Below are 57671 nucleotides of genomic sequence, written 5' to 3'. Positions count from 1 at the left end.
CACGCGGGATACACGGGCCACTCTGGATACCCGGCATACCCGGGCTACGCGGAGTACACGGGGCACGAGGGATACGCGCGCTACGAGCCTTACGGGCAGAACACCCCGGACTCCTACCGCCCGGCGTACGAGGCGCGGGTGCCCGGGCCCGCGGCCCCCGACCTGCCGCCCGCCCCCGGTGTGCCGGGAGCCTTCGGGGCACGCGGGGCACGCGGCGCTCCCGACGCGCCCACCGAGCCCCGCCTCCCCCGTCAGCCGGCCGACACGGTGACTGTCACGTTCACGCCTCCCGTTCCCCCCGCGGGCCGGCAGGGCGGCGTACGGGGCGCACCGGGCCCGGATGGTGCGGGTGGCGCGCCGGGGGCGCGTGAGGCCCACGGGGGCACCAGGAGCAGGCATGGCGTCGACGGGCGGGGAGTCGACGGGCGGGGCGGCGCCGAGTATGGGGCCTACGAACATGGCGTGCACGAACATGGCGTGCACGAACATGGCGTGCACGAACATGGCGTGCACGGTCATGGCGCCCACGAACATGGCGCCCACGGTCATGGTGCTTACGAACACGGCGTCCACGGCCATGGTGCCTACGAGCACGGCGCCGACGCAGATGGCACCGACGGAGATGGCGCGGACCGGCTCGACGCCTACGGGTTCGACGGCGTGCCCGTGGCCGGTGGGCGGGCCGAGGCGCGGCGCGCGGGGCGGCGCAGGCGCACGGCCGAGCGCCCCGACCCCCTGCGCCGGCTGCTGCCGCAGGCCCTGGTCGTGGCGTTCCTCGCCGGTGGCACCTCCGCGTTCGTCGCCAACGACAAGGCGATCGAGCTCAGTGTCGACGGCAGGCCGCGCACGCTGCACACGTTCGCGGACGACGTGACGGAGCTGCTCGCCGACGAGGGCGTGGAAGTGGGCGCGCACGACGTGGTCGCCCCCGCCCCCGGTACGGCGCTGGCCAGCGGGGACGAGGTCGCGGTGCGCTACGGACGTCCGGTGACCCTCACCCTCGACGGCGACCGGCGCAAGGTGTGGACGACGGCGCACACCGTGGAAGGGGCGCTCAGACAACTGGGGGTGCGGGCCGAGGGCGCGTACCTGTCGACCTCGCGTTCCCAGCGCATCGGACGCCAGGGCCTGGCGCTCGACGTGCGGACCGAACGCACGGTCACGGTCATGGCCGACGGCCGGGCGCGGACGATCCGCACGAACGCCGCGAGCGTCGAGGAGGCCGTCGAGGAGGCCGGGATCGCGCTGCACGGACAGGACACGATCTCCGTCCCGGCCGGGAGCTTCCCGCGGGACGGCCAGACGGTCACCGTCCTGCGGGTCACCGGGACCCGGGAGGTCCGTGAGGAGCGGATCCCCTTCGAGGTGCGCCGGGCGGAGGACTCCTCGCTGTTCAAGGGCATCGAGCTCGTCGAGAGCCCCGGCCGGTACGGAGCCCGCCGCATCACCTACGCCCTGCGCACCGTCAACGGGGTCCGGCAGAAGCCGCGCCTCGTCGGCTCCGAGGTCGTGCGGGAGCCGCGGGCCCGGCTGGTCCGCGTCGGGACGAAGCCCCTTCCGGTCTCCGTCGACGGCGCCGACCACCTGAACTGGTCCGGCCTGGCCGCGTGCGAGTCCGGCGGCCGGCCCGGCGCCGTGGACCCGTCGGGGACGTACGGCGGCCTCTACCAGTTCGACACCCACACCTGGCAGGCCCTCGGCGGCAGCGGGCGCCCCCAGGACGCCCCGGCCGCGGAACAGACCCTCCGGGCGAAGAAGCTGTACGTACGCCGGGGGGCGAGCCCCTGGCCGCACTGCGGGGCACGGCTGCGCGGCTGACGCGCGTCCGCAGGGGGCGAAAAGCCGTCGCGCGCTCCCGCACCCGTACCCTTGGCTCGTGACCAGCCCCACCTCCGACGCCCTCCTGGGCCCCGCCGACGTCCGCGAACTCGCGGCGGCCCTCGGCGTGCGGCCCACCAAGCAGCGCGGCCAGAACTTCGTCATCGACGCGAACACGGTGCGCCGCATCGTGCGGACCGCCGAGGTGCGGCCCGACGACGTGGTCGTGGAGGTGGGACCAGGCCTCGGCTCGCTGACGCTCGGCCTGCTGGAGACGGCGGACCGGGTCGTCGCCGTCGAGATCGACGACGTCCTCGCGAGCGCCCTTCCCGCGACGATCGCCGCCCGCATGCCCGGACGGGCCGACCGGTTCGCTCTCGTGCACTCGGACGCCATGCAGGTCCGCGAACTCCCGGGCCCGCCCCCGACCGCGCTGGTCGCGAACCTCCCGTACAACGTCGCCGTGCCCGTCCTGCTGCACATGCTCGACACCTTCCCGACCATCGAGCGCACCCTCGTCATGGTCCAGGCGGAGGTCGCCGACCGGCTCGCCGCCGCACCCGGTTCGAAGGTGTACGGCGTGCCGTCCGTGAAGGCGAACTGGTACGCCGAGGTCAAGCGGGCCGGCTCCATCGGGCGCAATGTCTTCTGGCCGGCGCCCAACGTCGACAGCGGCCTGGTGGCCCTGACCCGGCGGGCCGAGCCGGTCTCCACGACCGCCGTGAAGGGCGAGGTGTTCGCGGCCGTGGACGCCGCCTTCGCCCAGCGCCGCAAGACGCTGCGCGCCGCCCTCGCCGGCTGGGCCGGTTCGGCCCCCGCCGCCGAGGCCGCGCTCGTCGCCGCCGGGGTCTCCCCGCAGGCCCGCGGTGAGTCGCTGACCGTCGAGGAGTTCGCCCGGATCGCCGAGAACCGGGGCGAGGTGGAGGGCGCCGGCGCCAAGGGCGCCCGCCGGTACAGCAACGCGAACGCCGGCGAGACCGGCACCGAGAACGAGGAGTCGACCCAGCCGTGACGCAGACGGTGACGGTACGCGTCCCTGCCAAGGTCAACGTCCAGCTCGCGGTGGGCGGCGCGCGCCCCGACGGCTTCCACGACCTGGCCAACGTGTTCCTCGCGGTGGGCCTGTACGACGAGGTCACGGTCACCCCGGCGGACCGGCTGCGCGTCACCTGCGCGGGCCCGGACGCCGACCAGGTGCCCCTGGACCACTCGAACCTGGCCGCCCGCGCGGCCCTCGAACTGGCCCGCCGGTACGGCCTCGACCCCGCCGTCCACCTGCACATCGCCAAGGACATCCCCGTCGCCGGCGGCATGGCCGGCGGCAGCGCGGACGGAGCGGGCGCGCTGCTCGCCTGCGACGCGCTGTGGGGCACGAACGCCTCGCGCGAGGAACTCCTCGAGATCTGCGCCGAGTTGGGCAGCGACGTGCCGTTCTCCCTGGTGGGAGGGGCGGCGCTCGGCACCGGACGGGGCGAGCGGCTGAGCGTCCTGGAGGTCGGCGGGACCTTCCACTGGGTCTTCGCGACGGCCGGGCGAGGGCTGTCGACCCCGGCGGTCTTCCGGGAGTTCGACCGCATGAACGAGGGCGTACGCGTCCCCGAGCCGGTCGCCTCGCAGGACCTGCTGGACGCGCTGGCGAAGGGGGACGCCGGGGCGCTCGCCCGCACCGTCTCCAACGACCTCCAGCCCGCGGCCCTCTCCCTCTTCCCGGAACTCGCCGACACCCTCGCGGCGGGCCGCGCGGCCGGCGCCCTCGCCGCGCTCGTCTCGGGCTCGGGCCCGACCACGGCCTTCCTCGCCCCGGACGCGGAGTCCGCGCGGACGATCGCCGAGGCCCTGCTCGCCTCGGGCACCTGCCGTTCCGCACGGGCCACGCGGAGTCCCGCCCCCGGCGCCACGGTGCTCTGACGCCGGACTCGCGGGCGACAGCGGTGCGGAGCGGGCCGGACGGGGGAAGGAACGCGCCGGGCAGGGGGCGGAGCGGGCCGACGTACGCCACGGCTCGGCGGCCGCACCGCGCGGACTACCCTTGAGGGTCGGTCGTCCCCTTGTCGATCGTTCCCCCTGTCAGGAGAGAAATGGCCGTCAACCTGGTCAATGTCGAGTCCGTCAGCAAGGTGTACGGCACCCGTGCACTGCTCGACGGGGTCTCCCTCGGCGTCAGCGAGGGTGACCGGATCGGCGTGGTCGGCCGGAACGGCGACGGCAAGACCACCCTGATCCGCATGCTCGCCAAGCTGGAGGAGGCCGACACCGGCCGCGTCACGCACTCCGGCGGCCTGCACACCGGCGTGCTCACCCAGCACGACTCGCTGGACCCCGCGGCCACCGTCCGCCACGAGGTCATCCGTGACATGGCCGACCACGAGTGGGCGGGCAACGCCAAGATCAGGGACGTACTGACGGGTCTCTTCGGCGGACTCGACCTGCCCGGGTTCCCGCAGGGACTCGACACCGTGATCGGCCCGCTCTCCGGTGGCGAGCGGCGCCGTATCGCGCTGGCGAAGCTGCTCATCGAGGAGCAGGACCTGATCATCCTCGACGAGCCCACCAACCACCTGGACGTCGAGGGCATCGCCTGGCTCGCCAAGCACCTGCGCGAGCGCCGCTCCGCGCTCGTGTGCGTGACCCACGACCGGTGGTTCCTCGACCAGGTCTGCACCCGCATGTGGGACGTGCAGAAGGGCGCGGTCTACGAGTACGAGGGCGGCTACTCCGACTACGTGTTCGCCCGCGCCGAGCGTGAGCGCATCGCCGCCACCGAAGAGGTCAAGCGGCAGAACCTGGTCCGCAAGGAGCTGGCCTGGCTGCGCCGCGGCGCCCCGGCCCGTACCTCCAAGCCGCGCTTCCGCGTCGAGGCCGCCAACGAGCTGATCGCCGACGTGCCGCCGCCCCGCGACAAGAGCGAGCTCATGAAGTTCGCCAACTCGCGGCTCGGCAGGACCGTCTTCGAACTGGAGGACGTGACCGTGCAGGCCGGGCCCAAGGTGCTGCTCAAGCACCTGACCTGGCAGCTCGGCCCGGGCGACCGCGTCGGCCTGGTCGGGGTGAACGGCGCGGGCAAGACCTCCCTCCTGCGCGCCCTGGCCGAGGCCGCCCGCAGCGGCGGCGAGCAGCAGCCCGCCGCCGGCCGGATCGTCACCGGCAAGACCGTCAAGCTCGCCTACCTCTCCCAGGAGGTCGGCGAGCTCGACCCGAACTGGCGCGTGCTCCAGGCCGTCCAGGCCGTCCGCGACCGGGTCGACCTCGGCAAGGGCCGCGAGATGACCGCCGGGCAGCTGTGCGAGACGTTCGGCTTCAACAAGGAGAAGCAGTGGACGCCGGTCGGGGACCTCAGCGGTGGTGAGCGCCGCCGGCTCCAGATCCTGCGCCTGCTGATGGACGAGCCCAACGTCCTCTTCCTCGACGAGCCCACCAACGACCTCGACATCGAGACCCTCACCCAGCTGGAGGACCTCCTCGACGGCTGGCCCGGCTCCATGATCGTGATCTCCCACGACCGGTTCTTCATCGAGCGCACCACGGACAACGTGTTCGCGCTGCTCGGCGACGGCACCCTGCGGATGCTCCCGCGCGGGATCGACGAGTACCTGGAACGGCGCCGGAAGATGGAGGAGGTCGCCGCGGCCGCCGTGCTCGCCGCCGCCCCCGCCCCGGCCAAGGCCGCGTCCGCCGCCGACGCCCGCGCCGCGAAGAAGGAACTCCAGAAGATCGAGCGGCAGCTGGACAAGATGTCCGAGAAGGAGACCAAGCTGCACGCCCAGATCGCCGACAACGCGACCGACTTCGGGAGGGTCGCCCAACTCGACGCCGAGCTGCGCGAGTTGGCCGGGGAGCGCGAGGAGCTGGAAATGCGCTGGCTGGAGCTTGCGGAGGACGCGTAACCGGGAGGGCGTTACGCCCTCGCCGACCCGGTGGCGCCTGCGCGGGAGCGGAGGCACCACCCGGCGCGTTCGTCGGCGCGCCCACCTGGCGGGCGTGCCCGTCCGGCGCACACGGCGCGTCAGGAGGCGTGAACTCCCCTTGGGCGCCTGTCAGTTCCGTGACGCGCCCCTCCCGCGGTGTCTCCCGCGCCGCTGGGAGCAGCGTGCGCGCCCGGCGTGAAGGGCCCGTGAAGGCGCGTAACGAGGGCATCACGGCCCGGTCCTCCCTTGGGAACAGGGCGCGCACCACCCCCCTTCGCGCGCTCCCCTAAGTGATAGAAAGGGCCGTCTGATAACAGTCTGAGTACCACCGGAGGGGGCGCGAATCCAGCGCCGACGGTGGGGCGCCACATCAGTGAAGAGGGGGAAGCGCTGATGAGTCAGCCGCCGAGTCAGCCGCCGCAGGGTGGTTTCGGAGCACCGCAGGACCAGCCGCCGACCGGTGCGTCCGGCGCACCGCAGGACGGGCCGCAGGGCGTGCCGCAGGATCCGCGGTCGCAGGTCGCGCCCCCCGGCACGCCTCCGGTTCCCCAGGGCGCGCCCCCGCCGCCCGCGGGACCGCCCCAGGCGCCCGCGCCCCCGTACGGTCCGCCGGCCGGCGCCCCTCAGCCCGGCTACGGATACCCCCAGCAGCCCGGCCCCTACACGCAGCCGGGCCCTTACGCCCAGCCCGGTCCGTACGGTCAGGGCCAGCCGCAGCAGTCCGGCCCCTACACCCAGCCCGGGCCCTACGGGTACGGCCAGCAGCCGGGGTACGGGTATCCGGCCCAGACGCCGTACCCGGGCGCGCCCGGCACGCCGCCGCCTGGCGCTCCGGGCGGGGGCTCGAAGAGCCCGTTCAAGGGCAAGCCCCTCCTCGTCGCCGCCGCCGCGGTGGCGGGACTCCTCGTCGTCGGCGGCACCGTGTGGGCCGTCACCGGCGGCGGTGACGACGACGGCAAGAAGCCCGTCGCGAAGGAGAGCCCCGCCAAGAGCCCGAAGGCGTCCGCGTCGGACGATCCGGTCAACCCCGGTGACGGCAGCGGTGACGGCGGCGAGGACGAGGAGAACCTGAACGCGGGCCGCAAGGCGGGCGAGTCGAAGGTTCTCTGGTACAAGTCGGCACCCGACGCGCCCGGTTCGGGCGCCGAGGCCCCCGGCCTGTGGATCACCGACAAGGCCGCGGTGAAGGCGGCGTACAAGCAGCTCTTCGCCTTCGACGTCGCCGACGGCGAGCCCGCTTGGGACGCGCTGACGTTCCCGCAGAAGATCTGCGCGGCCACCCCGCAGAAGACGGCCGACGACAAGATCTTCATCGCGTACATGAGCGGCGCCGCCAGCAACGCCAAGTGCAACCAGATCCAGGAGGTCGACCTGGACACCGGAGCCAAGGGCCGGAGCTGGAAGGTCGCCGAGGGCACCCTGTTCGACAGCACGATCTCGATCGAACTGTCCATCTCGGGGAAGACGTTGACGGTCGGCCGCTCGATGTCGGGCACGGGCTACGACGTCTCCAGCGGCAAGAAGCTGTGGGACAAGGAGAAGTACGGCGCGGGCTGCTACCCGGCGGGGTTCGCGGGCGGTTCCAAACTGCTGGCCGTCTCCTCCTGCGGGGCCGGCAGCGACACCGAGCACGACGAGGTGCAGGAACTGGACCCGGCCACCGGCAAGGCCAGGTGGACGACGAAGATCCCCAAGGGCTGGCGGGTCGACCGCGCCTACTCCGTGGACCCGGTCGTGATCTACCTGTCCAACAAGGACAAGAAGACCGTCAACGTCACCACGCTGAAGGACAACGGCGACCTGCGCTCGCAGCTCAAGAGCGACGACGGCTTCAAGCCCGAGTGCGGCTTCGCGATCCTCAACCGCGACCTGACCGGCTGCTTCGGAGCCGTCGCGGACGCCGACACGCTCTACCTGCCGACCGAGGCCAGGTCCGGCCCCAACGAGGTCGTCGCCTTCGACCTCTCGACCGGCAAGGAGAAGTGGCGCGTCAAGTCACCGGTGGACGCGCCGATGATGCCGCTGAAGCTGGACGGCACGAAGCTCATCTCCTACGTCGAGGCGTCCTACGACGGCGGCGGCCGCGTCGTGTCCGTCCCGACGACCGGCGGCAGCCACCCGCTCACCACGCTGCTCCAGAACCCTCAGGGCACCGCGAACATCGAGAACGGCTTCTACTCGAAGGCCGTCGACTACGTGGACGGGCGCTTCTACATCTCCACCACCCGGCTGACGGGCAACGACGCGGCGAAGGAGAAGCTGATGCTGGCCTACGGCAAGTGACCGCATCCCGTTCCCGGTTCCTTCGCTCCCCGTACGCGCACAGGCCCGTTCTCCCCACCCATCCAGAGGTACTCACGTCATGAGCCAGCCGCCCCCGCCGCCCCCGCCGAACGAGCCCCCGTCGGGCGGCTTCGGAGCGCCGCAGGACCCGCCGTCAGGCGCTTCCGACGCACCGCAGGACGCTCCGCCGAGTTCTCCGCGGAGCCCGGAGGGCACGCCCCCCGCCCCCGGCGCTCCCGACACGCCGCAGGCGACCCCGCCCAGCGGCTTCGGCGCTCCCCAGGCGACCCCGCCGGCGGGCTTCGGCGCGCCCACGCCGCCGCCTCCGCCCGCGCAGGGTCCCGGCTACGGCTACCCGCAGACGCCGCCGCAGCAGCCGTACGGCTATCCGCAGACCCCGCCTCCGGCCCAGCAGCCGTACGGCTACCCGCAGACCCCGGCCCCGGGCCAGCAGCCGTACGGCTACCCGCAGACGCCGCCCCCGGGCCAGCCGGGCTACGGCTACCCGGGCCAGCCGCAGCCCCCGTACGGGGTCCCGGGCCAGCAGCAGCCCTACGGCTACGCGCCGACCATGCCGATGCAGCCCGCGGGGAAGGGCGGAGGGAAGTTCAACGCCCAGGTGGCCATCATCGTGGCGGCCGTCGTGGCCGTCGCGCTGATCGTCGGCGGCGGGATCCTCTACGCGAACGTCGGCGACCAGGGCAAGACCACCTCCGGCGGATCGACCGGCGGCAAGGGCGGAGACGACAAGGGCACCGGCGGCAAGGAGAAGGCGCCGGCCGACCCCGGTTCCACGGTGCTGTTCCAGGTCCCCGCTCCCGCCGTGCCCAAGTTCGACACGAGTGTGACCACGGTCGGCTCCTGGCTCACCGACAAGGTGTACGCCAAGAGCGGCAACGCCGAGATCAACGGCTACGACCCGAACTCGGGCGCCAAGACCTGGACGATCAAGCTCCCCGGTCCGGTGTGCCAGGCGAGCCGGCACAGCACGAAGGCCGACCTCACGGCGATCATCTACGAGCCGGCCATGCCCACCAAGAAGCAGCCGTCGCACGGGTGCACCCAGCTCGGTGCCATCGACCTCGCCGCCGGCAAGAAGCTGTGGACCCGGACGATCAAGTCCGGTGACGACCCGATCAATCTCGACAACGTGACGGTCAGCGGGAACACGGTCGCCGCGGGCAGCACCGGCGGCGGCGGCGCGTTCGACATCTCCACCGCCAAGCCGCTGTGGTCGCCGAAGCAGGGCGACACCTGCTACGACTCCGGTTACGGAGGCGGCGAGAAGCTGGTCGCCGTCCGCAAGTGCGGCGAGTACGGCAGCACGCGCCAGCTGCACATCCAGACGATCGACCCCAAGTCCGGCAAGGTGATCTCCGAGTACAAGATGTCGCCCGGCATCGAGTACGCCAGCGTCGTCTCCACCGAGCCGCTGGTCGTGGCCGCCGACGTCGGCGACACCGCCGGTGACGGCAGCGGGATCTCGGACTTCTTCTCCATCGACAACAAGACCGGCAAACTGCGGTCGAAGATCTCGGCACCCGGCGACACGTACGCCGCCCGCTGCGACGGCATCACCAGGATCGAGTACTGCTCCTCGCTCGCCGTGGGCAACGACAGGCTGTACATCCCGACGGAGGAGAAGGACAGCGGCGCCGACGGCGGCCGGAGCAACGAGATCGTCTCCTTCGACCTGGCCACCGGGAAGCTGACCGGCCAGCGCGCGGACGCGGGCGACGGCTACAACATCGCCCCCCTGCGGATGGACGGCACCAGGCTCCTGGCGTACAAGCGGCCGCCCTACGACAAGGGCGGGCAGATCGTGTCGATCGACGGGACCTCGTTCAAGGAGACCGTGCTCCTGGAGAACCCGGCGACCGAGGCGACGCGTGACGCGGAGACGAGCATGATTCCGGGGTACGCCGAGATCCTCTACGGCGACGGCCGCCTGTACATGTCCCAGGTCTACGCGGGCAAGCCGTCCTCCGCGAGTGACAAGGAGTACTTGGTGATCGCCTTCGGAACGAAGTAGTCGGTCTCTTTCGGAACAGAGAGCGGATCATCTTTCGAGTGAATAAGGCGATCATCTTCGAAAGAATGTGGTGATCACTTTCCGTGTGAATTCGTTCGGCCGGAGACACCGCCCGCGGCCCCGTCCCTGCTCAGGGGCGGGGCCGTACGCGTACCCCTCATCACTCCCTAATGGGATGGATTTCGATATTCCGGGGCACTTCTCTCCAGTAGGGGAAGCGCAACGTCGAACAAGCGTGTAGCTTCCGGGGGACGGAGAGCCGGGGGGCTCCTAATCCACGGGGAACCAGTGGGGATGCTTGGGGGGACTGGGGGGTTGCCTGATGGGAGTGCGGCTCATGGTGGTCGATGACCACCGACTGCTCGCCGAGGCCTTGGCCTCGGCACTGAAGCTGCGCGGGCACCGGGTGCTCGCCGCGGCGGCGCCCGCCGCGGGGGCGGCGGAGCTGGTGATAACGCGGGCACCCGAGGTGTGCCTGATCGGCACGGCGACACCGGCCGAGCCGGGGATCTTCGACCCGGTGGTACGGATCAAGCGGGAGCGCCCCCAGGTGGCGGTCCTGGTGCTCGGCCCGGTACCGAACCCGCGCGGCATCGCCGCCGCGTTCGCCGCCGGCGCGTCGGGTTACGTACGCCATGACGAACGCATAGAGGGCGTCGAACGCGCGATCATGAAGGCGAGGGCGGGCGAGGCGGCCGTGGCCCCGCAGCTGCTCCAGGGCGCCTTCAGTGAACTGCTCAACCCCGCGGCGCAGCCCGACGACGAGGGCCAGCGGCTGCTCCAGATGCTCACGCCCCGTGAGGTGGAGGTCCTGGTACGGGTCGCCGACGGGGAGGACACCCGGCTCATCGCGGCCGGGATGGGCATCGCCCCGTCGACGGCTCGCACCCATGTCCAGCGGGTCCTGATGAAACTGGGCGTGGGGTCGAGGCTGGAGGCCGCGGCACTCGCGGCCCGGACGGGGCTGCTGGATCGCGCGGGACCTCTCGCACGCGAGCCGCGTCCATCGGATTCCTGACCCGCGCCTGCCCCGACGGGTTCGAAGGGGCAGGCGCCCGACTCCCTCGGACGCCAAGTCGCGGAACAGCACGGGTCGGCGGGGGTCCGTGGCCCGGTCGCGCGGTGCCGGTGTCCCGTGCGTCACGGGTCGGTCGTCGCAGGACGGAAAGGGTTGCGGTGCCCAACTCCCCTTCCAGGGGAGGCTGTTATCTGAATCACATGATCATTTGAGAGTGGGCGGTGCGCTCCGGAACGTCTACGATCCCCTCCTGCACAGTCTTCCGATCAAGTCCCTGGGGGATCCTTGAAATTGAAACTCCGTCACGGTCTCACCGTGGGGGCCGCCGCGGTGTCGGCCCTCGTCCTCACCGCTTCACCGGCGTTCGCGGGCAGCGTGTACGGCAAGGCCACCGGCGCCCAGGGTTGGGGTGATTTCTCCTACAACAGCAAGACCAGCGCGTACAACATCACGCTGTCCGTACAGGACATCACCTCTGACGGGCACCATGTCCGCATCAGAGCGCAGTCCCAGGACCCGCTCCGCAACATAACCAGTTACGCGTGGCGTGCGAACTACAACGGCTACGGTTCCACGCTGACCTGGGGGACCTCTCTGACCGACTCGAGCGGCATCTGGGCGATGCGCGTCCAGGTGTGCACGTACGAGGGTGACACCCCGCTCTCCTGCGACACCTCGGAGTGGGACGGCAATCAGTACTACTGATCCCGCGACCGGGATCGGTGAGTGACCCTCCCGTCGGCGCCGTGGCGGGGCTCGCCGACGGGACGGTCCTCACGAGCCTACGAGGAGGGGGGCTTGCCCTCCTCGAAGCTCGCGAAGTACGCGGCCGCCATGTCCTCGTCCCCGTGGCCCCCGGCGGCCGCCCGGCGGAACCGTTCGGCGGCGGCCTCGGCCACGTCGAGACGGACGCCGTGCCGCTGCCCGGCCTCCACGATCAGTCGGGCGTCCTTCTCGGCGGTGGTGACGGCGAAGGCGGCCGGGGACAGCCGGTCCTCCAGGACCAGGGCGGCCTTGGCGTGCAGATAGCCCATGTCGAGCGGGCCGCCGGCGATGAGACCGAAGAAGTCCCGCGGGTCCACGCCGAGGCCCTTCGCCAGGGCGAGGGCCTCGCCCGTCGCGGCGGTGGCGGCGAGGACCCAGCTGTTGGCGACGAGCTTGAGCCGGGTGGCGCTGCCCGCCGAGCCGTCCTCACCGGTCCACACCGTGCGGGCGCCGACGGCCTCGAAGACGGGAGCCACGGTGTCCCGGGCCGCGCTCGGCCCGGCGGCGAGCACGGTCAGTCGACCCGCCTCGGCGGGCGCGCGCGTCCCGAGGACGGGAGCGTCGAAGAAGACGAGCCCGTGCGCGCGGGCGAGGTCGGCGAGCTCGGCGAGTGCCCCGGTCCCGGCGGTCGTGGACTGCACCCAGGCCGCTCCGGCGCGCAGTCCGGGTGCCGCCCGGCGCATGACGTCGAGGGTGGCGGGGCCGTCGTACAGCATGGTCAGGACGACGTCGGCGCCCCGCACGGCCTCCTGGGGGGTGTCCGCGACGTGCGCGCCGTCGGCGGCCAGCGGCTCGGCCTTGTCCCGGCTGCGGTTCCAGACACGGACGTCATGTCCGGCACGGGCGAGGTTACGGGCCATGGCGGCCCCCATGATCCCGGTGCCGAGGACGCTGACGGTGAGTTTGTCGGTCATAGGGGCCAGCCTTCCCCGTCGCCCGCACTTCTCTCGCACGAAGTGACGGCGGGGAAGGCCGGGGAGAAGGCGTCCGGCGACATCTCTAGGGGCGGAGCATCTCCGTCATGGGCGACTGCGGCGGGATCAGGCCCGGCAGCAGCCAGGGCTGGAAGAGGCTCAGTACCGCGAACACGAGGAAGGCGGCCCCGACGACTTGCGCGAAGACGGGGCCCAGCCGCCAGAGTTTCTCCACGAAGATCACCACGGCCACCGCGGCCATGGCCAGGACGTTCATGACGCCCAGCGGGACGAGCACGACCATCAGTCCCCAGCAGCAGCCCACGCAGTACGCCCCGTGGTGCGCCCCGACCCGCAGATCGCGGGCCCGGGGCCGGAAGCCCGCGTAGCGCACGAGCTGGCCCATCGGACTCCGGCAGTGCCGCAGGCAGAGGTCCTTCCACGGGCCGAACTGGTACAGCCCGGCGACCAGGAAGGCCCCGGCGCCGATCCATCGCCCGGTGCCCGGGTGCTCGTCCACCAGGGCCCCGGTCCCGGCGAAGAGCCCGTAGGCGATCAGGCCGAAGGCCGTCCAGGCCAGCAGGTACCCGCCGGCGAACTGGACCGTACGAGCCACCCGCACGACTCTCGTGGGCGACCGGCGCCCGATGGCCCGCGCCCAGGTGAGGGCCACCGGGGCCACCGACGGGAACATCATGGCGATCATCATGACCAGCCACAGGAGCAGGAACAGCGGGACGCCCATACCCATGGTTCCCGGCTCGACCCCCATGTCACGGGCCTGGTCGACCACCAGCACCCAGGCCAGGAGGGCGAGTGCCGCCATCACGGACCAGGCGAACGCGAGCTGCCGGGCCGACAGCAGATTCGCCGGACGCAGAGGGGGTGACAGGGCCTTCCGGTCGAGGCGCACACCTCCAGCACATCACGGCGGAGCTGCGCGTGCGCGCGGGATCGCGTGTATGCGGAAGCCACCTTCTCGGGGTGAGCCCTGCGGTGGGATAATCGGGAGATACCCGTACGACCCGGGCGTGGGCCGGTGATGGCTCCCGGAGGCTCCGCCGTCCTCCCGAGACCGACGTCCCGGCACGGTCACGAGGAGGCAGGGAGATGTCCGAGACGACGGCGACCGTTCCCCGGTGGCACGCGGCGGGCGACTGGTTCGACACCTGCAAGTGCAATGTGCCCTGCCCCTGCTCGTTCGCACAGCTGCCCACCCACGGCGACTGCGACGGCATCCTGGCCTGGCACATCCGCGAGGGCCGTTACGGTGACGTACGGCTGGACGGCCTGAACGTGCTGATGGTGGCCTCGTTCGTCGGCAACATCTGGGCCGAGCACACGGACACGTACGCCGCGGTCTTCGTCGACGAGCGCGCCGACGCCCCTCAGCGCGAGGCGCTTCAGATGATCTTCGGTGGGCAGGCGGGCAGTTGGCCGGCCCAGATGGTGAGCATGATGGGCGCCGAGATGCGCGGCATGGAGTTCGCCCCCATCGAGGTCGAGGTCGCCGACGACCTCGCGAGCTGGCGGGCCGTGGTACCGGGCCGGGTCGAGGCGAGCGCGGTCGCGCTCACGGGACCCACGACCCCGGAGGGTGCGCGCGTCCAGTCGACCAACCTGCCGGGTGCGGAGACCGGACCGGGCCAGGTCGCGACCTGGGGCCGCTCGACGGCGGACCGCGCCGATGCCCACGGCTTCCTGTGGAGCCGCGAAGGCCGGTCCAGCAAGCACATCACCTTCGACTGGACCGGGCCCGACCAGACGGCGCGAAGTTGATCACACGGGGGTGCCCTCGTGGAACCCGGCTTTCATCCGGGTTTCCTTCGCCACCGAGTGGATGACATCGCGCGAACGCACAGGGCCGGAGTCCTCTCGGGTACCCCGGCCCCGGGCGTGGGTGTTACTCCGCCGTCGGCGGAGGCTGTTCCTCGGCCGGAGTGTCCGGCACCGTCGGTGGCAGGGGCCGCAGCCACAGCCACCCCAGGAAGAACAGGCCCAGGGCGAGCATGCCGAGGCCGGTCCAGAGGTTGATGTTGACGCCGACGGCCTTGTCGATCTCGGCGTCGGACGCGGTGATGCCGGCGATCGTGACGATCACGCCGTAGACCACGAACAGTCCGCCGATGATGCGGCGGATGTCGAACAGGCGGGCGGCGGTCGCGGACTTCTTCTCGAGGTCCGTGACCTCGCTCTGGAGGTCGCGTTCCGAATGGTCGGACATGGTTACTCGATTCTCCCTCTTCAGGACCCGTCGGGACTTCTCAGAACGAGAACGGGATGTAGCAGGCGGCCGCCAGGATCAGCGCGCCCCAGCCCAGCAGCGCGGGCTTGCGGTACCAGGCGTCGTCGCCGGCGGCCGGCGGCTCGGCCATGCCGGGGGACACCGTGCCGTAGACCAGACCCTCCAGTTCCTCCGCGGGCTTGGGCGCGGTGAAGAGGGAGACCCCCACCATCACCACGCCGCCGGCCACGAAGGCGACGATCGCGGAGACGAAGTTGGCGCCCTGGTCGGAGGGGAAGCCGATGATGTCCTGCTTGTAGAGGACGAAGTAGTTCACCATCGCGGCCGTCGTGCCGGCCAGCAGTCCCCAGAAGCCCGACTTCACCGACGCCCGCTTCCAGAACATGCCGATGATGAAGACCGCGAACATCGGCACGTTGAAGAAGGAGAACAGCGTCTGGAGGTAACTCATGATGTTGGAGAAGGACGAGGCCAGGAAGGCCGTGCCGATCGACGCCAGGACGCCGATCACCGTGATCAGGCGGCCGAAGCGGACGTAGTAGCCGTCCTCCCGGTCCTCGACCACGTACTTCGCCCAGATGTCGGTCGTGAAGACCGTGTTGAAGGAGGAGACGTTGGCCGCCATGCCCGCCATGAAGGCGGCCAGCAGACCGGTCACCGCGATGCCGAGCACGCCGTTCGGCAGCAGCTCCTGCATCAGGTAGGGGATCGCGTCGTTGTACTGGAGATCCGAACCGCTCGTGCCGATCTTCGGGACCAGGACGGCCGCCACCAGCCCGGGGATCATCACCAGGAAGACGATGAAGATCTTCGGGTAGGCCGCGATGAGCGGGGTGCGCCGGGCCGCGGAGAGGTTCTTGGCCGACAGCGCGCGCTGTACCTCGGCGAAGTTCGTCGTCCAGTAGCCGAACGACAGCACGAAGCCCAGACCGAGCACGATGGTCAGCCAGTTGGCGCCCAGCGGGTTGTCGCTGCCGATGCCCGTGCCGCCCCAGGCCGTGGTGAAGTCGGAGCCGTGGGTCTGGTCGAGGGAGTCCGTCAGCCCGTCCCAGCCGCCCACCCGCTTCAGCCCCAGCGCGGCGATCGGGATCAGCGCCGCGAGGATCACGAAGAACTGGAGCACCTCGTTGTAGATCGCCGAGGAGAGGCCGCCGAGGGTGATGTAGGCGAGGACGAAGAAGCCGGCGACCACGATCGCCACCCACTGCGGCCAGCCGAGCAGCGCCTCGACGACGATCGCGAGCGAGTAGAGGTTGACGCCGGCGATGAGGACGGCGGCGAAGGCGAACAGGATCGAACTCAGCAGGTGCGCCCACTTGTCGAAGCGCATGAGCAGGAACTCGGGCACCGAGCGGACCTTGGAGCCGTAGTAGAACGGCATCATCACCAGGCCCAGGAAGACCATCGCCGGGATGGCGCCGATCCAGTACCAGTGCACGGTGTAGACGCCGTACTGGGCGCTGTTGGCGGCCATGCCGAGGATCTCTGTGGCGCCCAGGTTGGCCGAGATGAAGGCCAGACCGGTGATCCAGGCGGGCAGTGAGCGCCCCGACAGGAAGAAGTCGAGGCTCGTCCGCACCGAGCGGCGGGCCGCGAAGCCGATGCCCAGGACGACCACGAAGTAGATGCCGAGGATCGCGTAGTCGAGTGCGTTCGTGGGGAGACGCAGCTCGGCGGCGAGCAGGGTGCCCGATGGGGGCGGCTGTGTGGGGGACTGCATCAGAACTCGCTTCTTCGCGTGAACGGATCGGACGGGAGACGCCTGCCCCCGTGGCTAAGAGACGGACACTTTCGATGGTGTCCTTTGTTCGATTGTGATGTTGACTCCGGTGGGGCCTTGTGGTTTGTTGTGTTCGGTTATGTTTGAAGGTTTGATCGGGTGCTGATGGGGAGTCCGACTGTGAAGAAGACCTCGACCCGGCTCGCCGACGGTCGTGAGCTCATCTACTACGACGCGGGCGACGACAAGGTGCGCGACGCGGTGGACCGGCGCCCACTCGATCCGACTGTCACCACGTCGGAGGTGCGCCGTGACCCGCTGCTGGGCGACTCGGTGGCGATCGCCTCGCACCGGCAGGGCCGCATCTACCACCCGCCGGCGAACGAGTGCCCCCTGTGCCCCTCCTCGGGCGACCGGCTGAGCGAGATCCCCGACTCCTCGTACGACGTCGTGGTGTTCGAGAACCGCTTCCCCTCGCTGGCCGGTGACTCCGGCCGCTGCGAGGTCGTCTGCTTCACCTCCGACCACGACGCGTCCTTCGCGGATCTGACGGAGGCGCAGGCCGGGCTCGTCCTGGAGGCGTGGACGGACCGCACCGCCGAACTGTCGCATCTGCCCTCCGTCGAACAGGTCTTCTGCTTCGAGAACCGCGGCGCCGAGATCGGAGTGACGCTCGGTCACCCGCACGGACAGATCTACGGCTACCCCTTCATCACCCCGCGTACCGCCCTGATGCTGCGTTCGCTCGCCGCGCACAAGGAGGCGACCGGCGGCGGGAACCTGTTCGACGAGGTCGTCGCACGCGAGCTGGCGGACGGCTCGCGGGTCGTCCTGTCGAGTGAGAACTGGGTCGCCTTCGTCCCCTACGCCGCCCACTGGCCGTACGAGGTCCACCTCTACCCCCGCCGCCGCGTGCCCGACCTGCTCGGCCTCGACGAGGCGGCGCGCACAGAGTTCCCCCAGGTCTATCTGGAACTGTTGAGGCGCTTCGACCGGATCTTCGACGGACCGGACAGTGGGAAGGAAGGGGCGGGCGAGCCGCCGACGCCGTACATCGCGGCGTGGCACCAGGCGCCCTTCGGGCCGCTGGAGGACTTCGAAGGCGTCAACCGGGACGACTTCGCGCTCCACCTAGAGCTTTTCACCATTCGCCGCACTTCCGGCAAGCTGAAGTTCCTCGCGGGTTCCGAGTCCGGCATGAACGTGTTCATCAACGACGTGCCGCCGGAATCCGCGGCTCAGCGACTGCGAGAGGTAGCGAGTTCATGAGTGGGAAGTATCTGGTCACCGGTGGAGCGGGTTACGTGGGCGGCGTGGTCGCGCGCCACCTGCTCGAAGCGGGTCACGAGGTCACCGTCCTCGACAACCTCTCGACGGGATTCCGCGAAGGGGTCCCCGCCGGTGCCGCGTTCGTCGAGGGCGACATCCGCGACGCCGCCAAGTGGCTGGACTCCTCGTACGACGCCGTCCTGCACTTCGCCGCGTTCTCGCAGGTCGGCGAGTCCGTCGTGAAGCCCGAGAAGTACTGGGACAACAACGTCGGCGGCACCATGGCGCTGCTCGCCGCGATGCGCGACGCCGGCGTGCGCAGGCTGGTCTTCTCCTCCACGGCCGCGACGTACGGCGAGCCCGAGACCACCCCGATCACGGAGTCGGCGCCGACCCGGCCCACCAACCCCTACGGCGCCTCCAAGCTCGCCGTCGACCACATGATCACCGGCGAGGCCGCGGCGCACGGACTCGGCGCGGTCTCGCTGCGCTACTTCAACGTGGCGGGCGCGTACGGCGAGAGCGGCGAGCGCCACGACCCCGAGTCGCACCTCATCCCGCTGGTCCTCCAGGTCGCCCAGGGCCGTCGCGACGCGATCTCCGTCTACGGCGACGACTACCCGACCCCGGACGGCACCTGCGTCCGCGACTACATCCACGTCGCGGACCTCGCCGAGGCGCACCTGCTGGCGGTGGCCGCGGCGACCCCCGGCGAGCACCTCATCTGCAACCTCGGCAACGGCAACGGCTTCTCCGTCCGCGAGGTCATCGAGACCGTCCGCCAGGTGACCGGGCACCCGGTCCCCGAGGTCGCGGCACCGCGCCGCGCCGGGGACCCGGCCGTGCTGGTCGCCTCGGCCGACACCGCCCGGCAACGGCTCGGCTGGAACCCGTCCCGCGCGGATCTCGCGGGCATCGTCGCGGACGCGTGGGAGTTCGCACAGAACGTAGCGAAGGGGTAGCAGGTGGAGCAGGTGGGGGTACGTGAGGGCTTCGAGGAGCTGTACGGGGCCGCGCCCGAGGGCGTCTGGGCGGCGCCGGGCCGGGTCAACCTGATCGGCGAGTACACGGACTTCAACGAGGGGTTCGTGATGCCGCTCGCGCTGCCGCACACCGCGGTCGCGGCGGTCTCCCGCCGGTCCGACGGCGTGCTGCGGCTGCACTCGGCGGACATCGACGGACCCGTCGTCGAGCTGCGCGTCGACGAGCTGGTGCCGCTGTCGGACACCGGCTGGGCCGCGTACCCGGCGGGTGTCGTGTGGGCGCTGCGCGCGGCGGGCCACGCCGTCGGCGGCGCGGACGTCCACCTGGCCTCCACGGTCCCCACCGGCGCGGGGCTGTCCTCCTCGGCCGCTCTGGAGGTCGTCACGGCCCTCGCCCTGAACGACCTGTACGAACTCGGGCTCACCCGGCCCGAGCTGGCCCGGCTCGCCCAGCGCGCCGAGAACGACTTCGTCGGTGTGCCGTGCGGTGTCATGGACCAGACCGCGTCGGCGTGCTGCACCGAGGGCCACGCCCTGCACCTCGACTGCCGCGACCTGTCCATCCGGCAGGTCCCGTTCGACCTGGCCTCCCAGGGGCTCGAACTCCTGGTCGTCGACACCCGGGTGAAGCACGCGCTCGGCGACGGGGCGTACGCGGAGCGCCGCGCGGGCTGCGAGGAGGGCGCGCGCCTGCTGGGCGTGTCCCACCTGCGCGATGTCGCCCACGAGGACCTCGACGCGGCCCTCGGCCGGCTCTCCGACGAGCGCGTCCGCCGTTACGTCCGGCACGTCGTCTCCGACGACCACCGGGTGGACCGGGTCATCGCCCTGCTCGACGCGGGCGATGTCCGGGCGATCGGACCGATCCTGACGGACGGTCACGCCTCGCTGCGTGACGATCTGCGGATCTCCTGCGCCGAGCTGGACCTCGCGGTCTCGGCGGCGAACGCGGCGGGGGCGCTGGGGGCGCGGATGACGGGGGGCGGCTTCGGCGGCTCCGCCGTCGTGCTGGTGGAGTCGACCGACGTCGACGGTGTCACCAAGGCGGTCATGGAAGCCTTCGCCGAAGCGGGATTCACGGCTCCCCGGGTGTTCCCGGCGGTTCCCTCCGCGGGCGCCCGGCGTCTGAGCTGAGCGCCGCCTCTCGACCGGGCCGGGCGCGCGCCCTGAGCGCGCCCGGCCCTTCCCGCACCGACCTCGGGGGCTCCGCCCCCGGACCCCCGCTCCTCAGACGCCGGAGGGGCCGAATTTTCCGCCCTTGGACCTTTCGCCCCCCCGGACCGCCCGGGTTCCAGAGCGCCGGAGGGGCTGGATCCTCAGGGGGCGAGCAGGCGCTTCGTCAGGGTGTACTCCGTGACCCCCGGCGGATAGTCGGGGATCACGCACACCACCTCGTACCCCCGCTTCCGGTAGAAGTCCGGGGCCTGGAAGTCCCAGGTCTCCAGGCGGGAGCGGAGGCAGTCCCGTTCCTCACGGGCGACGCGCTCGGCCTCCGACAGGAGCCGGCTGCCCAGGCCCGTGCCCCGGTGACGGCCGTCGACCCAGAGGTAGGTGACGTGCAGCCAGGTCGTCCAGGTGTGGCCGGCCAGCCCGCCCGCCAGGGCGCCGTCCTCGGCCAGGGCCCACACGTGGAGCGGGAGTTCACGTTCTCCCGGGGTCCCGCGCAGCGCGCGCAGCACCGGGGACGCCGCGGTGTTCGCATCCAGCAGACGTCTGCGGAGCAGATCCCGGCGGTCTTTGTCGTCTCCTGTCTCGATACGAAACATACGGCTCACCATAAACGCGCTGGCCAATCAGTTCTGCAAATCTCCTTCCGCTCCGAGCCCCCGGCCGTACTCTGATGAACGGTGCCGGTGGGGGCCGGCGCCGATCAGGGGGCGAGACAGTCGGGTACGACGCCCGAAGTGGGGGTAGCACTTCCAGCACGGCGGCGGCCGTGCGGCTGCGGCACCCCGGATTCCGGACCGCGAGCGGGGCCGGGATCACTTCGGGCGCCGTGCCCGCATGGACCGTCCCCCGACAGTGGGGGTTTCAGTGGTTCGCATTCGAGTACTGGTCGTCGACGACCATCGCATCTTCGCGGAGTCGCTCGCCGCCGCTCTCGCGGCCGAGCCCGACGTGGACGTGTCCGCGGCGGGCAGCGGCCCCGCCGCACTGCGCTGCCTGGAGCGCGCGACGGCGGAGGGCCGCCGCTTCGACGTGCTGCTCGTGGACGCCGACCTGGGCGGCAACGTGCCGGGCATGCGGCCGGCGGTGCCCGTCCAGGAGAGCAACGAGGACGGTCTGGTGGACGGCATCTCGCTCGTCGCCGGGGTGCGCTCCGGGCAACCGGGCGTACGGACCGTCGTGCTGGCGGAGAAGGACGACCCGCGCCGGGCCGCGCTGGCCCTGCAGGCCGGGGCCTCGGGCTGGGTCGCCAAGGACTGTTCGCTGTCGCGGCTGCTCACCGTCATACGGGGGGTGCTGCGCGACGAGACGCATCTGCCGCCCGCCCTGCTCACGGGAGTGCTCCGGGAGCTGACCGCCGCGCGCAAGCACCGGACCGAGAGCGAGCGGCTCGTCGAGTCGCTGACGCCCCGGGAGCGCGAGGTGCTGCGGTGCATGGTCGCCGGACTGGGACGCAAGGCGGTGGCCGAGCGGCTCTTCCTCTCGCCGCACACGGTCCGGACCCACATGCAGAACGTGCTCGGCAAGCTCGGTGTGCACTCCACCCTCGCCGCCGTGGCACTGGCCCGGCGCGCCGGGGTCGGGCCCGTCGACCTAACCGGGGATGTTGTCGAACGGGGCGGTCAACTGGCGTAGCAGTCCGGCCAGTTCACCGCGCTGTGCCCGGCTCAGCTCCGCGAGGATCGCCCGCTCCTGGTCGAGCAGGCCGGCCAGCGCCTGATCGGCGCGGTCGCGTCCCTCGTCCGTGAGGCGGACGAGCACGCCCCTGCGGTCGCTCGGGTCGGGGAGCCGCTCCACCAGGTCCTTCTTGGCCAGGCGGTCGATGCGGTTCGTCATCGTGCCCGAGGTGACGAGCGTCTGGGTGAGCAGCTGTCCGGGGGAGAGCTGGTACGGGGCCCCCGCGCGCCGCAGCGCCGTCAGGACGTCGAACTCCCACGGCTCCAGGCTGTGCTCGGAGAACGCCAGCCGGCGCGCGCGGTCGAGATGCCGGGCCAGCCTGCTCACCCGGCTGAGCACCTCGAGCGGTTCCACGTCGAGGTCCGGGCGCTCCCGGCGCCACGCAGCGACCAGCCGATCGACCTCGTCCTCCATGACGATCAGTGTAATGGTTGTGTCGACATGAAGTCTCTTGATGTGAAGTCTCTTGACGTCAAGAGACTGTGTCTGTGAGGGTGGAGATCCAGAACGGTCCGGTCACCGGCCTCCCGTCCGGCGGCCCGCGACCACTTTGGCGACGTACGAGGAGGCCACCCATGACCGCCACCACCCCCACCTGGGACCCCGGCCAGTACCTGCGCCACTCCCGGCACCGGGCCCGCCCCTTCGCCGACCTCCTCGCCCGGGTCCAGGAGATCCCCGGCGACCCGGCCCGCATCGCCGACCTCGGCTGCGGCCCCGGCAACGTCACCGTCCAGCTCGCCGACCGCTGGCCCACCGCCCACGTCACCGGCTACGACAACTCCGCCGAGATGCTCGCCCGGACCGGGGAACACGCGGGCCCCACGGCCGGCGGCGGACGGCTCGACTTCGCCCACGCCGACCTCACCGACTGGGCACCCGCCGAGACGTACGACCTGATCACCTCGAACGCCGCGCTCCAGTGGGTGCCCGGACACCTGGAGTCCCTCCCGGGCTGGCTCGACGCGCTCAGCCCCGGCGGCACCCTCGCCTTCCAGATGCCCCACAACATCGACGCCCCACTGCACGCCCTGATGCGCGAACTCGCCGCCACCACCCGCTGGAAGGGCCTGATCGGCGACGACGCCCTGCGCCCCACGGACTCCGTCCACGACCCGCTCGTCTACCTGGACCGCCTGGAGACCCTCGGCTGCGCCACGGACGTCTGGGAGACGACGTACCTGCAACTGCTGACCGGGCCGGACGCCGTCCTCGACTGGGTGAAGGGCACCGGGCTGCGGCCCCTGCTGACCGCCCTCGCCGACGATCCCGACGCCCGGGACGCCTTCGTCGCCGAGTACCGGGACCTGCTGCGCGACGCCTACCCGGAGAAGCCGTACGGCACCGTGCTGCCGTTCCGCAGGCTCTTCGCCGTGGCCCGGAGGAAGGCCTGATGCTCGCCGCCGTCGACCACGTCCAGCTCGCCGCCCCACCGGGCTCCGAGGACCGCCTGCGCGCCTACTACACCGACGCCCTCGGCATGACGGAGATCCCCAAGCCGCCCGCCCTCGCCGCCCGCGGCGGCTGCTGGTTCCGGGCGGGAGACGTCCAGCTGCACCTCGGGATCGAACCCGGGTTCAGAGCCGCGAGGAAGGCCCACCCCGGGCTGCGCGTCACCGGCATCGACGCGTACGCCGCACGGATCGCGGCGACCGGCGCCCCCGTCACCTGGGACGACGACCTGCCCGGCCACCGGCGCTTCTGCTCCGAGGACCCCGTCGGCAACCGCCTCGAATTCCTGGAACCGCTCCCGGTCCCCGACTGAGAACGCCCCCGGCCACGGACCGGACCGGGGACGGGGGCGGCGGAGAACCGCGACGACGGGCCTCAGGCCTTGCGATGCCCTATCAGCCGCGGCTTCTGCTCCAGCCCGTCCAGACCGTGCCACGCCAGGTTCACCAGGTGCGCGGCCACCTCCGCCTTGCGCGGCTTGCGGACGTCCAGCCACCACTGACCCGTCAGCGCGACCATCCCCACCAGGGCCTGGGCGTACAGCGGCGCCAGCTTGGAATCGAAACCCCGGCTCTTGAACTCGCGGCCCAGGATGTCCTCCACCTGGGTGGCGATGTCCGAGATCAGCGACGCGAAGGACCCCGTCGACTGCGGGATCGGCGAATCGCGGACCAGGATGCGGAAACCGTCCGTGTACTCCTCGATGTAGTCCAGCAGGGCGAACGCGGCCTGCTCGCACAACTCGCGCGGATGGCCCGCCGTCAGCGAACTCGTCACCATGTCGAGGAGCCGGCGCATCTCGCGGTCCACCACCACCGCGTACAGCCCCTCCTTGCCGCCGAAGTGCTCGTAGACCACCGGTTTCGAGACTCCGGCCTTCGCCGCGATCTCCTCCACCGACGTGCCCTCGAAGCCCTTGGCCGCGAACAGGGTGCGGCCGATCTCCAGCAGCTGCTGACGGCGCTCGGCGCCGGTCATGCGGGTGCGGCGTGGGCGCCGCGGCTTCTCGGTGCTGCTCGGGGTGCTGCTGGAGTCGGTCGCCACGCCGTCAATCATGCCGCTTCAGCGGTTTCCGCATCGCGCCGGGAGCCGTTCCCGCCGTCGTTCCGGCGGGAATCGATACGTGAGCGTGACGGCCAGCGCACGTCGTACGCCCAGCCGAGCTGCTCGCACCAGCGGATGATCCGGGCCGAGGAGTCGATCTGGCCGCGGTCCACCCCGTGCCGGGCCGACGTCGGGTCGGAGTGGTGCAGGTTGTGCCAGGACTCACCGCACGAGAGCACGGCCAGCCACCACACGTTGCCCGAGCGGTCCCGCGACCTGAAGGGCCGCTTGCCGACCGCGTGACAGATCGAGTTGATCGACCAGGTCACGTGGTGCAGCAGGGCCACCCGTACGAGGGAGCCCCAGAAGAAACCGGTGAAGGCACCCCACCACGACATCGTCACCAGACCGCCGATCAGCGGCGGCAGCGCCAGCGAGAGCAGGGTCCACAGGAGGAACTGCCGCGAGATCGCCCGGATCACCGGGTCCTTGACCAGATCGGGCGCGTACTTCTCCTGCGGGGTCCGCTCCTCGTCGAACATCCAGCCGATGTGCGCCCACCACAGGCCCTTCAACAGCGCCGGAACCGTGTCCCCGTACTTCCACGGCGAGTGCGGGTCACCCTCCGCGTCGGAGAACTTGTGGTGCTTGCGGTGGTCGGCCACCCAGCGCACGAGCGGGCCCTCCACCGCCATGGAACCCGCGATCGCGATCGCGATCCGCAGCGGCTGCTTCGCCTTGAACGAGCCGTGGGTGAAGTAGCGGTGGTAGCCGATCGTGACGCCGTGGCAGCCCAGGAAGTAGAAGAAGACCAGCAGGCCGAGATCCAGCCAGCTCACCCCCCGTCCCCAGGCCAGCGGGACCGCCGCGAGCACCGCGACGAACGGGACGGCGATGAAGAGCAGGAGCGTGAGCTGTTCGAGTGACCCCTTCTTCTCGCCGCCGAGGGTGGCGGCGGGACGGACGGCGTCGTTGTCCGCCCGTGGGGCGTCGTCGATCACATCGGAACTCGTGGGCATGGGCGTCCCCTGTGGGTTCGAGGGTGGGGAAAGGCGGGGAAGGGTGTCCGGGGGCGGTCCAAGGGTCCCCTCGTCGCCCGACGGGAAACCCTACGGGTCCGTAACCTACGGCGTCGTAAGTATGTCAGCGCGTAGCCCGGCGGCAAGAGCCCGTGAGCCTTCGCGTTTGCGGGGCCACCTATCCTTGGAGTCGGTCGGACAGCGCGGTCCGTTCTGATTTCTTCCCGGATGCCACCTCTCCAAGCGGCACCCGCCGCGCGCGGTCGCCACCCGGGTTCCCTCCCAGACGAGCTTCAGACGAGATTCCCCACTCTTCGGACGAGCTTCAACACTGCAAGGAGCCGCACCTGTGAGCAGTGCCGACGACCAGACCACGACGACCAGCAGCGAACTGCGCGCCGACATCCGCCGCCTGGGCGATCTGCTCGGCGAGACCCTCGTCCGGCAGGAGGGTCCCGAGCTCCTGGAACTGGTCGAGAAGGTCCGCCGCCTGACCCGCGAGGACGGCGAAGCCGCCGCCGACCTGCTGCGTGGTACCGAGCTGGAGACCGCGGCCAAGCTGGTCCGCGCCTTCTCGACCTACTTCCACCTCGCCAACGTCACCGAGCAGGTGCACCGCGGCCGCGAGCTGCGCGCCAAGCGCGCCGCCGAGGGAAGCCTCCTCGCGCGCACGGCCGACCGGCTCAAGGACGCCGACCCCGAGCACCTGCGCCAGACGGTCAAGAACCTCAACGTCCGCCCGGTGTTCACCGCCCACCCCACGGAGGCGGCCCGGCGTTCGGTCCTCAACAAGCTGCGGCGCATCGCCGCGCTCCTGGAGACCCCGGTCATCGAGGCCGACCGCCGCCGCTACGACACCCGTCTGGCCGAGAACATCGACCTGGTCTGGCAGACGGACGAGCTCCGGGTGGTCCGCCCCGAGCCCGCCGACGAGGCGCGCAACGCCATCTACTACCTGGACGAGCTGCACGCCGGTGCCGTGGGTGACGTCCTGGAGGACCTCACCGCCGAACTCGAGCGCGTCGGCGTCGTCCTCCCGGACGAGACCCGGCCCCTCACCTTCGGCACCTGGATCGGCGGGGACCGCGACGGCAACCCGAACGTGACGCCCGAGGTCACCTGGGACGTCCTGATCCTCCAGCACGAGCACGGCATCAACGACGCCCTGGACCTCATCGACGAGCTCCGCGGTTTCCTGTCGAACTCCATCCGCTACAACGGCGCGAACGAGGACCTCCTCGAATCCCTCCAGGCCGACCTGGAGCGCCTGCCGGAGATCAGCCCCCGCTACAAGCGCCTCAACGCCGAGGAGCCCTACCGGCTCAAGGCGACCTGCATCCGGCAGAAGCTGGAGAACACCAAGCAGCGCCTGGCCAAGGGCACGGCCCACGAGGAGGGCCGCGACTACCTCGGCACCGCCGAGCTGCTGCGCGACCTCGCCCTCATCCAGACCTCGCTGCGCGAGCACCGCGGCGGTCTGATCGCCGACGGCCGGATGAACCGGACCATCCGCACGCTGGCCGCGTTCGGCCTCCAGCTCGCCACCATGGACGTGCGCGAGCACGCGGACGCCCATCACCACGCCCTCGGCCAGCTCTTCGACCGCCTGGGCGAGGAGTCCTGGCGCTACGCCGACATGCCGCGCGAGTACCGGGCGAAGCTCCTCGCCAAGGAACTGCGCTCACGGCGTCCGCTCGCCCCGACCCCGGCCCCGCTCGACGCCGCGGGACACAAGACCCTCGGCGTCTTCGAGACCGTCAAGAAGGCCCTGAAGATCTTCGGGCCCGAGGTCATCGAGTCCTACATCATCTCGATGTGCCAGGGCGCCGACGACGTCTTCGCCGCCGCCGTCCTCGCCCGCGAGGCCGGACTGCTCGACCTGCACGCCGGCTGGGCCAAGATCGGCATCGTGCCGCTCCTGGAGACCACCGACGAGCTCAAGGCCGCGGACACCATCCTGGAGGACATGCTCTCCGACCCCTCCTACCGCCGTCTGGTGGCGCTGCGCGGGGACGTCCAGGAGGTCATGCTCGGCTACTCCGACTCCTCGAAGTTCGGCGGCATCACCACCTCCCAGTGGGAGATCCACCGCGCCCAGCGCCGGCTGCGCGACGTCGCCCACCGCTACGGCGTACGCCTGCGCCTCTTCCACGGCCGCGGCGGCACCGTCGGCCGCGGCGGCGGCCCCTCGCACGACGCGATCCTCGCGCAGCCCTGGGGCACGCTGGAGGGCGAGATCAAGGTGACCGAGCAGGGCGAGGTCATCTCCGACAAGTACCTGGTCCCCTCGCTGGCCCGCGAGAACCTCGAACTGACGGTCGCGGCCACGCTCCAGGCCTCCGCGCTGCACACCGCGCCCCGTCAGTCCGACGAGGCGCTCGCCCGCTGGGACGCGGCGATGGACGTCGTCTCCGACGCCGCGCACGCCGCCTACCGACGGCTCGTCGAGGACCCGGACCTGCCGACGTACTTCCTCGCCTCCACGCCGGTCGACCAGCTCGCCGACCTGCACCTGGGCTCGCGGCCCTCCCGCCGCCCCGGCTCGGGTGTCTCGCTCGACGGACTGCGCGCCATCCCGTGGGTCTTCGGCTGGACCCAGTCCCGGCAGATCGTGCCCGGCTGGTTCGGCGTCGGCTCCGGCCTCAAGGCGCTGCGCGAAGCGGGCATGCGGCAGGAGGGCGACACCGTGCTCGACGAGATGTACGGCCGGTGGCACTTCTTCCAGAACTTCCTCTCGAACGTCGAGATGACCCTCGCGAAGACCGATCTGCGGATCGCCCGCCACTACGTCGACACCCTCGTGCCCGAGGACCTCAAGCACGTCTTCGCCGCCATCGAGGCCGAACACGAGCTGACCGTCCGCGAGGTGCTCCGCATCACCGGCGGCGAGAAGCTGCTCGACACCAACCCGGTGCTCCAGCAGACCTTCTCCATCCGCGACGCCTACCTGGACCCGATCTCCTACCTCCAGGTCGCGCTCCTCAAGCGCCAGCGCGAGGAGGCGGCGGCCGGCCAGGACCCGGACCCGCTGCTCTCGCGGGCCCTGCTCCTGACGGTCAACGGTGTGGCGGCGGGCCTGCGCAACACCGGCTGATCCGTGCGGCCGGCCGCACGGCGAGGCCGGCCGCGAACACCAGAAGGCGCCCTCCGCGCTCGTACCCGTACGAGCGCGGAGGGCGCCTTCCTGTTCCGTCCTGTCGCACGCCCGAAGGGGCGCGGGGCCTGCAGGGCCACGAACGCGGGGGCCTACAGGACCACGAAGGTGAGCGTGAGCAGGGTGATCCCCGTCCCCGCCATCAGCCAGGCGGTCCGCTTCAGCCGCAGACCCCCGGCGACCACCACCGAGGCCAGCAGCAGGGCGCCCGCGAGCGGGATCCAGGCGTAGAGCAGGCCCGCCGGGCCGCTGCGCACGACCTCGTCGCTGCCGGGCTTCACCGTGACCGTGTACGTCCGGCCCTTCTCGACCGCCACCGACTGCTCGATGACGACCCGGGCCCGCGCCTTCGAACCGTGCGACGTCGGTGTGTACGACCCCGTGCACACCTCGTCCGAGCACGCCTTCACCGCGACCGTGCCGTGCTCGCGGCCCCTGCTCAGCATCACGTGCTGAGCGGTGCCCCAGGAGGCCCAGACACCCGCGACCAGGATGAGCCCGGTGACCACACCCATCGCGGCGAGCTGTCCGAACCGCAGTGCCGGGTGTGCGCTCCGGCGGGAGCCTCGATGTGCGGCGACGGCAGGCATGGCGGGGATCATTGGCCATGGCCGCGCGCTCGGTCAACCCCGGCGGGGAACAAGTCGGCAGTTGTCCGGGCACATCGCCCACCTGACGGGCCGGCGCGGCCCGCCCGTCACGAGTTGTACGTGCCCTGCGCGCGCTCCAGGCCCTCGATCACCAGACACTCCACCGCGTCCGCCGCCCGGTCCACGAAGTAGTCCAGCTCCTTGCGCTCCGCCGAGGCGAAGTCCTTCAGCACGAAGTCCGCGACCTGCATACGGCCCGGAGGGCGCCCGATGCCGAACCGCACCCGGTGGTAGTCCGCGCCCATCGCCTTCGTCATGGACTTCAGCCCGTTGTGGCCGTTGTCGCCGCCGCCCAGCTTCAGCCGCAGCACGCCGTAGTCGATGTCGAGCTCGTCGTGCACCGCCACGATGTTCGCCGTCGGCACCTTGTAGAAGTCCCGCAGCGCGGTCACCGGACCACCCGACAGGTTCATGTACGACATCGGCTTGGCCAGGATCACCCGGCGGTTCGCCGGACCGGGCGGCCCGATCCGTCCCTCGATCACCTGCGCCTGTGCCTTGCCCGCCCGCTTGAACTTCCCGCCCACCCGCCCGGCCAGCAGATCGGCCACCATGAAACCCACGTTGTGGCGGTTCATGGCGTACTCCGGGCCCGGGTTGCCGAGGCCCACGATCAGCCAGGGCGCGTTGGCGTCGGTCGTCACGTCCGTGTCTCCCATGTGTCCTTGATACGCGGCAGCCGCCGCTCCCGACAGGAGCGGCGGCTGGCACAGATGAAGATTCCCGGGGGGATCAGGCCTCGGCGGAGGCGGTGCCCTCGGTGCCCTCGGCGGCCGGCTCCTCGGCCTGCGCCGCCAGGACCTGGATGACGACCGCGTCCTCGTCGATCGCCAGCGTGGTGCCCTTGGGGAGCTTGATGTCCTTGGCGTGGATGGAGGCACCGGCCTCCAGGCCCGCGATGGAGACGGTGACCGACTCCGGGATGTGGGTGGCCTCGGCCTCGACCGTGAGGGTGTTCAGCACGTTCTCGACGAGGAAGCTGCCCGGGGCCAGCTCGCCCTCGGTGTGCACGAAGACCTCGACGGTGACCTTCTCGCCGCGCTTGACGAGGAGCAGGTCGACGTGGTCGAGGCTGCCCTTGATGGCGTCGCGCTGGACGGCCTTCGGGATCGCCAGCTCGGTCTTGCCCTCGATGTCCAGGGTGAGCAGGACGTTCGCGGTACGCAGGGCGAGCTGCAGCTCGTGGCCCGGAAGGGTGATGTGCAGCGGCTCGGTGCCGTGGCCGTAGACGACCGCGGGGACCTTGGCCGCGCGGCGGATGCGGCGGGCGGCACCCTTGCCGAACTCGGTGCGGGTCTCGGCGGCGAGCTTGACCTCGGACATGTTCACTCCTCGTAGATCCTGGGGAAAGAGGTCACCCGGCCGAACCATCGGCCTGCTACGAAGAGCGCGTCGATAACGGATTGCCGCACACAAGTGCGGCCTCCCTCGCCGAGCAACTGTGACAGCTTACGGGGCGGGGAGGCCGTACAAGAAATCGATCTAGGCGACCGGCGGGGCCGGGGCCTACTGCTCCTCGAACAGGCTCGTGACCGAGCCGTCCTCGAAGACCTCACGCACCGCGTTCGCGATGGTCGGCGCGATCGACAGCACCGTGATCTTGTCGAGCTCCAGCTCGCCCGGGGTCGGCAGGGTGTCCGTGAAGATGAACTCGCTGACCTTGGAGTTCTTCAGACGGTCTGCCGCCGGGCCGGAGAGCACACCGTGCGTGGCCGTCACGATGACGTCCTCCGCGCCGTGCGCGAACAGCGCGTCGGCGGCGGCGCAGATGGTGCCACCGGTGTCGATCATGTCGTCGACGAGCACGCAGACGCGGCCCTTCACGTCACCGACCACCTCGTGGACGGTGACCTGGTTGGCGACGTCCTTGTCGCGGCGCTTGTGCACGATGGCCAGCGGGGCGTCCAGGCGGTCGCACCAGCGGTCGGCGACGCGCACTCGGCCGGCGTCCGGGGAGACGACGGTGAGCTTGGACTTGTCGATCTTGGCGCCCACGTAGTCGGCGAGGATCGGCAGCGCGAACAGGTGGTCCACGGGTCCGTCGAAGAAGCCCTGGATCTGGTCCGTGTGCAGGTCGACCGTGAGGATCCGGTCCGCGCCGGCCGTCGCCATCAGGTCCGCGATCAGACGCGCCGAGATCGGTTCACGTCCGCGGTGCTTCTTGTCCTGACGGGCGTAACCGTAGAAGGGCACGATCACGGTGATGCTCCGGGCGGAGGCCCGCTTCAGAGCGTCGATCATGATCAACTGCTCCATGATCCACTTGTTGATGGGCGCCGTGTGGCTCTGCATCAGGAAGCAGTCGGCGCCGCGCGCGGACTCCTGGTAGCGGATGTAGATCTCGCCGTTCGCGAAGTCGAAGGCCTTCGTCGGGACGACCCCGACACCCAGCTTGTGGGCGACCTCCTCGGCAAGCTCGGGGTGGGCGCGGCCGGAGAAGAACATCATCTTCTTCTCGCCGGTCGTCGTCTTGATCCCGGTCACAGCACTGTCTCCTCAGAGGTCTTCTCAGTGGGCGTGAGAGGTCGTCTCAGCTGGATTGCGAGAGACCTGCTCAGCTGGGGTGCGGGTGTGCACCTATCACGGTACGCCGTTCGGGACGTGCCGCTTTCCGGTCAGTCTTCGCTCGCGGGCCCCCGGGAAGCCGTCTCCGCGGCCTTCGCCGCCGCGCTTCCCGGACGCTTGCGGGCCACCCAGCCCTCGATATTCCGCTGCTGGCCACGGGCCACGGCCAGCGAACCGGGCGGCACGTCCTTGGTGATGACCGAGCCCGCCGCGGTGTACGCGCCGTCCCCGACCGTGACGGGAGCCACAAACATGTTGTCCGAACCCGTACGGCAGTGCGAGCCGATCGTCGTGTGGTGCTTGTCCTGCCCGTCGTAGTTCACGAACACACTGGCCGCGCCGATGTTCGAGTACTCGCCGATCGTCGCGTCGCCCACGTACGTGAGGTGCGGCACCTTCGTGCCCTCGCCGATCGTCGCGTTCTTCGTCTCGACGTACGTACCGACCTTGGCCTTCGGGCCGATCCGGGTGCCCGGGCGGAGGTACGCGAACGGACCCACGGTCGCCCGCGGACCCACCTCGGCGGTGTCGGCCACGGTGTTGTCGACGCGGGCGCCGGCGCCCACCCGGGTGTCCTTCAGGCGGCAGTTGGGGCCGACCTCGGCGCCCTCGGCGAGATGCGTGGCTCCCTGGAGCTGCGTCCCGGGGTGCACGATCGCGTCCTGCTCGAAGGTGACCGTCACGTCGACCCAGGTCGTCGCGGGGTCGACGACGCTGACGCCGGCCAGCATGGCCTCGGTGAGCAGCCGGTCGTTCAGGACGCGGCGGGCCTCGGCGAGCTGTACGCGGTTGTTGATGCCAGCGATCTCGCGGTGGTCGTCGGCGACGGCGGCGCCGACGCGGTGCCCGGCCTCGCGGAGGATGCCGAGGACGTCCGTCAGGTACTCCTCGCCCTGGCTGTTGTCCGTGCGCACCTTGCCGAGCGCGTCCGCGAGCAGCCGGCCGTCGAACGCGAAGACGCCCGAGTTGATCTCGCGGATGGCGCGCTGCGAGTCGCTCGCGTCCTTGTGCTCGACGATCGCGGTGACCGTGCCGCCGGCGCCGTCCCGCACGATGCGGCCGTAGCCGGTGGCGTCGGGGACCTCGGCGGTCAGCACGGTGACGGCGTTGCCGTCGGCGGTGTGGGCCGCGGCGAGCGCGCGCAGCGTCCCGCCGCTGAGCAGGGGGGTGTCGCCGCAGACCACGACGACGGTGCCGTCCACCGTGTCGCCGAGTTCTTCGAGGGCCATCCGTACGGCGTGCCCGGTGCCGTTCTGCTCGGCCTGCACCGCGGTCCGGACGTCCGGGTCGATGCCCGCGAGGTGCGCGACGACCTTCTCGCGGGCGTGCCCGACGACGACGACCAGGTCCTCGGGGTCCAACTCGCGAGCGGCGGCGAGCACATGACCGACGAGGGAGCGTCCGCAGATGTCGTGCAGGACCTTGGGTGTGGCCGATTTCATACGGGTGCCCTCGCCGGCTGCGAGAACAACGACGGCTGCCGGGCGATTGGCGCTCACGGGGTATGCCCTTCGGCTTCGGATGACTGGGGGGTGGACATCCGCAGGATACCGGGGCGAATCAGGAGGGACATGAGAGTGGGCCCTGACAGTGCTGTCAGGACCCGTATCTGGTAAAGCTCCCCCGCCAGGACTTGAACCCGGACAGATGGCACCAAAAGCCACAGTGCTGCCAATTACACCACGGGGGATGGAGCCCGATGGAGCCGGACATTCGGTCGGCTCGTCGAGTCGGCACCCAACACTATGCCGTACCGGGCGCCCTCCGTGCGACGGTGCAACTCGGCGTCCCCCGCGCGGCAGACGGGCGGGCGTCGGCGGCGGGGCGCGCGGCGGTCAGGTCGGGCCCGTGCGGAATCCGGCGGCTCCCGGGCGGCGGGCGGGGTGGAATCGCGGCTTCCGTGATCGAACAGTGATCGATTCAGCAGTTCGAGGGATATCGGGCGGTTTCGCTTCTGTTCGACGGCGGGGTGTGGTGTAGGCCAGTAGGAGAAACTCACCGGAAATGGGCCGGGGGGCGACCGTAGGCTGGACGCATGACCACGACGGGGGAAGAGCGCACCACGGCCGGGACCGGCCCGTGGTGGTGGGTCGGATGGCGAAGTGCGGTACTGGACGCGGGGCTCGCCCTCGTGTCCACGGTCGAGTGCGGCGGCGAGGGGGTCCGGTTCGCGCACGACGCGGGACTGCCGGTCCCGGTGGGCGTCGGGTTCGGGGTGATCGCCGGGGCGACGCTGCTGGTCCGGCGGAAGTGGCCGATCGCGGTCGTCCTGGTGTCCATCGCGATCACGCCCGCCCAGATGGGCTATCTGATGGGACTCGTCGGGCTGTACACGCTCGCGGCGTCCGAACTGCCGCGGCGCATCACCGCGGCGCTGGCGGGGATGTCCTTCGCCGGCATGCTGATCGTCACGTTCGTCCGGACGCACCAGGGTGTGAAGCGCGGGGACGTGCCGATGGGGGACTGGCTGGTCCCGTTCGCCTCGATCACGACGGCGGTCGGGATGACCGCGGCACCCGTGCTGCTCGGGCTGTACATGGGGGCCCGGCGGCGGCTGATGGAGAGCCTGCGGGAGCGGGCGGACTCGCTGGAGCGGGAGTTGCAGCTGCTCGCGGAGCGGGCGGAGGAACGGGCCGAGTGGGCGCGGAACGAGGAGCGCACCCGGATCGCCCGCGAGATGCACGACGTCGTGGCGCACCGGGTCTCCCTGATGGTCGTGCACGCGGCGGCCCTCCAGGCGATCGCCCGGAAGGATCCCGAGAAGGCCGTGAAGAACGCCGCGCTGGTGGGGGACATGGGCCGCCAGGCGCTCACCGAGCTGCGGGAGATGCTGGGCGTGCTGCGCACCGGGGACGGGCTGGACGCGCGGGCGCGGCCGGTGCCGCTGGCGGCGGTGGGGGCGGCCGCGGCCGCCGCGGCGTCGCGGGCGGCGGACGCCTTCGGGTCCGCCGAGGGGCCGCGCCTGGCCGAGATCGACGAGCTGATCGGGCAGTCCGCGGCCGCGGGGATGGTCGTGGCCCTGTCGGTCGAGGGGGGCACGCGCTCGTACGCCCGCGAGATCGAGCAGACCGCCTTCCGGGTGGTGCAGGAGGCGCTGACGAACGTCCACAAGCACGCGGCGGGGGCGAAGACGTACGTCCGGCTGGCGCACCGGGTGTCCGAGATCGCGATGCAGGTGGAGAACGAGTGTCCGCCGGACGTGGAGCCGGGGTCGTCCGTGGGGTTGCCCAGCGGGGGGAACGGATTGCTGGGGATGAAGGAGCGGGTGGCCGCGCTGGGGGGTGTGTTCGTGTCGGGACCCACGGACGCGGGCGGTTTCCGGGTGTCGGCGGTGCTGCCGGCGTAGCTCTTCGGGCGATCGTCGGTTCCGGGCGCGGGTCGGTCGTGGGTCGGGGCCGTGCCGGTGCATCCGGTCCGTCGCCGCTGGATCAGGCACTGGTCGAATGTGCGAACTGCTGCTCGACCCGGACGTGGGCGACGGACCTCGGGATGTACCGGCACGGCCCCTTCTGCCGGGAAATCTCAGCCCCTCCGGTGTTTGAGGAGCGGGGGCCGGGCCGGAGCCCCGGGGAGGGGGCGGAGGAAGGTGGTCCGGACGGTCAGGCGGAGGTGAGGCGTGTGGGTGCGGTGCCGGTGAGGAGGGTGGTGACGGCGGCGTCGATGTGCGCGCCGAGGTACCAGTCGCCGGTGTGGTCGAGGGTGTAGACGCGCCCCTCCGCGTCGATGGCGAGCAGGGCGTGGGAGTCGGACTCCTCGCCCAGGGGGCAGACCTCCGTGTCGAGCGCCCGGCCCAGGTCACCGAGGGTACGGGCCATGTGCAGCCCGTGCAGGGGGTCGAGATGGAGCCTGGCGGGCGCGAGTTGGCGCCCCGGCCCCGTGGCGCTGACCCGCAGGCCTCCGAACTCCGCCCACGCCTCGACCGCCGCGGGGAACACGGAGTGCCGGTGTCCGGCCGGCGACGCGTGTCCGCGCAGCGTGTCGGCCCAGTACTCGGCCTGCTTTATGTCCCAGCGTCCCGGCTGCCACCCGGCCGAACGCAGGGCCGCTTCCACGGGGTCGGAGAAGCGTGAGCCGGATCCCCCTTGCCCGGAGGGGGAGAAGAGATGGGAGGAGACGCGATCGGTGTGCATCTGCCCTTCGTTCGTCGAGGGATGGGACATCGGCGTCGGGACGCCGTCACCAGTACGTGTGCGAGGTCGGGGGAGTTCAGTCCTCCGCCGCCGGGTCCACGACCCGTACGCCGAAGTGGTCGCTGAGCGCCGTGCAGGAGCGGCAGGGCGGGGCGAAGCTGCCGTGCAGCGGGTCGCCGTCCTCGCGGATCCGGCGCGCGGTGAGCTTGGCCTGCTTGAGGGCCCTGCGGGCCTCGCCGTTGGTCATCGGCTTGCGGGCGGCGCGCTTGCTGCGTTCGGCGTCGACGGAGGCGATGTGCCGGGAGATCAGGATGGCCTCGGCGCAGCGGCCGGTGAAGCGGTCGCGCTGGGTGTTCGTGAGGGTGTCGAGGAACTCCTGGACCAGCGGGTGGAGCGCGGGTGGCTGGTCGCCGCGGGCGGCGGTGCCGGTGAGGGTGGCGCCGCGCACGGAGAGTGCGGCGGCGACGGTGGGGAGTATGCCGTCGCGGCGGTGCAGCAGGAGGGGGGTGTTCGGTGCCTCGGTGCTGCTCCAGCCGACCCGGGGGTCCCCGGACGTGCCCGTATGCGTCGCGTTCATGATCATTTTTCCCTCCCGTGCATCCCCCGGTGCGGAGACAGACTGCCAAACGGCGCGGCGGGAGCGGAAGCTGGGGCGGTGCGACACGCCAGGTCTTCGTCTCACGGTCACGGCAAGTGACGGCTGGTCACGGAACCGGAGCCCCGGTGACCGGTGTCGTACAACCGAATAGGCTGTCGACATCCGCGCTCCATCCAGCTACTTCAATCCAGTTACCGAGATCGCCGCAGGGGGCAACCGCCATGACGACAGGTCGGCTCGGGCTGGGGGCACCTCCCAGCCGTCAGGCCGGGGGACAAGCCGCGCCGCCGAACGCGGCCTACGCCGGGCAGGTCGTGCACTTCCCGGACCCCGTCCGGGCGGCCCGCCATCCCAGAGGCGTACGCATCGACGATCGCGGCTATCCCGACTTCTCCCTCTACGCGCGCGGCGCCGCCGAGATCGCCGAGCCCCCCGAAGGCTTCGGCGTCGACGAGCTGCGGCTGACGGACTACGTCTCCGCGAACGCCGCTCTCGCCGCTTCCGGGCACGAGCTGTGGGACACGATTCCGTCCGTGGCGACACCGCACGGCTGGACGTGGCATCACGTGGCGGGCACCCGGCGGCTGGAGTTGATCCCCGTCGAGGTGAAGGCGTTGCTCCGGCACCACGGTGGTGTCGCGACCACGGCGGTCGATCACTCCAAGCGGGGGACGCGGCCGTTGCAGGAGACGCGGCCCGCGCACTTCGGGCTGCCGAGGTCGTCGGTCGCGGTGACCGAGCAGCAGGTCCAGGGGGTCGAGGAGGACCTCGGCTACCGACTGCCGGGTGCCTACCGGTCGTTCCTGAAGGCGGCGGGCGGGTGCGCGCCGGTCGGCGCGGCGCTCGACGCCGAACTGGGACTCCTGGTCGACCAGCCGTTCTTCACCGTGCGCGACGAGGCCGCCGTCAACGACCTCGTGTACGTCAACAAGTGTCTGCGCGACCACCTGACCAAGGACTACCTGGGCGTCGGGTTCGTGCAGGGCGGTCTGCTGGCCGTGAAGGTGAAGGGCGACCGGATCGGGTCGGTCTGGTTCTGCGCGTTCGACGACGCCCGCGACCAGGACGCCTGGCCGCCGGCCGAGCGGGTGGAGCGGCTGCTGCTGCCGTGCGGCGACGACTTCGACCAGTTCCTGTCCCGGCTCGCCGGCAATCCGCCGGAGCTGGAGACGGTGGCGAACCTGATGGTGGACGGCGGTTTCGCGTACTCCGTACCCGTCCCGTCGGTCTCTTCGGCGTCTTCGGCGTCTTCGGTGGGGGAGTGAGGCTGCGATGGTGACCTTCGCACAGGCGCAGGAGCGCGCGGAAGAGTGGATCAACGGGGACGTTCCCGGGTACCAGCACCGTGAGGTGCGGGTACGCGAGTTCGAACTCGGCTTCGTCGTCTGGGCGGAGGACCGGGCCGAGGGCCCCCGCTCCGACGGGGGCGGGCAGCGGCTCGTCATCGCGCGGGACAGCGGGGAGGCCACGCTGTGGCCCGCGTTGCCGGTGGGCGAGGTCGTCCGCCGGTACGAGGAGGAGTACGGGGTGACGGACGCGTCCGCCGAACCGGCGCCGGCGCCCGCGGCCCGGGTCGATCTGAACCAGACGTCGTTCCTGCTGAGTCCGCCGGAGTGGCTGCAGGAGGCCGCGGACCGGATGGGGATCCCGGACCGGCGCTCCGGTTCGGGACCGGCCGCGTCCGACGGAGCGGGCTCCCGGCCCGCCGCCGCGTCGAACGGAGGCTCCGGGAGCGCTGGTTCGCCGCCCGGCACCCAGCCCGTTCCCGGTGGGGCCACGGCGTGGCCGGCCGCCGCGACCGACGACGACCCGGTCCCGGTCCCGCGGGACGCGCGACCGGACGTTCCCGTGGACGCGACCCCGTGGGCGGGGACGGACACGAACGCCGATGCCGGCGACGACCGTTCGGTTCCGCTTCCGGCGACCGTGTTCGCGCCGCAGCTGAGCGACGTCGACGGCTCCGACACCCCGCCGCCCGCCGCGCCGCCGGAGGCCAAGACCGCCCTGATGTCCGGCGGCAGCCAACTCCCGCGCACGACCCTGTCACCCGTACCCGGCGATCCGAACGCGCCCGCGCCGTACGGTTCTTCGCCGGGCCACGGCCTGCCCGGCGGTCCGCCGCCCGCGCAGGGGTCCGGCGCCCACCAGGGCACCCCGCCGCCCGGTGCGTCCACGTACGGCTATCCGCAGGGCCCCGGCACGGGTCCCGGCACGCCGCCGCCCGCTCCGTCCGTCCCCGGCGCCCCGCCCGCGCCGTCGCGCCCGCTGCCGCCCAACGCCGGTGACATCGCCGACGCCGCGACCAGCAAGGCGCAGGCGCCGCCGCGCGGGGCCCGTGGGGGTGGCGCGAGCGCTCCGCCCCCGCCGAGCGCCCCCGGCGTGCCGGGGGCGCGGCCGGGCGCCACGCCTCCGCCGCCCGGGCCGGGTGCCCCGGGTGCGCCCGCGGGCGGCTACGTGCCGACGCAACTGGTCTCCCAGCTCGGGCCGGACGGACCCGGAGGGCCCGAGGGCCCTCCCGGTGCCACGCCTCCGGGCGACGGGGTCCACCACGCCGCGACCATGCTGGCCGGTCCGTCGGTGGGCGGTCCCGGCGCGCCGCAGCCGCCGGGTGCTCCGCAGCCTCCCGGTGCCACGCCCCCGGGTGAGGCGCACCATGCCGCGACCATGCTGGCCGGTCCGTCGGTGGGCGGCCCCGGCGTGCCGCAGCCGCCGGGTGCTCCCGGCGCTCCCGGCAGTCCCTGGCGGCAGACGCCCGCTCCCGGTGCGACGCCTCCGGGTGAGGCGCATCACGCCGCGACCGTGTTCGCCGGGCCTCCCGTCGGAGGTCCGGCCGCGCCAGCGCCCCCGCACGCGCCCGGACCCCACCCCGCGCACGGTCAGCCGCTTCCGGGGCAGCAGCCGCCGGCCTACGGCTACCCGCAGGCCGGGCAGCCGACCGTCGGGCCCGGCTATCAGGCCGTGCTGCGCTACCGGGCGCAGGACGGGTCGGAGCAGCAGCTGATCCGGCGGTCCGCCCCGGGGGTGCCGCACCCGGAGTGGCAGATCCTGCACGAGCTGCGCGCGATGAACGTGCCGCCGCAGCAAGTTCTCGAGCTGCACACGGAGTTGGAGTCCTGTGAGCTGCCGGGCGCGTACTGCGCGCGGATGATCAGGGAGACCTTCCCGCAGGTACGGATCACGAGCATCGCGCCGTACGGCACGGATCACGCGAGCCGGCAGCAGGGGATGTATCAACTCCTGGCGCATCAGGGTGAGTTGCACCAGGTGGCGGACGGACCCGCGCGCCCGGCACCGATCAGGGCGCCGATCCCGCCGGTGCAGCCCGCGCCGCCCATCCCGCCCGAGGCGATCGGGCACGAGCTGGCGGCGGCGTTCGGACCGGGGCTGTTCCGGTTCGACCACGCGGCCGTGTCGCGGCAGGGCGTCCCCGACGTCGTGGCGCACACCCTGGTGGTGGCCGGTCTGCCGGTCGACATGGGGCCGTTCTTCTGGGCGCAGGCCCAGCCGGGCCGTCCGGTGCCGACCCTCGCCGAGCTGGCGCAGGAGCGCGGCGTGGCGGCCTCCCCGGACGCGGGCTCGTACCTCGTGATGGGCAGCGACTTCGGCAAGGCGATCTGTGTCCAGTACGGGACGGCGAACATCGTCGCGGTCCCGGTGGAGGCCGGTCCCGGGGGCGGGTCGGTGCCGCCCCAGTTCGTGAACACCGGGCTGCCCGAGTTCGCGCGCTGTCTCGCGCTGCTCGGCCGGATGTGGCGGCTGCGGTTCGGCCTCAACCAGGAGCAGGCGGGCCGCTGGACCGTCGACTTCCAGGCCCAGCTCGCCTCGCTCGACCCGGCGGCGCTCCACTCGCCGGAGAACTGGTGGGCGGTCCTGCTGGAGGAGATGTGGGACGGGCTGCTCTAGCCGCGGCGCGCCGGCAGGGGCGGCCGGGGCGAGCCCGGGGACCCGCACGGTGGGCGTGACCGGCGCGACCTAGGTGACCGTAGGACGGATGAGGCGTCCGACCCGTGATGACGGGCCGGGCGCCTTCGTCGTGCCCTCGGGTGCGCTCACCCGGGTCCGCGCCGGCGTGCGGGAGCACGGGTGCACGGGTACGGGGCCGGGCACCGTCCTCCTTCGTGTGCCGTCCGGCGCCCAGCTTCGGGCCCCTGATCCCAATTGACTGGCGGCGGACCTCTCTTCGGCCGAACGGGTGGGCGGAGTGTCGCGTTATGAACACTTCCGTGTGATCCATCAAGATGTGCGCGAAATCGTCTTTTCGTGGGTGTCGGGCGGAGAGGGGTCCAAGGATGAGCAGCGCACGGGTGTCGCCGCACGGCTTCGTGACCGTACGGGGGCGTGGCTACCGTCCCGAACAGGTCGACGGGTACGCCGCGGCACTCTCCCGGGACCGCGACGCCGCGTGGGAGCGGGCGGCCCGGCTCACCGTGCTGGCGAAGGACATGGAGGCCGAGGCGGAACGGTTGCGTGAGGCCGTGACGCGGCTCGTCCCGCAGACGTACGAGGAACTCGGCGAGCGGGCGCGGCGGATCCTCCAGCTCGGTGAGGAGGAGGCCGCCGCGCTGCGGGAAGCGGCGCGGGGCGAGGCCCGGCAGGCCGTGGAGGCGGCCGAGGCCGCGGGGCACGAGATCCGGGAGGCCGCGCGGGCGTACGCCGACGGGGTGCGCGGCGAGGCCGAGGAACGGGCCGGGCGGCGACTGCTCGACGCGCGGGCCGAGGCCGACGAGGTGCGCGTCTCCGCGCGGCGCGAGGTGAAGGAGAACCGGGGGGAGGCGCTGGTCGCGCTGCGCGAGGTGCGCGGGCGGACGGAGGCGCTGCTCACCGTCCAGGAACAGGAGCACGCGGCGCGGCGGGCCGAGGCGGAGCGGGCCGTCGCCGAGCGGGAGGCCGCGTTCGACGCGGACCACGCCGAACGTCTGGCGCGCGCCGAGGCGTCGCTCGCCGAGGCGGGCCGGGCCCTCGCGGCGGTGGAGGAGTCGGACCGGCACGGGCAGGAGGACGCGGCGGCGCGGGCCGCCGAACTGCTCGCGAAGGCCAGGGCCGACGAGGAGCGGATCGTCCGGGAGACCGAGCGGGTGCTGCGTGAGCACGGGGAGCGCTGGGACGACGTACGGGCCCACATGGACCACGTGCGCAGCAGCCTCATGTCGCTCACGGGGCGGGCCCCGGCCGAGTAGCGGGCGGGTCCTCGCGGAAACGGGGCGGGTCACCGAGGACGGGGAGCGGGGCTCGGGGGCGGGGAGCGGGCCCGCGGACAGGGGGGCGGCCCTCGCACGCCGCCGCCGGGTGAGAGGGGCGATCGGCTCCCTTCGCCGCCGGCGGAACACGACTCCCGTCGCCGCCGCCGTCGACGAAGTACGGCTCCCGTCGGCGGAGTATGGCCACCGCCACCGCCACCGTCGGCCCCGTGCGGCCGCTGTCACCGTCCCCTGCGGACCGCTCCCGCCAGGATCCAGCCCTCCACCGCCTCGTACTGTCCGCGCTGCTCCTCCGCCTTGCGGCGGCCCGACGCCACTGTTCCGAGCCACCCGTAGGCGAACCCCAGCGGGATCGACACGAGGCCGGTCGTGGTGAGCGGGAACCAGTTGAAGTCGGCGTCCGGGAACGCGGCGGTGGGGGAGCCCGAGACGAGGTTGGTGCCGGGCATGAGGAGCAGGACCGTGAGGGTGCCGCCGATGAGGGTGGCGAGGAGGCCCGTGCGGGTGTAGCGGCGCCAGAAGAGGCTGTAGACCAGCGCGGGCGCGATCGCCGAGGCGCCGATGCAGAAGGACAGGGTGACCAGCGGCTGCAGGCTGCGGTGCTGGGCGAGGGTGGCGAGCAGGATGGCCGGCGCCCCCACCGCCAGGGCCGAGAGGCGGGCGAGGAGCATCTCGCGGCGCGGTGACATCTCGTCGTCGTGGCGACGGCCCCGGAAGAACCTGCTGTGCGCGAACACGTCGTGGGCCAGGGAGTTGGCGCAGGCCAGGATCATCCCGGCGACGGACGCGAGCAGGGTCAGGAAGATCGCCGTCGTCACGGTCGTGAACAGCAGGGTCTCGGCCGTGGAGACGGACGTGCCGAACACGGCCTGCGAGCCCATCAGATAGGCCGTGTTGCCCTGGGGATCGGCCGCGGCGATCGCACCGCGTCGGGTCAGGGCGGTGGCGCCGAAGCCGATGACGCTGATGACCAGGACGAACAGGGCCACGCACGGCACCGCCCAGGACAGCGACCGGCGTACCTGACGGGCGCTGCCCGCCGTGTACATGCGCATGGTGATGTGGGGGAGGCAGGCGCCGCCGAGGACGACCGTCAGCTCCGAGGTGATCATGTCCAGACGGGGGTTCGGGCCGCCGGCGAACTGGAGGCCCGACTGGAGGTAGGCGGCGCCCGCGCCGCTGTTCGCGGCGGCGGCGTCGAGGAGCGCGCCGGTGTCCCAGTCGAAGCGCGCCAGGACGAGGACGGCCACCACCGAACCCGAGCCGAGCAGCATCACGATCTTGAGGATCTGGATGAGGGCGGTGCCCTTCATTCCGCCGATCGCCGCGTAGCTGATCATCAGCGCGCCGAGACCGATGACGCAGCCGGTCTTGATGGAGTCGTTGGAGAAGCCGAGGATGAACGCCAGCAGGTCGCCCGCGCCCGCCAGTTGGACGAGCATCAGCGGCAGCAGCGCCACGATGGTCACCGCGCAGGCCGTGTTGCGGACGGCGCGGCCCGGTGCGCGGCGCGTGAGCGCGTCCCCCATCGTGAACCGGCCCGCGTTGCGCAGCGGTTCGGCCAGCAGGAACATCAGCAGCATCAGGGACAGGGCCGTGCTCAGGGCGAGGACGACCCCGTCGTAGCCGGCCAGCGCGATGACGCCGCCGGTGCCGAGCACGGTCGCCGCGGAGATGTAGTCCCCGGCGATGGCGAGGCCGTTGCGCATCGGCGAGAGCGATCCGTACCCGGTGTAGAACTCGTCGAGGTCGTCGCGGTCCGGGCCGGTCATCACGCACAGCAGCAGGGTGATCGTGGCGACGGCCGTGAACGCCACGAGGGACATCGTCTGCGCGGAACTGCTGAACCCCGTCATCGTGCCGCCTCCCGCTTCGTGTCCAGTTCGGCCTGCTTGCGGATCCGGTCCGCGACCGGGTCGACGTGCCGGCGCGCGGTGTGCTCGTACAGACCGATGGACAGGCAGGTGACGGGGACCTGGAGCAGCCCGAGCAGCAGGCCCGTCGACAGTCCGCCGGACACCGTGCTCGTCATCAGCGACGGCGCGAACGCCGACAGGAGGAGGAAGAGGGTGAAGTAGCCGAGCGCGGTGAGGGTCGCGACGCGCCGCTGAAGGCGGTAGGCGCGGCGCAGGAGTCTGATGTCGCTGTGCTGTCCGAGCGGCCGCTGCCGCGGCATCCGCCGTGGCACGGGCTCGGGTTGCCGCGGCTGCGGCTGCCAGGGGTAGGTCAGCCCGGAGGCGTCGCCCGCGCGCCCGGACGGCGGGAACCCCGGGTGCCGAGGGCGCTCGGCGTACGGCGGGTACGCCGGATCCCTCGGGGGCCGGGGCGGCGGGTACTGCGGGTGCTGCTCAGGGTGCCTGGGATGTTCGGGGGACGAGAACGCGTCTGGCATCCCGGTTCTCCTCGCGTGGCTCGGGTCCGGTGCGGGACCGCAGGGAGTTGGGGGGTGGCGGCGCACGCTACTCGTAGGTAGGAGCGGCGCGCGACCTTTTCGCCGAACTGGTCGGTCGGTACGCGCTTACTTCCGTGACCTGGGGTGTCACCCGCGTTTGCCTGTGGAGCCCAGCCGGAGGACACCTGGAGTTCGGGTGTGGGAATTGGGTGTGTTCGCGTGACGGACGGGGCCGGTGCGGGGCGGGTTCCGTGCCGGGTCACTCCGTGGGTTCGTCGAGCACCGGGAAGCGGCGCGGCGCGAGGAACAGCAGGACCAGGAAGGCGAGGGCGGCGGCGCCCGCGGCCCCCAGATAGACGGCGTGGACGGCGTCGGCGACCGCGTGGCGCACCTGCCCGGCCGGCGCTCCCGGGTCCAGCGCGCCGGTCACGGCGTCCAGGTCCCCGGCGCCGCCGAGCCGCGCGGCCAGGACCCCGTTGGCGACGGCGCCGAAGAGGGCGGCGCCCAGGGTCTGTCCGGTCTGCCGGCAGAAGAGGACGGAGGCGGTGGTCGTGCCGCGCTCGGCCCACCCGACGGTCGACTGGACGCCGATGATCAGGGGCAGCTGGAAGAGTCCGAGCGCGCCGCCCAGCAGCAGCATCAGCAGGGCGGGCTGCCACGGCTCGCCCGGATAGGGCAGGAAGGGGAAGGCGAGCAGGAGCAGGCTCGCCGTGCCGATGCCGAGCATCGCCGTGTTCCGGAAGCCGATGCGGCGGTAGACGTGCTGGCTGAGCGCCGCCGACACCGGCCAGCTCAACGTCCATACGGAGAGCACGAATCCGGCGGCGACCGGGGCGAGGCCGAGGACCGCCTGCGCGTAGGTGGGCAGGAAGACGGTCGGCGCGACCATGAGCAGGCCCAGCGCCCCGAGCGCCAGATTGACCGCGACGATCGTCCGGCGGCGCCACACCCACCCCGGGATGATCGGCTCCGCGGCCCGCCGCTCGACGGCCACGACGACCCCGACCAGGGCGAGTCCCGTGCCGAACAGCGCGACCGAGGGCGCCGAGAGCCAGTCCCAGGCGACGCCGCCCTGCACCAGGGCGGTCAGCAGGACACCCCCGCAGGCGAACACGGCGAGGGCACCCGCCCAGTCGATCCGAGGCCGCCCGGTGCGCGGGGCCCGCTCGGGCTCGTGCAGATGACGGACGATCAGCCACAGGGCGAGGGCGCCGACCGGCAGGTTGATGAGGAAGATCCACCGCCAGTCGGCGTACGCCGCGAGGACTCCGCCGAGGGCGGGACCCGCGATCGCCGAGGTCGCCCACACCGTGGACAGCTTGGCCTGGATCTTCGGGCGCTCCTTCAGCGGGTACAGGTCGGCGGCGAGGGTCTGCACGGTGCCCTGGAGGGCGCCGCCGCCCAGTCCCTGCACGACACGGAAGGCGATGAGCGCGGCCATGCTCCAGGCGGTGGCGCACAGCAGCGAGCCGAGGAGGAAGAGCACGGCGCCCGCCACGAGGACCGGTTTGCGGCCGAAGGTGTCGGAGAGCTTGCCGTAGACGGGGAGCGTGACCGTGACGGCCAGCAGATAGCCCGAGAACAGCCAGGAGAAGACGGAGAACCCGCCGAGGTCGCCGACGATCTGCGGGACGGCGGTCGACACGATGGTGGAGTCGAGCGCGGCCAGGGCCATCGCCAGCATGAGCGCGGCGACGACGGCGCGCCGCCGCCGGGTCCCGGCCCGGGCGCTGCCGGGAGCCTTCTCCCGTACGGCCGGTATGTCGGTGTCGCTCTCGCCCACGAGATTCCTTCCCCCTGCATCTATTTGGCGGCACCAGCTTCCCACTCGCGCCTCACGCCGGGGGAGGGAGCAGGCCGGGTGGACCCGACGGTGGACGCGACCCGGACAAGTTGTCCACCGCAGGGTGGAGTCCCCCTAGGGGGACCTCCGTACCAGGGGTCGGGGAGGGTTCGTCCCACCGGAGGACGAGACGGGGCCTCGGTCGTCCTTAACCTGGCTTTACGCCGTCGGGGACGCGGCCGGTCGTACGGACCGCACCCGCGGGGGTGGGGTTTTCCCCAGGAGAAGACGGGGCCGTGCACCAGCGCGACCGACCCCCTTCCGGCACCAGACTTACGGACGTGGCCGAGCACACCGCGTCCGGGGACGCGGACCTTCGCGGCCTTCGCCATCGCTCGCAGACATTCGGGGCCCAGTGGTTTCCCCCGCTGGCCGACTTAGGAGACATACCGTGACATCGGCTGTAAGCATTCCCAGGCACGAGGGCACTGGAGGGCGTACGGCCGTCGCCGCGCGGGCGCGGCAGGTCGTCAAGGCGTACGGGTCCGGGGAGACCCGGGTCGTCGCCCTCGACCATGTCGACGTGGACATCGCACGGGGACGGTTCACCGCCATCATGGGTCCCTCGGGGTCCGGCAAGTCCACGCTGATGCACTGCCTCGCCGGGCTCGACACCGTGACGAGCGGTCAGATCCACCTGGACGAGACCGAGATCACCGGGCTCAAGGACAAGAAGCTGACGCAGCTGCGCCGGGACCGGATCGGGTTCATCTTCCAGGCGTTCAACCTGCTGCCGACGCTGAACGCCCTGGAGAACATCACGCTCCCGATGGACATCGCGGGCCGCAAGCCCGACAAGGCGTGGCTCAGCCAGGTCGTGGAGACCGTCGGCCTCGCGGACCGGCTGAGTCACCGCCCGAACCAGCTCTCCGGCGGCCAGCAGCAGCGCGTCGCCGTGGCGCGGGCGCTGGCGGCCCGACCGGAGATCATCTTCGGTGACGAGCCGACCGGGAACCTCGACTCCCGGGCCGGCGCCGAGGTGCTGGGCTTCCTGCGGCGCTCGGTGGACGACCTGGGCCAGACCATCGTGATGGTCACGCACGACCCGGTGGCCGCCTCGTACGCGGACCGCGTGCTCTATCTCGCGGACGGCCGGATCGTCGACGAGATGCACCAGCCGACGGCCGACCAGGTCCTGGACCGCATGAAGGACTTCGACTCCCGCGGGCGGACGTCATGACCGTCCTCCGGACCTCGATGCGCAACTTCTTCGCGCACAAGGGGCGCATGGCGCTGTCCGCCGTGGCCGTCCTGCTCTCGGTCGCCTTCGTCTGCGGCACCCTCGTGTTCACCGACACGATGAACACGACCTTCGACAAGCTGTTCGCGGCCACCTCCTCCGACGTGACGGTGAGCGCCAAGAACGCCTCGGACACCGGTGAGACCACGTCCGGCAACGGCAAGCCGCCGGTCATGCCGGCCTCCGTGCTCGACAAGGTCCGCGCCGCGCAGGGCGTGAAGTCGGCGGAGGGATCTGTCTTCTCCAGCGCCGTGACCGTCGTCGACGCCGACAAGGACAACCTGTCGCCCTCCAGCGGCGCGCCCACCATCGTCGGCAGCTGGAACAGCAACGAAGCCCGCACCATGAAGATCGTCTCCGGTGCGGCGCCGAAGGGCTCCGACCAGGTGATGGTCGACGAGGACACCGTCGACAAGCACGACCTGAAGCTCGGTGACGAGATCGGCGTGATCAGCGCCGTCGGCACGCACACCGCGAAGATCTCGGGCATCGCCCACTTCACCGTCACCAACCCCGGCGCGGCGATCTTCTACCTGGACACGAGGACCGCCCAGCAGGCACTTGTCGGGCAGACCGGCGTCTACACGAACGTCAACGTCACCGCCGCCGCGGGCGTCAGCGACGCGCAGCTGAAGAAGAACGTCGCGGCCGGCCTCGGCTCCGCCTACAAGGTGCAGACCGCCAAGGAGACCGCCGACGCCAACAGCGCGGACGTCGGCGACTTCATGAGCGTCATGAAGTACGCGATGCTCGGCTTCGCCGGGATCGCCTTCCTCGTCGGCATCTTCCTCATCATCAACACCTTCTCGATGCTGGTGGCCCAGCGCACCCGCGAGATCGGCCTGATGCGGGCCATCGGCTCCAGCCGCAAGCAGGTCAACCGCTCGGTCCTGATCGAGGCACTGCTCCTCGGCGTGACCGGCTCGGTCCTCGGCGTCGGCGCGGGCGTCGGCATCGCCGTCGGCCTGATGAAGCTCATGGGCATGACCGGCATGAACCTCTCCACCGACGACCTGACCGTGGCCTGGACGACCCCGGTGGTCGGACTGGCGCTGGGCATCGTCGTCACGGTCCTGGCCGCCTACCTGCCCGCCCGCCGGGCCGGCAAGGTCTCCCCGATGGCCGCCCTGCGCGACGCCGGCGCTCCCGCCGACGCGAAGGCCGGTGTCGTACGGGCCGTGATCGGCCTGGTCCTCACCGGAGCCGGCGGCTACGGCCTCTACCTCGCCTCCGCCGCCGACAAGGCGAGCGAGGGCTCGATGTGGCTCGGCCTCGGCGTGGTCCTGAGCCTGCTCGGGTTCGTGGTGATCGGCCCGCTGCTCGCGAGCGGCGTGGTGCGCGTCCTCGGCGCGATCCTGCTGCGGGCCTTCGGACCGGTGGGACGCCTGGCCGAACGCAACGCCCTGCGCAACCCGCGCCGTACGGGTGCCACCGGCGCCGCGCTGATGATCGGCCTCGCGCTGGTCGCCTGCCTGTCGGTGGTCGGCTCCTCGATGGTCGCCTCCGCGAGCGACCAGCTCGACAAGACGGTCGGCACGGACTTCATCATCCAGAACGACGGGGGCCAGCCGATCACCAAGCAGGCGGTCCAGGCCGTGAAGTCGACGCCCGGGCTGGCCCGCGTCACCGAGTACCGGATCGCGGAGGCCGACTACACGACCCCCGACGGCAAGACGCTCAAGAACACGGACGTCACCGCCGCCGACCCGACGTACGCCACCGACCTGCGCACCAAGACCGTCGCCGGGAACCTGGCGGACGCCTACCGGCCCGACTCGATGTCCGTGCACGAGAAGTTCGCCGAGGAACACGACGTCCACCTGGGCTCGAAGATCAAGCTCGCCTTCAAGGACGGCGCCACCGCCGAACTGACGGTCCGGGCCATCACCAGCAGCGACGTCGTCATCGACGCGGGCTCCAAGTACATCTCCACGGCGACGCTCGCCAAGTACGTGCCCGCCGGCAAGATGCCGCTCGCCGAGATGGTCTTCGCCTCGGCGAAGGACGGGCAGGAGGCGGCCGCGTACAAGTCGCTGAAGTCGGCGCTGCACGACTATCCGCAGTACAAGGTCCGCGACCAGACCGACTACAAGCAGGCCATGAAGGACCAGATCGGGCAGATGCTGAACCTGATCTACGGCCTGCTGGCCCTCGCGATCATCGTCGCGATCCTCGGAGTGGTGAACACCCTCGCCCTCTCCGTGGTCGAGCGCACCCGGGAGATCGGCCTGATGAGGGCCATCGGCCTCTCGCGCCGCCAGCTGCGCCGCATGATCCGCATGGAGTCGGTGGTCATCGCCCTCTTCGGCGCGCTGCTCGGCCTCGGACTGGGCCTGGGCTGGGGCGCGACCGCGCAGCAGCTCCTCGCCCTGGAGGGCCTGAAGATCCTCGACATCCCCTGGCCGACGATCATCACCGTGTTCATCGGCTCGGCCTTCGTGGGCCTCTTCGCCGCCCTGGTCCCGGCGTTCCGGGCGGGCCGGATGAACGTACTGAACGCGATCGCCACCGAATAACCGCGGGTGGACGGTCGAACCGGGCCACCGCGTACGGGGGTTGCGGGGGACGGGCCCGGTCCGAGGAGAGTCACTCTCCTCGGACCGGGCCCGCGGTGCGTGCGGGGCCCGGTGCGGGCCTGCTCCGTGTCCGGGTTCCGGCGTGTGCGAGGCTGGCACGCACCGCGGGCGTGGGGGCCCGTGGCGCGGCAGAGGCTGCCGTGCGGGCGGGGGCGGTGGGCTCTCGGGGCCGGCGGGCGCGGGTGGCCAGGTCGTCCCGCGTGGCGCCGGCGGACGGGGAGCGGTGCGCGGGACGGCCGCCCGGGAGGCACCGGTTCCGGCCAGGAGCGGCCGGGCCCACCGGTGACAGGACGTACGGCCGGGGTGCGCGGGAGGCCGTGGGGCGAGGCGGGGCCCTCGGTGGACGGCCACGCGCGAGCGCGCCCGGGGTCGTAGGCTGGACACCCCCGGCCCGTCCCACGTGTCGGGCGTCTCGCGTTGCCCACTCCCCGGGATGGAAGCCCTTCATGAGCCTGCACGGTCTGCTCGACGCCGTCGTCAAGGACGCCGCCCTCACGGAAGCGGTGAAGGCCGCCGCCGACGGCAACCGGATGCACGTCGACCTGGTCGGCCCACCCGCCGCACGCCCGTTCGCCATCGCCGCACTCGCCCGCGAGACCGGCCGCACCGTGCTGGCGGTGACCGCCACCGGCCGCGAGGCCGAGGACCTGGCGGCGGCCCTGCGCACCCTGCTCCCCCCGGACGGAGTCGCGGAGTACCCGTCGTGGGAGACGCTCCCGCACGAGCGGCTCTCGCCCCGGTCCGACACCGTCGGCCGCCGCCTCGCCGTACTGCGGCGCCTCGCCCACCCGCGCCCCGACGACCCCGAGACCGGCCCGGTGTCCGTCGTCGTCGCTCCCGTCCGCTCGGTCCTCCAGCCGCAGGTCAAGGGCCTCGGCGACCTGGAGCCCGTCGTCCTGCGGACCGGCCGGACGGCCGACCTGGGCGAGACCGTCGAAGCGCTCGCGGCAGCCGCGTACTCCCGTGTCGAACTCGTCGAGAAGCGAGGCGAGTTCGCCGTCCGCGGCGGCATCCTGGACGTCTTCCCGCCCACCGAGGAGCACCCGCTGCGCGTGGAGTTCTGGGGCGACGACATCGAGGAGATCCGCTACTTCAAGATCGCGGACCAGCGTTCCCTGGAGGTCGCCGACCACGGCCTGTGGGCCCCGCCCTGCCGCGAACTGCTCCTCACGGAGGACGTACGGGCCCGGGCGGCGGCGCTCGCCGAGGCCCACCCGGAACTGGGCGAACTCCTCGGCAAGATCGCCGAAGGCATCGCGGTGGAAGGCATGGAGTCCCTCGCCCCGGTCCTCGTCGACGACATGGAGCTGCTGCTCGACGTCCTGCCCGGGAACGCGATGGCCGTCGTCTGCGACCCCGAGCGGGTCCGCACCCGCGCCGCCGACCTGGTGGCGACCTCACAGGAGTTCCTCCAGGCGTCCTGGGCGGCGACGGCCGGAGGCGGCGAGGCCCCCATCGACGTCGGCGCGGCCTCCCTGTGGTCCATCGCGGACGTACGGGACCGGGCCCGCGAGCTGGACATGATGTGGTGGTCGGTGTCGCCGTTCGCCGCGGACGGCGACCTCACGGACGCCTTCGCCGGCGGGGTGGGGGACACCCTCAAACTGGGCATGCACGCGCCCGACACCTACCGGGGCGACACCGCCCGCGCGCTCGCCGACACCAAGGGCTGGCTGGCCGACGGCTGGCACACGGTCTACGTCACCGAGGCGCACGGTCCGGCTGCCCGCACCGTCGAGGTCCTCGGCGGCGAGGGCATCGCCGCCCGCCTCGACACCGACCTCACCGACCTCGGCCCCTCCGTGGTGCACGTGGCGTGCGGCTCCATCGACTACGGCTTCGTCGACCGGACGCTGCGGCTCGCCGTCCTGACGGAGACCGACCTCACCGGACAGAAGGCGGCGGGCAAGGACGGCGCCCGGATGCCGGCCCGCCGCCGCAAGACCATCGACCCGCTGACCCTGGAGACCGGCGACTACATCGTGCACGAGCAGCACGGTGTCGGCCGCTACATCGAGATGGTGCAGCGCACCGTCCAGGGCGCGACCCGCGAGTACCTGGTCGTCGAGTACGCCCCCGCCAAGCGCGGCCAGCCCGGCGACCGCCTCTACATCCCCACCGACCAGCTCGAACAGATCACCAAGTACGTCGGCGGCGAGGCACCCACCCTGCACCGCCTCGGCGGCGCCGACTGGACCAAGACGAAGGCCCGCGCCAAGAAGGCCGTCAAGGAGATCGCGGCCGACCTGATCAAGCTGTACAGCGCGCGCATGGCGGCCCCCGGGCACGCCTTCGGCACCGACACCCCCTGGCAGCGCGAGCTGGAGGACGCGTTCCCGTACGCGGAGACGCCCGACCAGCTCACGACGATCGCCGAGGTCAAGGAGGACATGGAGAAGACGGTCCCGATGGACCGCCTGATCTGCGGCGACGTCGGCTACGGCAAGACGGAGATCGCGGTCCGCGCCGCGTTCAAGGCGGTGCAGGACGGCAAGCAGGTCGCCGTCCTGGTGCCCACGACCCTGCTCGTGCAGCAGCACTTCGGCACGTTCTCCGAGCGCTACGCGCAGTTCCCCGTCAACGTCCGCGCCCTGTCCCGCTTCCAGACGGAGACGGAGTCCAAGGCGACCCTGGAGGGGCTGCGCGAGGGCTCCGTGGACCTCGTCATCGGCACCCACCGCCTGTTCTCCGCGGAGACGAAGTTCAAGGACCTCGGCCTGGTCATCGTCGACGAGGAGCAGCGCTTCGGCGTCGAGCACAAGGAACAGCTGAAGAAACTGCGCGCCAACGTCGACGTCCTGACGATGTCCGCGACCCCGATCCCCCGCACCCTGGAGATGGCGGTCACCGGCATCCGGGAGATGTCCACGATCACCACCCCGCCCGAGGAGCGGCACCCGGTGCTGACCTTCGTCGGCCCGTACGAGGAGAAGCAGATCGGCGCCGCGATCCGCCGCGAACTGCTCCGCGAGGGCCAGGTCTTCTACATCCACAACCGGGTCGAGTCCATCGACCGCGCGGCCGCCCGCCTCCGGGAGATCGTCCCGGAGGCGCGGATCGCCACGGCCCACGGCCAGATGTCGGAACAGGTGCTGGAGCAGGTCGTCGTGGACTTCTGGGAGAAGAAGTTCGACGTCCTGGTCTCCACGACGATCGTCGAGTCGGGCATCGACATCTCGAACGCGAACACGCTGATCGTGGAGCGCGGCGACAACTTCGGCCTCTCCCAGCTGCACCAGCTGCGCGGCCGGGTCGGCCGCGGCCGGGAGCGCGGCTACGCGTACTTCCTCTACCCGCCGGAGAAGCCGCTGACGGAGACCGCCCACGAGCGGCTCGCGACGATCGCCCAGCACACCGAGATGGGCGCCGGCATGTACGTGGCGATGAAGGACCTGGAGATCCGCGGCGCGGGCAACCTGCTCGGCGGCGAACAGTCGGGCCACATCGCGGGCGTCGGCTTCGACCTGTACGTCCGCATGGTGGGCGAGGCCGTCGCGGACTACCGCGCCTCCATGGAGGGCGGGGTCGAGGAGGAGCCGCCGCTGGAGGTCAAGATCGAGCTGCCGGTCGACGCGCACGTCCCGCACGAGTACGCGCCGGGCGAGCGGCTGCGCCTCCAGGCGTACCGGTCCATCGCCTCCGTCAACACGGAGGAGGACGTCAAGGCCGTACGCGAGGAACTCGTCGACCGCTACGGCAAGTTGCCCGAGCCGGTCGAGAACCTGCTCCTCGTGGCGGGCCTGCGGATGCTCGCGCGCGCCTGCGGGGTCGGCGAGATCGTTCTCCAGGCCAACAACATCCGCTTCGCGCCGGTGGAGTTGAGGGAGTCCCAGGAGCTGCGCCTGAAGCGCCTGTACCCGGGAACGGTCATCAAGCCGACCGCCCACCAGATCCTCGTCCCCCGCCCGAAGACCGCGAAGGTCGGCGGGAAGCCGCTGGTCGGGCGGGAACTGCTCGGCTGGACCGGCGAGTTCCTGGCCTCGGTCCTGGGGTCGTAGCGGCGTTCCACCGGCCGACCACCTGACCACCGACCCACCCGGCGGGTCGGCCGGTGGGTCGTCACGGGGTTCCGGTGGGCCGCGGTTCTCGCGGCCCACAGGGTGCGGGCGGGGCCGGGGTGCGCGCGGCCGGGGGCGCGTTCGGTTCGACATGCCCCCGGTTCCGGCGAAGTACGGCACGGTGGCGCGGAGTTCAGGGCCGCGGGGACCGGAACAGCATCTCCGTCAGGGCGTGGAAGGTCTCCTCGGCGTCCTCCTCGCCCACCTGGCCGTCCAGGTTGTGGCTGAGCAGGAGCGTGGCGAAGCCATGGGCGAGGGACCAGGCCGCGACCCCGGCGAGGCGGGTGTCGGCGCCGCGGCCCTCCGGCGGGAGCGCCGAGACGGCCGCGCGCAGCCGCCCGCCGGCGAGCGACCTCGCCGTGGTGAGCTCCAGGTCGTTCCCGCGGAGCAGCTCCGGGGAGAACATGACCTGGAAGTGGGCGGGATGCTCCCGCGCGAAACGTACGTACCGCACACCCGCGTCGCGCAGGTCGCCCGCCGCGTCGAGCGCGGTCGCCAGGAGGCCGTAGCCCTCCGCCGCGATGGCGGTGAGCAGGCCGGTGCGGTCCTTGAAGTGGTGGGCCGGGGCGGCGTGCGAGACGCCCGCGCGGCGGGCCAGGTCGCGCAGGCTCAGCGCGGCGGGCCCCTCGACGGCGATCACGTCGAGAGCGGCTCCGAGGATGGCACGGCGCAGGTCCCCGTGGTGGTACGGGCGCACGGACTCGCTGGTCGTCACGGGATCCATGACCCAAGCGTACGCCGAATCTAGGCATCGCCAAGTTCGGGGACTCCGGGCGGATCGGGCGCGCGTCCGGGGCGGGCGGCCCGGCGCCGTCGACGCATCTAGTCGTTGACAAGTTGGTCGGGCTCGGGCAATCTTGTCAGTGTCAAGTTGTGGGTGTGTCGTAGTGACGGGTCGTACGTGACGAGGGGTGGAGTCATGTCGGGGAACACCATCGGGACGAGCGGGACCGACGAGCTGGGCGGGACCGGCGGGGCGAGTGCGGGGGTGGAGGCGGGCGTCGGACTCGGCCAGGTGCGCCGGCTCTGGCATCTGCTGGAGCCGCTGCACGCCGTGCTCTACTACGCGCCCGAGGCCTTCGAGGAGGCGGCGGCGCTCGGATTCGGGATCGAGGAGCGCTGGCCCAGCTACTTCCCGTACCGCGCGGCGCCGTTGGGCGCGCTCAGCGGCGACCGGGTGGCCTCCGCCTTCTACAGCTTCAGTCCGCGCATGGTCGACGAACACATCAAGTCGGCCTGGGCGACGGCGGGTCCGGAGCAGGTGCTCGCGGCGCGCGAGCGGGCCGTCGACCGGGCGTACCGCGCGATCCTCGGTGACCGCGTCACGGCCCCCGAGCTGGCCGAGGCCGCCGCGCTGGCCCGCCGCGCCGCCGAGGCCGCGAACACCGCCGGCCGTCAACTCGCCTCGGCGAACGCGGACCTGCCCTGGCCCGAGGCCCCGCATCTCCAGCTGTGGCACGCGGCGACCGTCCTGCGCGAACACCGGGGCGACGGCCACCTCGCCGCCCTGCTCGTGGCGGGCCTGGACCCGGTGGAGTCCCTGGTCTCCTTCGCGGCGACAGGGGCGGCCTCCGTGGAGCGCTTCGAGAGCCGTGGCTGGAGCCCCGGGGAGTGGGCGGCGGCGAGAGCCCGGCTGGCCGCCCGCGGCCTGGTGGACGAGGAGGGGGCCGCCACGGACGCCGGCCGCGCGCTGCGCCATCAGGTCGAGCACCACACCGACCGGCTCGCTTCCGCCCCTTGGCGGTCGCTCGGCCCGGACCGCACCACCCGTCTCGCGGACCTGCTCGGCGAGTTCTGGGTCGCGGTGCTGGGGTCGGGACTGCTGCCGTCGGAGACGACGCTGGGGATCGGCAAGGTCTGACGGCCTTGCCGGAGGGCGGTGGTCGGCGGGCCGGCCGGTGCGGATTCGCGGATCGCTCGGAGAGGATCTAGGGCTGACCGGGCTGGTCGCGGTCGCGGTCCATGCCCATCGCGCCCTCGGCCTTGCGCTGCGCGTCGTCGACCTTGTCCGTGTATTTGTCGCCGGTCTTCTTGTTGACCTGCTTCTCCGCGGCGTCGGACATATCCGCTGCCTTGTCCTGGGCCGCCCGATTGCTCTTGAACCTGTCGAGGATGCCCATCCGGAGCTCCTTCCAGAGGTGACTCCAGACCGACGATACGCCCGGCATGCGCCGATTGCCCATCGATGCCGGGTATGGCCGAGGAGTGCCGCCCGTTACCGTGGGCAGACGGGAATCACGTCCGAGCAGGGCGGATCCGGGGAGGCGAAGGGGAGGGGCGTCGTGGCGCGTCTGAGGGGTGGAGCGGCTGCTGCCGCGGTGGTGCTGATGGTCATCGGCGCCGGAGTCACCGGCTGCAAGAAGGACTCCATCGGTTCCTCGGAACCGGCGGAGACGGTGGCCGGCGGAGGTGGCGCCGCGCTCGCCGCCGTGGACTCGCTGGCCGTCAAGGGGCGCGCGCCCAAGACCGGATACAGCAGGGAGCGATTCGGCACGGCCTGGGCCGACACCGACTCGAATCACTGTGACACCCGCGACGACATCCTCAAGCGGGACCTGAAGGAAGTGAAGTTCAGCGACGGCGACTGCAGGGTGTCCAGCGGGGTCCTCCAGCCGGATCCCTACGGCGGCAAGGACGTCACGTTCACCCGTGGCCGGAGCCTGGTCGACATCGACCACCTCGTCGCCCTCTCGGACGCCTGGCAGAAGGGCGCCAAGTACTGGGACGCGAGCAAGCGGATAGCCCTGGCCAACGATCCGCTCAACCTCCGTGCCGTGGGAGCGAGCGCCAACCGCAGCAAGGGCGACGGTGACACGGCGACCTGGCTCCCGCCCGACAAGGGCTACCGCTGCACCTATGTCGCCGCACAGGTGGCGGTGAAGAAGAAGTACGAACTGTGGGTCACCGACGCCGAGAAGGCGGCCATGAAAAAGGTGCTGTCCGGCTGCCCCGGCCAGAAACTCCCCTCGGGCGGCAACCCGACGGCCGCACCTGAGCGGTTCCACGCGAACTAGCGGTTCCACGCGAACTGGCGGTTCCGCGCGAACTAGCGGTTCCACCCGAACTGGCGGTCCGCGCGAGCCGGGGGCGCCTGGCGGCACAGGCGTGCCCTCCGGGGACGCGGAGGGCACGGTGTGCTCGGTCGAGGTGCGGCGTGCGGCGTGCGGCGTGCGAGGCGCCCGGTGCGCCGTGTCCCGGGCGCTGGTGTCCGGCGTGCCGGCGCGTGAGGCCGGCGAACCGGGCCGGGCCGCACCGTGCACGCCGAGTCCGACGCACCGGTGTGCCGCTCCGGGGCGAGCCCGGTGCGGCACGTGGCTTGCTGCCGGTGGCTGTGGCTGTGGCTGTGGCTGTGGCTGTGACCGGTGGCCGGTGACGCGTCAGCCGCCCAGCTTGTCCAGGTCGAGGACCTGTCCGCTCGGCTTGTCCGCGGAGACCGGCTTGTCGAACTCGCTGAAGGTGATCGTGCCCGGGTCCTTGGCGGAGTTGCTGTCGACCCGCAGCAGGTAGGGCTTGCCCTCGGTGGCGACGTACAGCGTGTACCGGTCCTTGCCGTCCTTCTCGTGCAGGACGATCGCCGGGGTTCCGTCGACGGTCGTGGTCTTGCCGCGCGTGGCGTCGGAGTTCCCGTTCTCCGCGTCGGCGAGCACGGTGCCGAGGTCGCAGAAGCCCGCGATGTCCTTGGCGTCGGCGCCGGTCGCGGCCATCTTCGTCCACTTGCCGGCCAGCATGTCCACGACCGCGTCCGTCTCCTCCTTGGAGTCGCCGTCCTCGCTCTGGGCGCGCAGGAACGCTTCGTCGTACTTCATGTAGACGGTGTCGCCGGTCTTGATGAGATCGGCCTTGCCCTCGCCCTTCATGTTCATCGTTCCGGCGCACTCGCCCTTCTTGTCGAGGGCCATGTCGATCCCGAGGGTTCCGCCGTCCTCGTCGTCGGGGACGTCGCCCTTCATCCGGAG

At 71.8% G+C, this 57671-nt stretch carries 46 protein-coding genes and 1 tRNA gene (1 of these 47 only partly in view); 25 read left to right on the top strand and 22 right to left on the bottom strand.

The window, feature by feature from the left end; all coding sequences use genetic code 11:
• Positions 1 to 477: 477 nt before the first annotated feature.
• From ACFYW7_RS17505 to ACFYW7_RS17470, 8 genes are all read left to right on the top strand, one after another.
• Positions 478 to 1818 carry a ubiquitin-like domain-containing protein gene (locus tag ACFYW7_RS17505; RefSeq protein WP_389503715.1) on the top strand — a complete coding sequence of 447 codons (1341 nt, stop codon included), beginning with the start codon at positions 478 to 480 and terminating at the stop codon, positions 1816 to 1818.
• Between the two features lie 58 nt (positions 1819 to 1876).
• Positions 1877 to 2830 (top strand): 16S rRNA (adenine(1518)-N(6)/adenine(1519)-N(6))-dimethyltransferase RsmA, encoded by a 954-nt coding sequence (gene rsmA / locus ACFYW7_RS17500; RefSeq protein WP_389503023.1) that lies wholly within the window; start codon positions 1877 to 1879, stop codon positions 2828 to 2830.
• Positions 2827 to 3726: a 4-(cytidine 5'-diphospho)-2-C-methyl-D-erythritol kinase gene (locus ACFYW7_RS17495; RefSeq protein ID WP_389503021.1), complete on the top strand. Its 900-nt coding sequence runs from the start codon at positions 2827 to 2829 to the stop codon at positions 3724 to 3726. The genes rsmA and ACFYW7_RS17495 overlap by 4 nt, the downstream gene beginning before the upstream one ends.
• 170 nt (positions 3727 to 3896) lie before the next feature.
• Positions 3897 to 5702: an ABC-F family ATP-binding cassette domain-containing protein gene (locus ACFYW7_RS17490; RefSeq protein WP_389503018.1), complete on the top strand. Its 1806-nt coding sequence runs from the start codon at positions 3897 to 3899 to the stop codon at positions 5700 to 5702.
• 414 nt (positions 5703 to 6116) lie between these two features.
• Positions 6117 to 8006: a PQQ-binding-like beta-propeller repeat protein gene (locus ACFYW7_RS17485; RefSeq protein ID WP_389503016.1), complete on the top strand. Its 1890-nt coding sequence runs from the start codon at positions 6117 to 6119 to the stop codon at positions 8004 to 8006.
• A 79-nt stretch (positions 8007 to 8085) separates the two neighbouring features.
• Positions 8086 to 10038, top strand: a complete 1953-nt coding sequence (locus tag ACFYW7_RS17480) for a PQQ-binding-like beta-propeller repeat protein (protein WP_389503014.1) — start codon at positions 8086 to 8088, stop codon at positions 10036 to 10038.
• Between the two features lie 322 nt (positions 10039 to 10360).
• Complete coding sequence (locus tag ACFYW7_RS17475) at positions 10361 to 11056, top strand: LuxR C-terminal-related transcriptional regulator (RefSeq protein WP_389503012.1); 696 nt, start codon at positions 10361 to 10363, stop codon at positions 11054 to 11056.
• A gap of 291 nt (positions 11057 to 11347) precedes the next feature.
• Positions 11348 to 11761, top strand: a complete 414-nt coding sequence (locus ACFYW7_RS17470) for a hypothetical protein (protein ID WP_389503010.1) — start codon at positions 11348 to 11350, stop codon at positions 11759 to 11761.
• Positions 11762 to 11838: 77 nt separating this feature from the next.
• On the opposite strand, the gene ACFYW7_RS17465 is transcribed toward ACFYW7_RS17470, so the two are convergent.
• Together ACFYW7_RS17465 and ACFYW7_RS17460 are read right to left on the bottom strand one after the other, a co-directional pair.
• Positions 11839 to 12735 carry an NAD(P)-dependent oxidoreductase gene (locus tag ACFYW7_RS17465; RefSeq protein ID WP_389503008.1) on the bottom strand — a complete coding sequence of 299 codons (897 nt, stop codon included), beginning with the start codon at positions 12733 to 12735 and terminating at the stop codon, positions 11839 to 11841.
• Between the two features lie 85 nt (positions 12736 to 12820).
• Positions 12821 to 13648, bottom strand: coding sequence for a DUF2182 domain-containing protein (locus tag ACFYW7_RS17460; RefSeq protein ID WP_389503006.1), 828 nt, complete (start codon positions 13646 to 13648; stop codon positions 12821 to 12823).
• Positions 13649 to 13845: 197 nt separating this feature from the next.
• Between ACFYW7_RS17460 and ACFYW7_RS17455 the strand changes: the two genes are divergently transcribed.
• Positions 13846 to 14514 carry a DUF1326 domain-containing protein gene (locus ACFYW7_RS17455; protein ID WP_389503004.1) on the top strand — a complete coding sequence of 223 codons (669 nt, stop codon included), beginning with the start codon at positions 13846 to 13848 and terminating at the stop codon, positions 14512 to 14514.
• Positions 14515 to 14638: 124 nt separating this feature from the next.
• Here ACFYW7_RS17455 and ACFYW7_RS17450 read toward each other — a convergent pair whose 3' ends face one another.
• A complete protein-coding gene (locus tag ACFYW7_RS17450) occupies positions 14639 to 14959 on the bottom strand; it encodes a hypothetical protein (protein ID WP_389503002.1) in 321 nt (106 codons plus the stop codon).
• A 40-nt stretch (positions 14960 to 14999) separates the two neighbouring features.
• The gene (locus ACFYW7_RS17445) at positions 15000 to 16700 is read right to left on the bottom strand and encodes a sodium:solute symporter family protein (RefSeq protein ID WP_389503000.1); all 1701 of its coding nucleotides are present in this window, start codon (positions 16698 to 16700) and stop codon (positions 15000 to 15002) included.
• Positions 16701 to 16880: 180 nt separating this feature from the next.
• Here ACFYW7_RS17445 and galT point away from each other — a divergent pair, with 180 nt between their 5' ends.
• Genes galT through galK form a run of 3 tightly spaced genes read left to right on the top strand, consistent with a single transcriptional unit; the run spans position 16881 to position 20086 of the window.
• Positions 16881 to 17969, top strand: a complete 1089-nt coding sequence (gene galT, locus ACFYW7_RS17440) for a galactose-1-phosphate uridylyltransferase (protein ID WP_389502998.1) — start codon at positions 16881 to 16883, stop codon at positions 17967 to 17969.
• Positions 17966 to 18931 (top strand): UDP-glucose 4-epimerase GalE, encoded by a 966-nt coding sequence (galE, locus tag ACFYW7_RS17435; protein ID WP_389502996.1) that lies wholly within the window; start codon positions 17966 to 17968, stop codon positions 18929 to 18931. Before galT ends, galE begins: the two co-directional genes overlap by 4 nt.
• 12 nt (positions 18932 to 18943) lie before the next feature.
• The gene (gene galK, locus ACFYW7_RS17430; protein ID WP_389503713.1) at positions 18944 to 20086 is read left to right on the top strand and encodes a galactokinase; all 1143 of its coding nucleotides are present in this window, start codon (positions 18944 to 18946) and stop codon (positions 20084 to 20086) included.
• Positions 20087 to 20268: 182 nt separating this feature from the next.
• Here galK and ACFYW7_RS17425 read toward each other — a convergent pair whose 3' ends face one another.
• Complete coding sequence (locus tag ACFYW7_RS17425) at positions 20269 to 20730, bottom strand: GNAT family N-acetyltransferase (protein WP_389503711.1); 462 nt, start codon at positions 20728 to 20730, stop codon at positions 20269 to 20271.
• A gap of 256 nt (positions 20731 to 20986) precedes the next feature.
• On the opposite strand from ACFYW7_RS17425, the gene ACFYW7_RS17420 reads away from it, so the two are divergent.
• On the top strand, positions 20987 to 21754 hold the full coding sequence (locus ACFYW7_RS17420) for a LuxR C-terminal-related transcriptional regulator (RefSeq protein WP_389502994.1): 768 nt from the start codon (positions 20987 to 20989) through the stop codon (positions 21752 to 21754).
• On the opposite strand, the gene tamR is transcribed toward ACFYW7_RS17420, so the two are convergent.
• Positions 21713 to 22210 carry a MarR family transcriptional regulator TamR gene (tamR, locus tag ACFYW7_RS17415; RefSeq protein WP_389502992.1) on the bottom strand — a complete coding sequence of 166 codons (498 nt, stop codon included), beginning with the start codon at positions 22208 to 22210 and terminating at the stop codon, positions 21713 to 21715. The two genes, ACFYW7_RS17420 and tamR, sit on opposite strands and share 42 nt — an antisense overlap.
• Positions 22211 to 22371: 161 nt before the next feature.
• On the opposite strand from tamR, the gene ACFYW7_RS17410 reads away from it, so the two are divergent.
• Together ACFYW7_RS17410 and ACFYW7_RS17405 are read left to right on the top strand one after the other, a co-directional pair.
• A complete protein-coding gene (locus ACFYW7_RS17410; RefSeq protein ID WP_389502990.1) occupies positions 22372 to 23190 on the top strand; it encodes a trans-aconitate 2-methyltransferase in 819 nt (272 codons plus the stop codon).
• Positions 23190 to 23561 (top strand): VOC family protein, encoded by a 372-nt coding sequence (locus ACFYW7_RS17405; protein WP_389502989.1) that lies wholly within the window; start codon positions 23190 to 23192, stop codon positions 23559 to 23561. Before ACFYW7_RS17410 ends, ACFYW7_RS17405 begins: the two co-directional genes overlap by 1 nt.
• 62 nt (positions 23562 to 23623) lie before the next feature.
• Here ACFYW7_RS17405 and ACFYW7_RS17400 read toward each other — a convergent pair whose 3' ends face one another.
• Both ACFYW7_RS17400 and ACFYW7_RS17395 read right to left on the bottom strand, forming a co-directional pair.
• A complete protein-coding gene (locus ACFYW7_RS17400) occupies positions 23624 to 24304 on the bottom strand; it encodes a TetR family transcriptional regulator (RefSeq protein WP_389502987.1) in 681 nt (226 codons plus the stop codon).
• Positions 24301 to 25311: an acyl-CoA desaturase gene (locus tag ACFYW7_RS17395; RefSeq protein WP_389502985.1), complete on the bottom strand. Its 1011-nt coding sequence runs from the start codon at positions 25309 to 25311 to the stop codon at positions 24301 to 24303. The genes ACFYW7_RS17400 and ACFYW7_RS17395 overlap by 4 nt, the downstream gene beginning before the upstream one ends.
• A 349-nt stretch (positions 25312 to 25660) precedes the next feature.
• Here ACFYW7_RS17395 and ppc point away from each other — a divergent pair, with 349 nt between their 5' ends.
• A complete protein-coding gene (ppc, locus tag ACFYW7_RS17390) occupies positions 25661 to 28405 on the top strand; it encodes a phosphoenolpyruvate carboxylase (RefSeq protein WP_389502983.1) in 2745 nt (914 codons plus the stop codon).
• A 152-nt stretch (positions 28406 to 28557) separates the two neighbouring features.
• Here ppc and ACFYW7_RS17385 read toward each other — a convergent pair whose 3' ends face one another.
• The 6 genes from ACFYW7_RS17385 to ACFYW7_RS17360 all read right to left on the bottom strand — a co-directional run bounded on the left by ACFYW7_RS17385 (position 28558) and on the right by ACFYW7_RS17360 (position 33370).
• Entirely contained in the window at positions 28558 to 29067 is a 510-nt protein-coding gene (locus tag ACFYW7_RS17385; RefSeq protein ID WP_389502982.1) for a hypothetical protein, read from the bottom strand.
• A 95-nt stretch (positions 29068 to 29162) separates the two neighbouring features.
• Positions 29163 to 29774, bottom strand: a complete 612-nt coding sequence (pth, locus tag ACFYW7_RS17380) for an aminoacyl-tRNA hydrolase (RefSeq protein WP_389502980.1) — start codon at positions 29772 to 29774, stop codon at positions 29163 to 29165.
• Between the two features lie 73 nt (positions 29775 to 29847).
• Positions 29848 to 30438 (bottom strand): 50S ribosomal protein L25/general stress protein Ctc, encoded by a 591-nt coding sequence (locus ACFYW7_RS17375; RefSeq protein ID WP_389502978.1) that lies wholly within the window; start codon positions 30436 to 30438, stop codon positions 29848 to 29850.
• A gap of 183 nt (positions 30439 to 30621) precedes the next feature.
• Entirely contained in the window at positions 30622 to 31599 is a 978-nt protein-coding gene (locus tag ACFYW7_RS17370; protein ID WP_389502976.1) for a ribose-phosphate diphosphokinase, read from the bottom strand.
• A gap of 131 nt (positions 31600 to 31730) precedes the next feature.
• On the bottom strand, positions 31731 to 33179 hold the full coding sequence (glmU, locus tag ACFYW7_RS17365) for a bifunctional UDP-N-acetylglucosamine diphosphorylase/glucosamine-1-phosphate N-acetyltransferase GlmU (protein ID WP_389502974.1): 1449 nt from the start codon (positions 33177 to 33179) through the stop codon (positions 31731 to 31733).
• 119 nt (positions 33180 to 33298) lie between these two features.
• Positions 33299 to 33370 (bottom strand) — tRNA-Gln (locus ACFYW7_RS17360).
• A 345-nt stretch (positions 33371 to 33715) separates the two neighbouring features.
• Here ACFYW7_RS17360 and ACFYW7_RS17355 point away from each other — a divergent pair.
• Positions 33716 to 35026, top strand: coding sequence for a sensor histidine kinase (locus ACFYW7_RS17355; RefSeq protein WP_389502972.1), 1311 nt, complete (start codon positions 33716 to 33718; stop codon positions 35024 to 35026).
• 253 nt (positions 35027 to 35279) lie between these two features.
• Here the strand turns inward: ACFYW7_RS17355 and ACFYW7_RS17350 are convergent, their stop codons facing one another.
• Positions 35280 to 35810: an SUKH-3 domain-containing protein gene (locus tag ACFYW7_RS17350; protein ID WP_389502969.1), complete on the bottom strand. Its 531-nt coding sequence runs from the start codon at positions 35808 to 35810 to the stop codon at positions 35280 to 35282.
• 76 nt (positions 35811 to 35886) lie between these two features.
• On the bottom strand, positions 35887 to 36387 hold the full coding sequence (locus ACFYW7_RS17345; RefSeq protein ID WP_389502966.1) for a YwqJ-related putative deaminase: 501 nt from the start codon (positions 36385 to 36387) through the stop codon (positions 35887 to 35889).
• A 242-nt stretch (positions 36388 to 36629) separates the two neighbouring features.
• On the opposite strand from ACFYW7_RS17345, the gene ACFYW7_RS17340 reads away from it, so the two are divergent.
• From ACFYW7_RS17340 to ACFYW7_RS17330, 3 genes are all read left to right on the top strand, one after another.
• A complete protein-coding gene (locus ACFYW7_RS17340) occupies positions 36630 to 37673 on the top strand; it encodes an SMI1/KNR4 family protein (RefSeq protein ID WP_389502963.1) in 1044 nt (347 codons plus the stop codon).
• 7 nt (positions 37674 to 37680) lie between these two features.
• Entirely contained in the window at positions 37681 to 40311 is a 2631-nt protein-coding gene (locus tag ACFYW7_RS17335) for an SUKH-4 family immunity protein (protein WP_389502961.1), read from the top strand.
• 386 nt (positions 40312 to 40697) lie between these two features.
• A complete protein-coding gene (locus tag ACFYW7_RS17330) occupies positions 40698 to 41585 on the top strand; it encodes a cellulose-binding protein (RefSeq protein WP_389502959.1) in 888 nt (295 codons plus the stop codon).
• Between the two features lie 242 nt (positions 41586 to 41827).
• Here ACFYW7_RS17330 and ACFYW7_RS17325 read toward each other — a convergent pair whose 3' ends face one another.
• From ACFYW7_RS17325 to ACFYW7_RS17315, 3 genes are all read right to left on the bottom strand, one after another.
• A complete protein-coding gene (locus ACFYW7_RS17325) occupies positions 41828 to 43462 on the bottom strand; it encodes a cation acetate symporter (protein ID WP_389502957.1) in 1635 nt (544 codons plus the stop codon).
• A complete protein-coding gene (locus tag ACFYW7_RS17320) occupies positions 43459 to 43998 on the bottom strand; it encodes a DUF485 domain-containing protein (RefSeq protein WP_389502955.1) in 540 nt (179 codons plus the stop codon). The genes ACFYW7_RS17325 and ACFYW7_RS17320 overlap by 4 nt, the downstream gene beginning before the upstream one ends.
• Positions 43999 to 44257: 259 nt before the next feature.
• Positions 44258 to 45781 carry an MFS transporter gene (locus ACFYW7_RS17315; RefSeq protein ID WP_389502953.1) on the bottom strand — a complete coding sequence of 508 codons (1524 nt, stop codon included), beginning with the start codon at positions 45779 to 45781 and terminating at the stop codon, positions 44258 to 44260.
• Positions 45782 to 46232: 451 nt separating this feature from the next.
• Here ACFYW7_RS17315 and ACFYW7_RS17310 point away from each other — a divergent pair, with 451 nt between their 5' ends.
• The 3 genes from ACFYW7_RS17310 (at position 46233) to mfd (ending at position 53655) form a co-directional block, all read left to right on the top strand.
• Positions 46233 to 47021, top strand: coding sequence for an ABC transporter ATP-binding protein (locus ACFYW7_RS17310; protein ID WP_389502951.1), 789 nt, complete (start codon positions 46233 to 46235; stop codon positions 47019 to 47021).
• Positions 47018 to 49597 carry an ABC transporter permease gene (locus ACFYW7_RS17305; protein ID WP_389502949.1) on the top strand — a complete coding sequence of 860 codons (2580 nt, stop codon included), beginning with the start codon at positions 47018 to 47020 and terminating at the stop codon, positions 49595 to 49597. Before ACFYW7_RS17310 ends, ACFYW7_RS17305 begins: the two co-directional genes overlap by 4 nt.
• A 506-nt stretch (positions 49598 to 50103) precedes the next feature.
• Positions 50104 to 53655: a transcription-repair coupling factor gene (gene mfd, locus ACFYW7_RS17300; RefSeq protein ID WP_389502947.1), complete on the top strand. Its 3552-nt coding sequence runs from the start codon at positions 50104 to 50106 to the stop codon at positions 53653 to 53655.
• Positions 53656 to 53848: 193 nt separating this feature from the next.
• On the opposite strand, the gene ACFYW7_RS17295 is transcribed toward mfd, so the two are convergent.
• The gene (locus ACFYW7_RS17295) at positions 53849 to 54439 is read right to left on the bottom strand and encodes a TetR/AcrR family transcriptional regulator (protein ID WP_389502945.1); all 591 of its coding nucleotides are present in this window, start codon (positions 54437 to 54439) and stop codon (positions 53849 to 53851) included.
• A 195-nt stretch (positions 54440 to 54634) separates the two neighbouring features.
• On the opposite strand from ACFYW7_RS17295, the gene ACFYW7_RS17290 reads away from it, so the two are divergent.
• On the top strand, positions 54635 to 55576 hold the full coding sequence (locus ACFYW7_RS17290) for a hypothetical protein (protein WP_389502943.1): 942 nt from the start codon (positions 54635 to 54637) through the stop codon (positions 55574 to 55576).
• 67 nt (positions 55577 to 55643) lie between these two features.
• Here the strand turns inward: ACFYW7_RS17290 and ACFYW7_RS17285 are convergent, their stop codons facing one another.
• A complete protein-coding gene (locus tag ACFYW7_RS17285; protein ID WP_389502941.1) occupies positions 55644 to 55835 on the bottom strand; it encodes an Rv0909 family putative TA system antitoxin in 192 nt (63 codons plus the stop codon).
• A 162-nt stretch (positions 55836 to 55997) separates the two neighbouring features.
• On the opposite strand from ACFYW7_RS17285, the gene ACFYW7_RS17280 reads away from it, so the two are divergent.
• A complete protein-coding gene (locus ACFYW7_RS17280; protein WP_389502939.1) occupies positions 55998 to 56729 on the top strand; it encodes an HNH endonuclease family protein in 732 nt (243 codons plus the stop codon).
• Between the two features lie 363 nt (positions 56730 to 57092).
• Here ACFYW7_RS17280 and ACFYW7_RS17275 read toward each other — a convergent pair whose 3' ends face one another.
• A protein-coding gene (locus ACFYW7_RS17275; protein WP_389502937.1) for a hypothetical protein crosses the window boundary here: on the bottom strand, positions 57093 to 57671 show its 3' portion. It continues 174 nt past the right edge of the window; the window shows 579 of its 753 coding nt (coding positions 175-753); its start codon lies beyond the right edge, outside the window; its stop codon occupies positions 57093 to 57095.

Origin of the sequence: Streptomyces sp. NPDC002580 (genome assembly GCF_042889485.1) — a bacterium.
Classification (GTDB): Bacteria; Actinomycetota; Actinomycetes; order Streptomycetales; family Streptomycetaceae; genus Streptomyces.
The sequence above is the reverse complement of the archived record's forward strand: the minus strand, read 5'-3'. Positions and strand labels throughout refer to the sequence as shown.

What these genes read in the sequence shown, in the direction of transcription:
- ACFYW7_RS17490 (WP_389503018.1), top strand. Translation starts at nt 3,897, where the DNA reads ATGGCCGTCAACCTGGTCAATGTCGAGTCCGTCAGCAAGGTGTACGGC.
- ACFYW7_RS17485 (WP_389503016.1), top strand. Translation starts at nt 6,117, where the DNA reads ATGAGTCAGCCGCCGAGTCAGCCGCCGCAGGGTGGTTTCGGAGCACCG.
- ACFYW7_RS17480 (WP_389503014.1), top strand. Translation starts at nt 8,086, where the DNA reads ATGAGCCAGCCGCCCCCGCCGCCCCCGCCGAACGAGCCCCCGTCGGGC.
- ACFYW7_RS17475 (WP_389503012.1), top strand. Translation starts at nt 10,361, where the DNA reads ATGGGAGTGCGGCTCATGGTGGTCGATGACCACCGACTGCTCGCCGAG.
- ACFYW7_RS17465 (WP_389503008.1), bottom strand. Translation starts at nt 12,735, where the DNA reads ATGACCGACAAACTCACCGTCAGCGTCCTCGGCACCGGGATCATGGGG.
- ACFYW7_RS17455 (WP_389503004.1), top strand. Translation starts at nt 13,846, where the DNA reads ATGTCCGAGACGACGGCGACCGTTCCCCGGTGGCACGCGGCGGGCGAC.
- ACFYW7_RS17450 (WP_389503002.1), bottom strand. Translation starts at nt 14,959, where the DNA reads ATGTCCGACCATTCGGAACGCGACCTCCAGAGCGAGGTCACGGACCTC.
- ACFYW7_RS17445 (WP_389503000.1), bottom strand. Translation starts at nt 16,700, where the DNA reads ATGCAGTCCCCCACACAGCCGCCCCCATCGGGCACCCTGCTCGCCGCC.
- galE (WP_389502996.1), top strand. Translation starts at nt 17,966, where the DNA reads ATGAGTGGGAAGTATCTGGTCACCGGTGGAGCGGGTTACGTGGGCGGC.
- ACFYW7_RS17425 (WP_389503711.1), bottom strand. Translation starts at nt 20,730, where the DNA reads ATGGTGAGCCGTATGTTTCGTATCGAGACAGGAGACGACAAAGACCGC.
- tamR (WP_389502992.1), bottom strand. Translation starts at nt 22,210, where the DNA reads ATGGAGGACGAGGTCGATCGGCTGGTCGCTGCGTGGCGCCGGGAGCGC.
- ACFYW7_RS17410 (WP_389502990.1), top strand. Translation starts at nt 22,372, where the DNA reads ATGACCGCCACCACCCCCACCTGGGACCCCGGCCAGTACCTGCGCCAC.
- ACFYW7_RS17405 (WP_389502989.1), top strand. Translation starts at nt 23,190, where the DNA reads ATGCTCGCCGCCGTCGACCACGTCCAGCTCGCCGCCCCACCGGGCTCC.
- ACFYW7_RS17400 (WP_389502987.1), bottom strand. Translation starts at nt 24,304, where the DNA reads ATGATTGACGGCGTGGCGACCGACTCCAGCAGCACCCCGAGCAGCACC.
- ACFYW7_RS17395 (WP_389502985.1), bottom strand. Translation starts at nt 25,311, where the DNA reads ATGCCCACGAGTTCCGATGTGATCGACGACGCCCCACGGGCGGACAAC.
- ACFYW7_RS17385 (WP_389502982.1), bottom strand. Translation starts at nt 29,067, where the DNA reads ATGATCCCCGCCATGCCTGCCGTCGCCGCACATCGAGGCTCCCGCCGG.
- pth (WP_389502980.1), bottom strand. Translation starts at nt 29,774, where the DNA reads ATGGGAGACACGGACGTGACGACCGACGCCAACGCGCCCTGGCTGATC.
- ACFYW7_RS17375 (WP_389502978.1), bottom strand. Translation starts at nt 30,438, where the DNA reads ATGTCCGAGGTCAAGCTCGCCGCCGAGACCCGCACCGAGTTCGGCAAG.
- ACFYW7_RS17355 (WP_389502972.1), top strand. Translation starts at nt 33,716, where the DNA reads ATGACCACGACGGGGGAAGAGCGCACCACGGCCGGGACCGGCCCGTGG.
- ACFYW7_RS17350 (WP_389502969.1), bottom strand. Translation starts at nt 35,810, where the DNA reads ATGCACACCGATCGCGTCTCCTCCCATCTCTTCTCCCCCTCCGGGCAA.
- ACFYW7_RS17345 (WP_389502966.1), bottom strand. Translation starts at nt 36,387, where the DNA reads ATGAACGCGACGCATACGGGCACGTCCGGGGACCCCCGGGTCGGCTGG.
- ACFYW7_RS17340 (WP_389502963.1), top strand. Translation starts at nt 36,630, where the DNA reads ATGACGACAGGTCGGCTCGGGCTGGGGGCACCTCCCAGCCGTCAGGCC.
- ACFYW7_RS17335 (WP_389502961.1), top strand. Translation starts at nt 37,681, where the DNA reads ATGGTGACCTTCGCACAGGCGCAGGAGCGCGCGGAAGAGTGGATCAAC.
- ACFYW7_RS17330 (WP_389502959.1), top strand. Translation starts at nt 40,698, where the DNA reads ATGAGCAGCGCACGGGTGTCGCCGCACGGCTTCGTGACCGTACGGGGG.
- ACFYW7_RS17325 (WP_389502957.1), bottom strand. Translation starts at nt 43,462, where the DNA reads ATGACGGGGTTCAGCAGTTCCGCGCAGACGATGTCCCTCGTGGCGTTC.
- ACFYW7_RS17320 (WP_389502955.1), bottom strand. Translation starts at nt 43,998, where the DNA reads ATGCCAGACGCGTTCTCGTCCCCCGAACATCCCAGGCACCCTGAGCAG.
- ACFYW7_RS17305 (WP_389502949.1), top strand. Translation starts at nt 47,018, where the DNA reads ATGACCGTCCTCCGGACCTCGATGCGCAACTTCTTCGCGCACAAGGGG.
- mfd (WP_389502947.1), top strand. Translation starts at nt 50,104, where the DNA reads ATGAGCCTGCACGGTCTGCTCGACGCCGTCGTCAAGGACGCCGCCCTC.
- ACFYW7_RS17295 (WP_389502945.1), bottom strand. Translation starts at nt 54,439, where the DNA reads ATGGATCCCGTGACGACCAGCGAGTCCGTGCGCCCGTACCACCACGGG.
- ACFYW7_RS17290 (WP_389502943.1), top strand. Translation starts at nt 54,635, where the DNA reads ATGTCGGGGAACACCATCGGGACGAGCGGGACCGACGAGCTGGGCGGG.
- ACFYW7_RS17285 (WP_389502941.1), bottom strand. Translation starts at nt 55,835, where the DNA reads ATGGGCATCCTCGACAGGTTCAAGAGCAATCGGGCGGCCCAGGACAAG.